This window comes from Thalassovita aquimarina, from assembly GCF_018219815.1.
Taxonomy (GTDB): Bacteria; Pseudomonadota; Alphaproteobacteria; order Rhodobacterales; family Rhodobacteraceae; genus Thalassobius; species Thalassobius aquimarinus.
On record NZ_JADMKU010000001.1, the window covers coordinates 455,529 to 512,805 of the forward strand.

Sequence of the window (57,277 nt, forward strand, 5' to 3'; positions counted from 1 at the left end):
TTTTTCACCATCGAGCACCGGTTGCAGCGCCAGCGCCAGTTCCTTGCCCAATTCGACCCCCCATTGATCGAAGGAATTGATCCCGAGGATCACCCCTTCGACAAAGACCCGGTGTTCGTAAAGCGCCACGATCTGGCCCAGCACGTAAGGCGTCAGGCATTCGTAAATCAGCATGGTCGAGGGCCGGTTGCCCGGAAACACCCGGTGGCGCGCCTGGCGTTCCAGTTCGGCTCCCTCGTAGCCTCTGTCTGCCATCCTCTGGCGCGCCTGTTCCAGGGTGCGGCCCTTCATCAGCGCCTTGGACTGGGCCAGGCAATTCGACACCAGGATCCGGTGCTGGTGATCCAGTCCGGGTTCATGCCCGCGCGCCCCGACCATGAATTCACAAGGCACGATGTCGGTGCCCTGATGGATCAACTGGTAAAAAGCGTGCTGCCCGTTGGTACCCGGTTCGCCCCAGACGATCGGGCCTGATTTGCAGGGCAAATCCGACCCGTCCATCGCCACGCGCTTGCCGTTGCTTTCCATTTCCAGCTGCTGCAGGTAGGCGGGCAACCGTTCCAGCCGCTGCTCATAGGGCAGCACCGCGCGGGTGGCGTATCCCATCCCCTGATGATGCCAGATTCCGACCAGCGCCAGCAGCACCGGCAGGTTGTCGGCCAGAGGCGCCTGGCGGAAATGGGCATCCATCGCCGCCCCGCCGGACAGGAATTCGTCAAACCGGTCTGGGCCGATGGCGATCATCAGGCTCAGCCCGATCGGCCCCCACATCGAATACCGCCCGCCGACCCAGTCTTCGAAGCCGAAAACGCGTTCCGACGCGATGCCAAATTCCGAGGTCTTGTCCTCTTCTGTCGACAGGGCGGCGAACTGGGCACCCGGATCGGCGACGGTTTTGGCCATCCAGTCACGGGCAGTGACGGCATTGACCATGGTTTCGTTCGTGGTGAAGGTCTTGGATGCCACGATGAACAACGTGGTTTCGGCGTCCAGTCCGGCCAGGAGATCGGTGATATGCGCGCCGTCGACATTCGATACGAAATGCACCCGCGGCCCGTCATGATAGGGTCTGAGCGCCTTCACCCCCATCACCGGACCAAGGTCGGAGCCGCCGATGCCGATATTGACCACATCGGTGATCACCCCGCCCTGCCCGGTGAAACGCCCCTTGCGCACCGCGTCGGCGAAACCGGCCATCCGGTTGCGGGTGCCGATCACCTCCGCGATGACGTCCTGCCCGTCGACTTCGATCACGGTGCCTTCGGGCGCGCGCAAGGCGGTATGCAGGACCGCCCGGTCCTCGGTTTCGTTGATTCTGGCGCCGGCGAACATCGCGTCGCGGCGGGCTTCCACCCCGGCCCCGTCGGCCAGCGCCAGCAGCGCGGTCAGCGTCTCATCGTCGATATTGGTCTTGCTGAAATCGAAATACAGCCCATCGAAGGACCGCGCATATCGCGAAGCCCGCTCCGGGTCGTCGAACAGGGACAGGATCCGCCTGTCTTTCACGCGGTCGGCCAATGCCGAAAGCTTTGTCAAATCCATCAACTTGCCCAATGTACGGTCGCATTCCCCAGAACAGCTTTCACAGGGGCCTCCTCGGGCGGCAAATCGGCCGCGCGCAGGACCGCCTCTTTCTTATCTTCGCCTGTAATAACAATATGAAGGTTGATCGCCTCTTTCAAAACCCGCGCGCTCAGCGTGATGCGCTGCTCGTCCAGCCCTTCGGCCCGCATAGGTAACAGAAGCGGCGCATGGGAATCCAGCGCCAACCGAAGATTGTCACCGCGCGGAAACAGCGACGCGGTATGCATGTCGCCGCCCATGCCCAGGAGCGCGACGGAAATCGGCAGACAGGGGCGCAGTTCCTTCTCGAGCGTAGAGATCGCTTCTTCGGGGCTGCCTTTGGGCATGTAAAGCGGCACCAACCGCGCCGCCGCGGCGCGATCCTTCAGCAGGCGTTCCCGCAGCAACCGGGTGTTGGACCGCGGATGATCCTCGGGCAGCCAACGTTCATCGCTGAGCAGGACATCGACGCGATCCCAATCCAGTTCGACATCGCAAAGCACGTCGAAAACAGGGCCCGGCGTGGTGCCGCCGGGCACCACCAGCGTCGCCCGCTCTTCGTGCATCAGGATCCCGTTCAGTTCCCCTGCCAGCCGGTTGGCCAGATCGATGGCCATCATGTCGCGGTCGGCGTATTCGATGAGGGTCATGACCGCACCTCGCGCCAGCGGCGGCCATCGCGATGCATCAGCGCCAATGCGTCGACGGGCCCGGAACTACCGGTATCGTAAGGCAGCGGCTTATCGCCACGTTCTTCCCAGCCGGCTATGATCGGGTCGGTCCAGGCCCAGGCTGCCTCGACCTCGTCGCCACGCATGAACAGGGTCTGGTTCCCGCGCACAACGTCCATGATCAGCCGTTCATAGGCATCCGGCACTTGTTCGGCGTCCGGCCCCAGGGCTTCGGTGAAGGTCATGTCCAGCGGCACGTCAACGAGGCGCATCCCGCCCGGCCCCGGTTCCTTGATCGTGACGTCCAGATCAATGCCTTCATTCGGTTGCAGCCGGATCGTCAGGATATTCCTGTGCCGCCCCGCTTCCTCATCGAAGATCGAATGCGGGGTTTCCTTGAACACCACCGCGATTTCGCTCGAACGCGCGCGCATCCGCTTGCCGGTGCGCAGGTAGAACGGCGTTCCGGCCCATCGCCAGTTGCTCAGATGCAGCTTCAGCGCGATGAAGCTCTCGGTGGTCGATTGCGGATTTTCGACGTCTTCGAGGTAACTCTGGCGCTCCCCTTCGGCCCGGTACTGGCCACGCACGATGTCGCCCGGATCGACCGGATCCAGCGCCCGGATCACCTTGAGCTTCTCATCGCGCACCGCGTCGGGTTCGAACCGCGACGGCGGTTCCATCGCGATCAGGCAGAGAAGCTGCATCAGGTGGTTCTGCACCATGTCGCGCATCGCACCGGCACGGTCGTAATATTCCCCCCGCCCCTGCACACCGACGGTTTCGGCGACGGTGATCTGGATGTGATCGACATACTGGCTGTTCCACAGCGGTTCGAACAGCATGTTGCCGAACCGGATCGCCATCAGGTTCTGTACCGTTTCCTTGCCCAGGTAATGGTCGATCCGGTAGACCTGATGTTCGTCGAAGTGATCGGCCAGCGACCGGTTCAGCTCTTTGGCGGTTTCCAGATCGCGCCCGAAGGGTTTTTCTACCACGATCCGGGTGTTCATGTCGGCCATGCCGTAAGTGTGCAGCCTCTCGGCCAGCGGCCCGAACAGGCTGGGCCCGACCGAGAAATAGAAGGCGCGCACCCGGTCGGCCTGCATCTTGGCGGCAAGTTCGGTCCAGCCGCGATCGCCAAGCGCATCGACCGTGATGTAGAACAGAATCGACAAGAACCCCTGCATGTCCTCGTCCTTGTAGGGGAAATCGCCGTTGAATTCCGCGATCGCCTCGGTCACGAAGACGCGAAATTGCGCATCGTCCATCTCCGAGCGGGCGGCGCCGATGATCTGCGCCCCTTCGGGCATCTGACCGGCGCAATAGCGGCGGAACAGGGCGGGCAGGATCTTGCGCCGGGCCAGATCGCCGGTCCCGCCGAAGACCACCAGGTCGAAGGCTTCCACCGGAATGATTCTCGAAACCATGGCTTTATCCTCAATTCTGCCCCGGCCGACAGTCGTTGCCGGACGCGCCGTTACCGTCCTTTTAACGCAGAAATCCGCGTAAACCAGACAAATGACGCGACCGGCGGAGCCAATGGTCGGGGACGTCGCATCCGAGCCTAACACCCACTGCCCCATTCACAATGGTGTCAGCGACAAAACCTGCGCTTCCAACGCTTTGCCCGACGCGTTAGCGTCTTCTGAAGGCAAAACAAGCAGACGGAAAATGAAAGATTCGATCAGCAATCCCGCCAATGAGGGAAAATTCATGGACCCGGCCGTGACGGCGGATGGCAGCACCCGGGCGACGGTATCGCTGAACCGACCCGAAACGCTGTGGTTCAACACCGGAACGCTGTGCAACATTACCTGCGCCAATTGCTACATCGAAAGTTCCCCCATCAATGACGCCCTAGTTTACCTGACCGCGGCGGAAATGGTCCCCTATCTCGACCAGTTGGAAGAGCGGCAATGGAATATCCGCGAAATCGGGTTTACCGGCGGCGAGCCGTTCATGAACCCCGAGATGCTGGACATGGCGCGCGCCGCGCTGGAACGCGGCTACGAGATTCTGATCCTGACCAATGCGATGTTGCCGATGATGCGGCCGAAAACGCGGGCGGGACTGGTGGCGCTGAACGCGGAGTTTCCCGGCAAGATGGTCTTGCGGGTCTCTCTTGATCATTGGGACAGGACGCAACATGACGCCGAACGCGGCACGGGAAGCTTCGACAAGACCTTGAAGGGCATGGATTTCCTGCGCGACAACGCGATCGAGATGGCCATGGCGGGCCGGTCGCTCTGGCACGAAAGCGACGCCAGCGCGCGCGAGGGCTACCGTGCCCTGTTCGAGGCGCGCGGCTACCCGATCGACGCCGGCAACCCGGCACAATGCGTGCTGTTCCCGGAAATGGACCTGGGCGCGGAAGTCCCGGAAATCACCACCGCCTGCTGGGACATCCTGGGCAAATCGCCCGACGCGGTAATGTGCGCCTCCTCGCGGATGGTGGTCAAGCGCAAGGGCGCCGAAGCGCCGGCGGTACTGGCCTGCACCCTGCTGGCCTATGACCCGCAATTCGAACTTGGCGAAACATTGGAAGAGGCCGAACGCGACGTGGCGCTGAACCATCCCCATTGCGCCAAGTTCTGCGTGTTGGGCGGGGCGAGCTGTTCGGTCTGATGCGCGTATTGCGGGCGGGTCGAGGGGCGCTGCCCCTCTGCGCCAAAGGCGCATTCACCCCGGGATATTTTTTTAAAAAAAGAAGATCAGGCGCCGCTGATGGTGCCGCCGCCGACAAGCGCGCGGACCCCTGTGGTGGAGGGGCCGGACGTGGGCATACCGTTGGCGATCCGCACCGCGAGATAGGCGAAGGCCTGCGCTTCCAGCATGTCGCCGTCGAGCCCGACCGCCTCGACCGGATCGACCGGGCAGTCGAGCCCGGCGCGCAGCATGTCCATCATCACCGGATTGTGGCGGCCGCCACCGGTCACCAGCAGCCGCGCCGGAGGTGACGGGCAATGAACCATCGCCTGCATCACCGCGGCCGCCGCCATGCCGGTCATCGTGGCCGCCGCATCTGCGTCGTCCAGTTCCCGCACCAGATCGAGCATGTCGGAAAACGCATCCCGGTCGAGCGATTTGGGCGGGATTTTCGGAAAATAGGGATCGTCGAGGAAAAGCTCCAACGCGCCGGCCACCACATCGCCCTGCGCCGCAAGCGCGCCGTTCCTGTCGAAAGGCTGATCGCGCCGCTGCATCATCAGGTCGTTGAGCGGCGCGTTCGCCGGCCCGGTATCGAAGGCCAAGAGCGCGCCGTCGTCTTCGGGCCTTTCCCTATTCGGATCGATCCAGGTGATATTGCCGACGCCGCCGAGATTGAGGAAGGCCATCGGTTCCTTCGCACCGATCCACTTGGCGCAGGCGAAATGGAAAAACGGTGCCAGCGGCGCGCCTTCACCGCCCAGTTCGACGTCGGCGCTGCGGAAATCCCAGACCACCGGCAGGCCCAGCTTTTCGGCCAGATTCGCGCCGTCGCCGGCCTGATGGGTGCCGCGCCCGCGCGGATCATGCGCAAGGGTCTGACCGTGAAACCCGATCAACTCGGCGCCGTCGAATTCGCTCAGCAGCTCGAGATGTGCCTGTTCGACCAGTGTCGTGGCCCCGGCGACGCCTGCGTCACCGGGCCATTTGCCAAGCGCCGCGCGCAGCTCCGCCTGTTCCTCGGCCCGGTAGGCGCGGTAGCCTGTTTTCCCGATCTCGAAGATGGTCTGACCGTCGGTTTTCAGCATCGCCGCATCGACACCGTCGAGCGACGTGCCCGACATCGTGCCCAAGGCCCATAGCGCTTGATGCTGCCGCATACCCGATATTCCTCACCGATCAGGGGGGCCTGCGTGAAAAGCGGTTTCCCCTCTTTGCATTGCACTTTATACCGAGCCTCGCAAAGCTGTAAGGGACAAATGAAATGACCTACCATCCCAAATCGGAATTCATGCAAGTCATGATGGAGCGCGGCTTCGTTGCCGATTGCACCGATTATCAGGGCCTCGACGAGGCGCTGTATCAAGGGGTGGTCCCGGCCTATATCGGCTTCGACGCCACGGCGAAATCGCTGCATGTGGGGTCGCTCATCCAGATCATGATGCTGCGCTGGTTGCAGAAGACCGGCCACAAGCCGATCACCCTGATGGGCGGCGGCACCACCAAGGTGGGCGATCCGTCGTTCCGCGCCGATGAACGGCCGCTGCTGACGCCGGACCAGATCGACGCCAATATCGACGGCATCAAGCAGGTCTTCGCCAAATATATCGATTACGACACCGAGGCGCCGAACAAGGCGCTCATGCAGAACAATGCCGAATGGCTGGACGGGTTGAACTACCTCGAATTCCTGCGCGATATCGGGCGGCATTTTTCCGTCAACCGGATGCTGTCGTTTGAAAGCGTGAAATCGCGGCTGGACCGGGAACAATCGCTTTCGTTCCTGGAATTCAACTACATGATCCTGCAGGCCTATGATTTCCTGGAACTGAACCGCCGCTATGGTTGTTTGCTGCAGATGGGCGGATCGGACCAGTGGGGCAATATCGTCAACGGGATCGACCTGACCCGCCGGGTGATCGATCATGAGGTTTTCGGCCTGACGACGCCGCTGCTGACCACATCGGACGGCAAGAAGATGGGCAAGACCGCCGACGGCGCGATCTGGCTGAATGCCGACATGCGTTCGCCTTATGAATTCTGGCAATTCTGGCGCAACACCACCGATGCCGATGTGGGCCGGTTCCTCAAGCTCTACACCGAACTGCCGGTGGAGGAATGCGAACGCCTGGGCGCACTGGAAGGATCGGAGATCAACGAGGCCAAGGTCATCCTCGCCAACGAGGTCACCACGCTGTGCCACGGCGCCGAGGCCGCCAAAACGGCCGAGGCCACCGCCCGCGAAGTGTTCGAAAAGGGCGGCGTGGGCGACGACCTGCCGACGGTGGAGCTCAGCGCGGCCGATCTGGCCGACGGGGTGTCGATCGTGCAGTTGTTCGTGAAAACCGGATTGGCGAAATCGGGCAAGGACGCCAAGCGCCTGATCAAGGAAAACGGTGCGCGGCTGAACGACGAAGAACTGACCGATGCCGGTCTGCTGATCGATGCGGCGGCGCTGGCGGCCCCGATCAAGCTCAGCGCGGGCAAGAAGCGGCACGCGCTGGTCAAGCTGGCGGAGTGACCGGTGGGGTGAAACCCCACCCTACAGAATAAGGAAACGCTCGGTCATCTGGCCGGGCGTTTTTACGTTTAGCGAAAGATGCAGGGTGGGTTTTCACCCCACCACGCCCCCTACTCCGCAGGCAGTTTCAGCGCCTTCGCCTCTTCCCGGCTCAGTTGTTCGCCCTGCTTGCGCTTGAGCAATTCTACGCGCGCCTTTTCATAGATCGGGTCCTGCCAGAACATCATGCAGCCGTTGCAGCCGCGCCCGCAGCACCCTTCGGTGCCGACGCGGTTGGTCTTGTGCCGCCGTTCCTGCGCACCCTCGCCGATGGTATCGACCAGCGCGTCGCGCTGGCGGGCATAGGCTGCCGGGCGGTCCTTGCCGCTTGTTTCGATCCCCTGCACCGTCTTGTCGAGCTTGATCCGCGCCCATTGGTCCGGGGTCAGCGCCTTTTCCTTGCGCAGCACGGTGAAGGCGGGGAAATGCGCCTTCAGCCAATCGGTATCTTCGTGGTCGAACAGCGCGAAGGGCACGCGGATGACTGTCTTGGTCGATCCGTGAATAACCTCTTTCCGCTCGCCCGTCGCCGCCACTTCGAAATCGTACAGGCGCAGCAGAACCGTGTCCTTGGCCACAGGTGAGACGAAATCCAGAACCTCGCCCGCTTCCAGCTTGTTCTTCACCTCGACGAGGAAGGCATCCTCGGTCACCTCCGTCACGACGCCCGCATATTCCCATTGCGCGATGCTGGCCGTGTGTTCGTATCCATGCGCGTGATGGGTCAGACGGCCTTCGTGAAACGCCAAGGTATATCCGCGGTTGGACACCGTTTCCAGTTCTTCCATGAAGGGCCGCGGATCCCAGTTTTCCGGGTCCTCGTAATACGCATCAATCGCCATCCGGTAGGCGCGCGCGACGATGGCGCAGTAATATTCCGACTTGCCGCGCCCTTCGACCTTCAGGCTGTCGACGCCGATCTTCAGGTAATCGTCCAGCTTGGGCAGCAGGCACAGGTCGCGCGAATTCATGATGTAGGATCCGCGCCCGTCCTCCTCGATCGGCATCAATTCGCCCGGACGGCAGCCTTCTTCGAGCAAGAACTCAAACAGATCAGCGTTTTCCGGGGTGATGTTCAGGTCCTCGACCGTGCCGTCCTTCAGCCGCATCCGCACGCCGTAATTCCAGCGGCAGGAATTGGCGCAATTGCCCTGGTTCGCGCCCCGTTCGGCCATGAAGTTGGACAGCAGGCAGCGGCCCGAATAGGTCATGCACATGGCGCCGTGGATGAAGGCCTCGAGCTTCACATCGGGGCATTTTTCGCGGATTTCGGCCAGTTCCGGATAGGACACTTCGCGCGCCAGCACCACCAGCGACGCGCCCTGATCCTGCCAGAACTTCACCGACAGCCAAGAACAGACATTGGCCTGGGTCGAGATGTGCAGCGGGATTTCCGGGGCCCGTTCGCGCACATATTGGAACACGCCCGGATCGGCGATGATCAACCCGTCGGGCGAAACTTTACGAATGGTTTCAATATATTCGTCGAGCTTCGGGATGTCCTTGTTATGCGAAAACAGGTTTAGCGTCAGATAGGCGCGCTTGCCATGATCATGGCAGAACTGGACCCCTTCGATCACTTCTTCGAGCGAGAATTCCGATTTCGTCCGCAGGCTCATGTCGGGCGTGCCAAGGTACACGGCATCGGCACCGTAGAGCACCGCCATCTTCAGCTTGCGCAGATTGCCCGCCGGCATCAACAATTCGGAACGTTGCATCGGACCCATCCTTTTCCAGACCGGGCCTTTTGCACGTTTTTCAGATTTTTGCAAAGGGGTCAGCGTGCCGACAACGCCTCGCTCAGCACCTTGCGCACCAGCTCGCCGTCCACGTCCGAGGTCACGAAGGCCTGCCCGATCCCGCGCGCCAGTATAAAGCGCAGCTTGCCGTCCACCACTTTCTTGTCCTGCGACATCAGGTCGAGAAGCCCGTCCGCATCGGGCAGATCACCGGGAATGTCGGCCAGATCGACCTTAGTGCCCATCTCGCGCAGATGGGTGCGGATACGGCTGGGGTCTTCCTGGCTGCACAGCCCCATCCGGGCGCTGAGTTCGAACGCAAGGGCGCAGCCGATGGCAACTCCTTCGCCGTGCAGCAACCGGTCGGAATAGCCGGTGGCGGCTTCCAGCGCGTGACAAAAGGTATGGCCAAGGTTCAAAAGCGCGCGGTCGCCCTGTTCGGTTTCGTCCCGTTCGACGATTTCCGCCTTCATCTCGACCGAGCGTTTCACCGCATAGATCCGCGCGTCCATGTCACCTGCGGCAGCGCGCGATGCATTGCCTTCAAGCCATTGAAAGAATTCAAAATCTCCAAGCAGGCCGTATTTCACGACCTCGCCGTAGCCGGCGAGGAAATCGCGCGATTTCAAAGTGCCCAGAACCCCGGTATCGGCCAGCACCAGCGACGGCTGGTGAAAGGCACCGACGAGGTTCTTGCCATGAGGCGAATTGATCCCGGTCTTGCCGCCCACCGAACTGTCCACCTGCGCCAGAAGCGAGGTCGGAATCTGCACGAAGCGCACGCCCCGGCGCAGCACCGCCGCCGCGAAACCGACCAGATCGCCGATCACCCCGCCGCCAAGCGCCACGACGACGTCGGACCGTTCGACTTTCTGTTCCAGAAGCCATTCCACCGTGTCGGTGAGATGGGGCCAGCTCTTGGTCGCCTCGCCAGCGGGAAGAACCTTGGAAACCATATCGATTCCAGCGGCTTGAAGACCTTCCCTCAGGCTTTCCAGATGCAACGCCGCGACGTTTTCGTCACTGATCACCGCCACCCGCTTGCGCCGCAAGAGCGGTGCGATCAGTTCCCCCGACCGGGCCAGCAGCCCCGGCCCGATATGAATGTCATAGGCGCGCTCGCCCAATCCGACATGGACGGTATCCTGCATCAAGCTGTCTCCACTACATCGGGCCGCGTTTCGATCGCGGCGATGACCCTGTCACGGGTTTCCTCGATCGAATAGCTCGGCTCCACCGCGACTCTCAGATCGGCCTCGGCATAGATCGGGGTGCGCTGCCGGTAGAGGTCCGACAGGGTGGCGAAGGGATCGGGCGTACGCAGCAGCGGCCGGGTCGACTTGTGCCGCACCCGCTGCCACAGAAGATCCAGCCCGGCATCGAGCCAGACCGAAACACCCTGTTGCGAAATCACCTCGCGGTTCTGCCTGGCCAGGAAGGCACCGCCGCCGGTCGACAGGATGCAGCGTTCATTCGTCAGCAGCCGCTCAATGACCTGGCTTTCCTTTTGCCGAAAGAAACTTTCGCCGTCACGTTCGAAGATTTCCGCAATGCTCATGTTGGCCGCGGCTTCGATTTCGGCGTCCGAATCAAGGAACGGTACACCAAGCTTGGCCGCCAAGGCTTTGCCCACGGCTGTTTTCCCGGCCCCCATCATGCCCACCAGCACGACTGTTTTCTTCAATTTCCAGCTCATGATCCGTTGATCTCGGCCAACCCTTGCCGTTTTTCAAATTTCCCGACTGAATGACGTGATCTCGCGCAAATTGCCAGTTATAAGTTGAGGAAAATCACAAGCAAACGGGCAGCAAGAAAATGGGGCGTATCTTCAAATGGCTTTTCACTCTGGCGATTCTGGGTTTCATCGGCCTGGTCGCCTATGCTTATGTGGGTCCGTGGCTGGGGGCTGATTTCTCCGCTCCGCAAACGGAACAGCGGCTGAAGGTGGTGTTGGATGCGGGCTAGCCTGGCGCTGCTCTTCTTCTGCCCGACGCTGGCGCTGGCACAGGCGCCGCTTTCTGCAATCGACTGGCTCAACGATCCAGCGCCCGAACCGTTGATCAGCCCCGGTGCCCTGCCGATGGAACCGCCGGTCACCGACACGGCAGTCATTCCCGAAATCGACACCGCGCCGCTGGACGACGTGCGCGCCGGCGCGGTTGGGTTGCTGCCGCCGCAGATGACCGGCCTGCCAGCCAGCCTGTGGCAATACAGCCGGTCGCAGGACCTGGTCGACCTGGTCGCGGCGCAAAAGGTCAGCGCCCTGCCGGCGATGCAAACGCTGCTCTACACCCTGCTTCTGGCCGAGGCCGATGCGCCGTTGCCCGGCACCACCGAAAACTCGTTCCTGCAGGCGCGGCTTGATGCGCTGCTGGAACTGGGCGCAGTGGAACCGGTGCAGGCGCTGCTGGACCGGGCCGGCACCGATACCGCGCCACTGTTCGCGCGCTGGTTCGACGCGACGCTGCTGACCGGCGACGAAGACAAGGCCTGCGCCCGGTTGGTGCAGGCCCCGCATCTCGCGCCCTCCTATGCTGCGCAGGTGTTCTGCACCGCACGAACCGGCGACTGGAGCACCGCCGCGCTGACCTTCGACACCGCCCGTGCGCTTGGCATCCTGTCCACGCAGGAAGAGGTGCTGCTGCTGCATTTCCTCGACCCCGAACTTGTCGAGGGCGAACCGCTGCCGCATCCGCCGGTACGCCCGTCACCGCTGATATTCCGGCTGCGCGAAGCGATCGGCGAACCGATGCCCACAGCGCCCTTGCCGCGCGCCTTCTCGGTGTCCGACCTGCGCGGCAATGCCGGATGGAAAGCACAGATCGCCGCCGCCGAACGGCTGGCGCAGACCGGGGCGCTGGCGGAAAACCGGCTTCTCGGCATCTATTCCGAACGTCTGCCGGCGGCCTCGGGCGGGATCTGGGACCGCGTCGATGCGCTGCAGCGTTTCGACATCGCCCTGCGCGCCCGCGATCCCGGCATGGTCGCCGAAACGCTGCCCAAGGCGGTCACCGCGATGAAGGTCGCGCGGCTGGAAGTCCCGTTTGCCAAACTTTACGCCGATCCCCTGCTGCAACTGCCGCTGACCGGCGAGGCGGCGCAAACCGCCTATCGCGTGGCGCTGCTGTCGCCGCAATACGAAGCGGCGGCGCAACGCTATAGCGATGCCTTCGCCGACATGCGTTTTCTCACCGCGCTGGCGCAGGGCAACCCGCAGAACGCCACCGCGTCGAACGAAACGGAACGCGCCATCGCCGAAGGTTTCGCCGCGACCGGGATGCCAGAGATCTTCCGCGCCGACATCGCGGCGGGCCGCCTGGGCGAAATAATCTTGCGCGCCATGCTGCGCTATGAACGCGCGGCGCGCGGGGAACTGTATGAACTTCCCACGGCGCTTGCCACCTTCCGCGCCATGGGCCTGGAAGACGCCGCACGGCGCGCGGCGCTGCACTTCCTGTTGCTGGAGCGCCGGCTGTGAGCACAACCGACCTGCACTGGATATCCGCCTTTCTCGAAGCGCAATCGGCCGAACTGGGCGCGGCGGACAATACCCGCCTTGCCTATGCCCGCGATCTGAAGGATTTCGCTGCCTGGACGGTACGCCAGTCGGTCGATTTTACCGCGATCAGCCGCGATCAGATCGAAACCTACCTGATCGATTGCGAAGCCCAGGGGCTGGCCCGCTCGACCCGGGCGCGGCGGCTGTCGGCGATCCGGCAACTGTTCCGTTTCGCCTTCGAGGAAGGGCTGCGACAGGACAACCCGGCGATCCAGATCTGCGGCCCGGGGCGGGACAAGAAACTGCCCAAGACGCTGAGCGAGGATGAGGTCGACCGCCTGCTTGACGCCGCCCGCACCACCGGGCGCAGCGCGTCGGACAGACTGCGCAATTCCTGCCTGATGGAAGTGCTATACGCTACCGGCATGCGGGTCAGCGAACTGGTGTCGCTGCCGGTCGCCGCGACCCGTGGCGACCCCAGGGTGCTGCTGATCCTCGGCAAGGGCGGCAAGGAACGCATGGTGCCGTTGTCGCCCCCGGCGCGGGCAATGCTGGCCGAATGGCTGGCCACGCGGGACGAAATCGAGGAAGCGGCGCGCAAAAAGGGGCTGCCGGCCTCGCGCTACCTGTTTCCCAGCCGGGGCAAATCGGGGCACCTGACCCGGCACCGGTTTTTCCAGATCGTCAAGAATCTGGCGGTCGCTGCCGGCGTCGCCCCCGACAAGGTGACGCCGCACACGTTGCGCCATGCCTTCGCCACCCACCTGCTGGCCAATGGCGCCGACCTGCGCGCGATCCAGACACTGCTGGGCCATGCCGACGTGGCCACGACCGAGATCTACACCCATGTTCTGGACGAACGGCTGAAGGAACTGGTGCTGGAACATCACCCGCTGGCGCGCGAAGACTGAGCCCTCGGCGCAGACGACGATCCGCAACCCCTTGATCCGCACCGGTTTGATGCCCATAACCCTTGCCATGCAAGGGGAAACGATCGCCATGGAAACCACCGTCGCCACGCTTGACAGCGCCTTCTGGATCACCACGCTGGCGATCCTGTTCCTGCTGGTGCTGTCGGGCTTCTTCTCGGGGTCCGAAACCGCGCTGACCGCCGCCTCGCGCGGCAAACTACGCAGCCAGGCCGACAAGGGATCGCGCGGCGCGGAACGGGCGCTGAGGATCACCGAAGATAACGAACGGCTGATCGGGTCGGTCCTGCTGGGCAACAACCTGGTCAATATCCTCGCCGCTTCGCTGGCCACGTCGCTTTTCACCCGCGTCTTCGGCGATGGCGGCGTGGCGCTGGCGACGCTGGTGATGACGCTCCTGGTGCTCATCTTTGCCGAGGTGCTGCCGAAAACCTATGCCATCACCAATGCCGAAACCGCCGCCGCGCGGGTATCGTCGCCGATCCAGTTGATCGTCACCCTGTTTGCGCCGGTGGTCGGCGCGGTGCGCTGGTTCGTGCGCCTGATCCTGCGGGTCTTCGGCGTGCGCACCGATCCCGACAGTCAGATCCTCGCCGTGCGCGAAGAAATCGCCGGCGCCCTGCAGCTCGGCCATTCCGAAGGCGTGGTCGAAAAGGAAGACCGCGACCGTATCCTCGGCGCGCTCGATCTGGGAGACCGCGCGGTCGAGGAAATCATGCTGCACCGCAGTCAGATCGAAATGATCGACGCCGACAGCGATCCGTTGCAGATTCTGGCCCAATGCGTCGAAAGCAATCACACCCGGCTGCCGCTCTATCAGGGCGATCCGGACAATATCGTCGGCGTGGTCCATGCCAAGGACCTGCTGCGCGACATCCACAAGCTGCTGCTCGCCCCGGAGGCATCGCCCGAGGCGTTGAAAAACTTCAAGATCAGCGATGTCGCCATGCCGCCCTATTTCGTTCCCGACACCACCACGCTGGACGACCAGATGCGGCAATTTCTTCGCCGTCGCACGCATTTCGCATTGGTCGTGGACGAATACGGATCGCTGGAAGGGCTGATCACGCTGGAAGACATCCTGGAAGAAATCGTCGGCGAGATCACCGATGAATTCGATCCCGATGCCGAATGGTCGATTCAGAAAACCAAGGACGGGCAGTTCCTTGTCGATGGGTCGGTGACGATCCGTGACCTGAACCGCGCCCGGGATTGGAACCTGCCCGATGACGAAGCCAACACCATCGCCGGGCTGGTCATCCACGAAGCGCAGATGATCCCGACCGCCGGACAGGTGTTTTCCTTCCACGGATTCCGCTTCGAAGTCGTCGGGCGTGAACAGAACCAGATCACCAAGCTGAAGATCAGGCCGCTGTGACGGCCATGACCATCGCCATCCTGATCCTCGCCGCCGGCAGTTCCTCCCGCATGGGGCCGGGGCGCGACAAACTTCTGGAACCGCTGCACGGGCGGCCCCTGCTGACGCTGATGCTGGACCGGGCCCATGCCACCGGCTGCCCGGTCTATGCCTGCCTGCCTTCGCCGTCCCACCCACGGGCGCGGCTGATGGATGATCGGACGACATCGGTCTGGGTCCCCGATGCCGACGAAGGCATGGGCGCGTCGATCCGGACCGGGATCCGCGCGCTGCCCGACACGGTCGAGGCGGTGATGATCCTGCCCGCCGACATGCCGGAACTGACCGCCGAGGATCTGAGGACGGTTCTGAACGCCTATGAATCCGGACGCATCGTCCGCGGCACCAGCGCGGAGGGCAAGCCGGGCCATCCGGTGATCTTTCCGCGCGATTGCTTCGACGACCTGAAGGCGCTCGGCGGCGATCGGGGCGCGCGCGGCGTTCTGACCGATCATGCCGAGCGACTGAAGCTGATCCCCCTGCCCGCGCGACACGCGCTGACCGACCTTGACACGCCAGAGGCCTGGGCCAACTGGCGCGCCGGGCATTCAGCCGAATAGAACCCGGGTTTCGCGCGCGCTCAGGGTTTGCCGCGCGGCCGGATAGACCTTGTCGGCGCTGTCCTGCATCAGCTGCGGGAACAGGCTGACGATTTCGTTCCGCTGGGCTTCGTCCATGCCCAGCAGGCTCAGATCGCCGGGCTGGAAGCTTTCGCTCCAGCAGCCATCCCCCTGCACCACCTGGTGCGTGTCGAACATGAAATGCACATAGGTCACGGCCTCGTCGCCCAGCTGTTCCACCCCGTCCAGAAAGGTCAGGTGGATCGCGGCAACGAACACTTCATCGCTGCCGAACCAGAGCGCGGTCTTCGGGGCGTCGATCATCATCCGGTGCTGCGGCGACACGGTCAGGTCACGACAAGGAACCCCATCGCCAAGCGCGCCCCTGCGGATCAGCACCGGGCGCAAACCCGGCTTCCCCTCCAGTTCCGCCGCGGCCAACTCACGCTTCCCTGCCCAGCGAACCGGCTGGAACCCGTTATCGCGGGTCAGCACCATATCCCCTGCACGGATATCGCGGGCGGCTTTTTCCCCGCCCCGCGTCATGATCATGCTGTTTTCGGTAAAGCACGGGACATGCACGACATTTTCGATGTCACTGAAATACAGAACCGACCCGTCTTGCCATTCCACGCTGCCGGTTTCGGGATCGTTCGGATCATAGGTGATGTTGGCCAGGCCGTTGACGTAAAGCGTGTCGCCCTTGGTTTCGCCATTGGCGCCGCCGTCGATCTTGAACCGTTCGCCATTGCGCAGGCTGTCATCGACGAAGAAGCTGTCATCGCCATCGCCGCCCATTGCGGTGTCGCCGCTTGAGATCTGGAAACTGTCGTTGCCCGCCTCGCCGAACATCGTGTCGCCGCCCAGGCCGCCGATCAGCAGGTCGTCGCCCGCGCCGGCCTCGATCCAGTCATCGCCGAATTCGGCATCGATCGTGTCATTGCCCAGCCCGGCGCGGATCGTGTCGTTGCCATATCCGGCGCGGATGCTGTCATCGTCGGCGCCTGCCCCCGGATCGATGGCATCGCCGCCATCGACGCGGTCGCCATCGGGATCGCCGGTAAAGCTGTCATCGATCAGCTCGCTGCCCGATCCGCCCTCGACGATCCCGTCGCGACTGTCCGCCGGAATACCCATCGCGGCCAGCTGCGCCACGTCCGACACATCGGCCGGGGCCACCCCGATCAGGGTCAGCGCCTCACCATGCGGGAAGGACAGCACGGCGTTGCCCGCCCCGTCGTCCGACACCACCACGTCGTTCACATCGACCGGGTTGCCAGCGTCGTCGGTCAGGCTGGACACGTCCAGCAGGTCCTTGCCGCTATAGGTCCCGTCGGTGTTCTGCACCGGCGCGTCGAAGCCTTCGACCCTGTCAGTGCCGGAAAAATCGGCCAACACCAGCGTGTTGGTGCCGCTGCCCAGCACCAGGTGTTCGACGCCTTGGAAATTGGCGGTTGATGTGCCGTCGGACACGGTGCCCGCGCCCTGGTTGGTTTGGCTCAGGTCGATGGTCAGGTCGTCGGTGACCGCGGACATGTCGAGGATGTCGCCAGTGACCTCGTCCTGGTCTTCCATCTCGATCGTGTCGTTGCCGAAATCGTTTTCCAGCGTGATCGTGTCGTCGCCATAGCCGGACCAGATGAAATCGTTGCCGGTGCCGCCCGCCATTGAATCATTGCCGAAACTGGCGCGCATCCAGTCGTCGCCGGCGCCGCCCAAAAGCGTGTCGTCGCCCTTGTCGCCGTTCATCCAGTCGTCGCCGGAGCCGCCCGAGAAATAGTCGTCGCCGTCATAGGCTTCGAAACTGTCGGCGCCCTCGCCGCCCATCGCACTGTCATTGCCGATGCCGCCGTAAAGGCGGTCGTCGCCGGTGCCGCCCAGCAGGGTGTCGTCGCCATCGCCGCCTTCCAGCTGGTCGTGGCCGCTGCCGCCGTCTATGTAATCATCGCCGTCGCCGGCCAGAACGGTGTCGTCGCCGTCCCCGGCCCGGACCACGTCGTCATTCGATCCGTCGGCGGCGTCGTTGTTGTCGATCCGGTCGCCTTCGGGATCGCCAGTGTAATAGGGATCGATAAAATCGCTGCCATCGCCGCCCTCGACCACATAGTCGCCCGCCATGGGCGGCGCATAGGCGGTGTCGGAATAGCCCGTGTTGAACGCCCCATTGCCGACCTCGGCCGTGCCGGCGGCGATCACGCCGTCGCCGTCCAGATCGGTGTCGGAATGATTGTCCAGCACCAGCGTGCCATAGCCGTCATTCGCATCCGTTCCCGGCGCGATGAACAGTGTCGTCAGCACCGGCGCACCAGCATCGGAGGACACCAGCATCGAGGCGTCGAATTGCAGATAGCCATCGCCCATCCCGGTGACATTTTCCTGCACCAGAGCGTAATCGCCCGCCGTGGCCGGTTCATAGGCATAAAGCACCGTGCCCGCCTCAAAATCGGCCTTGCTGTCATAGACGTTGACGCCGGTGATCCGGGTCGCGCCGGTCAGTTCGCCGTCAAGCGTGACCTGTTCGACGATCACCTCGACGATCTGGGTGTCGGTGAAGCTCTGGCTGCCGTTTTGCAGCACCACCTGCCCCGCCCCGTCCTGGCCGGTGCCGGTCAGCACGTCCAGATCGGGATTGGACACAACGTCAATGCCATATGCGATGAAAGAGGTGTTCATGCCAGTACCTCCTCAAGACGTCCGCCGGACAGGCAGGACCGAAATGCGCCGCGCGGGCGGGCTGTAAATAAACTTGCTGCGATGACTGGCTCGCTTGCGTTGGTCATACTTCCCTCGGACTCTAGAACGCGCGCGGGGCTGGTTATTTAAGCGCACGACGTGAAAAAGCGGAATTTCACCCCTTCTTTCGCAACTTTTCGGCAGAATTGCGTCTGAACTGGGGGAATTCTGTTTCAACACGCGCAAAGGCCACCCATTGGACCAGCCCTGCAAAGGTGTCGGGATTCAGTCGTTTCGTTCCCCCCCCGGGAAAAGTCGGAAAAGGGACAGCCCCCGGTCCCTTTTCCGGCTGCCCCCGCCGAGGCGGAGACAGTGCTGCATGACGCAGATTACTTGGTGAAGTTCAGCAGGGTCGCTTCGTGCTTCTTAAGCGACCGCCGCGCGGCGTGATAGTTGCCAACGCCTTCACGTTCGCGCAGTTCCGGGAACAGGGTGAAGATTTCTTCGCGCTGATCCTTGCCAATGCCCTTGAGCGACTGATCGCCCGGCTGGAAGCTTTCGGTCCAGGCCCCGTCCGACAGCACCACTTCGTGCTGGTCGAACATGAAGTGGATATAGGTGGTGCCCACCACGTTGACCTTGTGGATGCCTTCCAGGCCGACCAGGTGCTTGGCCGCGGCCAGGACCTCGGTTTCGTTGAAGTAGAGGTTCACCTTCTCGTTGGTGATCAGCACCCTATGGTTCGGGCTGACCATCATGTCGCGCTGCGGCAGGCCGTTGCCCAGGGCGCCCTTGCGGATCAGGATCGGCTGCAACTTGGGGTCGCGCGCCAGTTCGATCCCGGTCATCTTGCGGGCGCCGAGCCAGCGGATTTCCTGGATCCCGTTGTCGCGGGTGATGACCTTGTCGCCTTCCTTCAGCGTCTCGACCATCCGCGCGCCCTGCGTCGTCGCGATCAGGGTGCCAGGGGTGAAACAGGGCACGATGTTTTCGATGTTGGTGAAAGTCGCCGTGCCGGTGACGTCGCCCGCGCCGTCAAGGAATTCGACGGTGCCGTCGAAGCCGTTGCCGTCGCTGTCGGTGACCAGATCGGCCAGGCGATAGTCGCCGATCCCGTAGAGCACGAGCGTATCGTCGTCGTTGCCGCCCGCGCCACCATGCACGGATTCGCCCATTGTGATGCCCATGATGGTGTCTGCATCGTCGCCGCCCGAGATTTCGTCGACACCGCCGCCGCCCTGCAGCAGGTCGCCGCCGGCGCCGCCGATCAGCGTGTCGTTGCCCGACCCGCCATAGATCTCGTCTTCGTCGATCTGGCCGTCGAGATAGTCGTCGCCCGAGCTGCCGTAAATCGTGTCGTCATCGTCAGCACCGTAGATGGTGTCATCGCCGGCGCCGCCATGCAGGTAATCCCGACCATTGTCGGGACGCAGGTCGGTATCGTCGGGGATGTTGACCGCATCCGGATAGGCCGGATCGAGCCCGCCATAGACAAGGTCGTCGCCCGAGCTGGCATAGATCGTATCGGACCCTTCGCCGCCGATGATGGTGTCGCCACCGCTGCCGCCGTCGATTTCGTCGGCGTCCAGACCGCCATCGATGCTGTCGGTTCCGCGGCCGCCCATGATGGTGTCTGCGTCATCGCCGGTCATGATGGTGTCGGCGCCGTCGCCGCCATCGACGAAGTCGCGGTCGTTGTCGGGATCGCCGTCGGCGGGATAAAGACCCGGATAGCCCATGTCGGGCAGCGCGCCGTCCAATGCGCCGGGCCCCGAGGTGATAAGGTCCGACCCGCCGCCGCCTTCGATCGAATCGCTGCCGTCGCCACCGTCGATCGTATCGTCGCTGGCGCCGCCCAGAACGGTATCGTCGCCGTCATAGGCTTCGATGATATCGTCGTTCGGCGACAGGCCCGGCCAGATGTTGTCTTCGTTGTCGACCATGTCGCCTTCGGGGTCGCCGGTATAGCTGGCGTCGATGTAGTCATCGCCGTCGGTGCCCTCGACGATGCCGTCCAGCCCGTCTTCCTCGCAGCCTTCGATGGTCGAGAAATGCACGTCACTGACATAGACGCGCTGCGCGTCGTCGCCGCCGTTGGTATAGGAAATTTCGATCCGGATGACCGGGCCCGCGATTTCCACCAGGGCGCTGGCTTCCGCGTCGGTCGGTTCATAGGTGCCTTCCGTGCCGCTGACGGTGTTGCCGCTCAGGCCGACATCCGAACCGGGGGTGATGGTGACCGGGACGAGATTGCCTTCGGCGTCATAGCCGTTGATCGTCACCCCATCGAGATGCAGACCGCCGCCGTTGTCCGGGTCGGATCCGAAATCGACATCGTTCAGCCGGAAGCTGACATTTTGAACGTTGCTGTCATAGGCCTGATCGGTGGAGGTAAAGGACAGCACCACGGTCGAGGTGGCGTCGGTACCACCCTCGCCGCCCAGCCCCAGCAGCTTCAGAGCGGACTTCGGATCGAACGCTTCGCCCGCTGCAACGTAATTGTCGGAATTGACGGTCAGCGCCTCGGCGCCTTCGTCGTCTGCCGTGAAATCCACATTCACGGCAACGCCGCCGGTATCCACGGTGGTCGATGCACCCAAATTGGTGCCGTATGCGCCGAACAGGGACCAATCCAGAACCAAATCAGCCATTTGAACCCTCTTTCACCTTTTGCGATGGGGCATTCCCCATACTGCGCAGTGCAGTGGCGGAACCGTGAGGGCCCCGCCCGAAGCCAAATCCAACAGATCGCGCGGTTAATCGTGAACAGAGGCAAAACTTCCCCGCCCGGCGCCCGTTACGGACTGCCGGTTGGGACGCGAACCACCGGTTGCAAATCACCGCGTCAGTTGCGTCACCTCGCATCCACTTGAATGCATGACCTGTACTTTGTTGGCCGCCCCCGCAGCCAGCAGACGTATCCCCCCCCAGTAGGGCTACACCCAATACATACTTAAGAGAAACTTCCCGACAAAGGGATGATTTTAGACGACTTGCCGATATTCCGTCTAAATTCGTCAAAATTCCGGACATCCGGGAAACTCATTGGTTCCAATTCACCTGCTAAAAGGCAAAATATTTACCATGTTACGCATGTTTTGCACCCGCATTACGGAAACAATCCGGATATGAGGGATATTTTTCTACCCTAGAGTGCATCACTGTTTCCATTGGTCGGACAGAGGGCTGCACTTTTGTTCCGTCAAATTTCTGCCGCAAATAAGTGTCAAAAATTAGGAGAATGTTATCCAACCGGGGACAATAGCCGGAATGTCTGGCGATTTTTCCACGTTTGAATCAATTCAGGACGAATCAAATTCTACGTTTCGACCCTGAATCGGGCAAAAATGTGACCAAGATGTGCCCCGAACCGGCGCCGCCCCGAGCATGGGGCGTCCGCCTCCCCGTTTGGGGATCGCGGGGCCGTGACAATCACGAACACAAACAGATCAAATTGGAAAACCGGTGGTACCCAAGGCCGGACTCGAACCGGCACGGCCGTTAAGCCGGCGGATTTTGAATCCGCTGCGTCTACCATTCCGCCACTTGGGCACGCTGGGGCAAGAATTACCCGTCTCTTTTGCCCGCGTCCAGAGGCAAAGCGCTGGATTTTCGACAAACCTTCATCCTTCCTGGCGTCCGCGCCAAACGGCATCCCGGCCGCCTGTGCGATTGCGGTTGACCCCATGACGCCGACATGGCGTAACGGAACCAAAAGGGCGCATGTAGGAATGATCCGCAGACTGTATCACTGGACCCTGGCCTTGGCCGATCACCCCAGGGCGCTTTGGGTTCTGGCGCTGATTTCCTTCGTCGAGGCCTCGGTGTTTCCGATCCCGCCGGATGTCCTGATGATCCCGATGGTTCTGGCCCGCCCATCGCGCGCGTGGCTCATCGCGACCGTCGCCCTTGTCGCCTCGGTTCTGGGCGGGCTTCTGGGCTATGCCATCGGCGCCTTCTTTTACGAAGAAATCGGCCGCCCCATCCTGGAAACCATGGGTAAGGCCGACGCGATCGCAGCGTTCAACGCCCAGTTCAACGCCGCCGGTTTCTGGCCGGTGCTGATCGCCGGGCTGACCCCGTTCCCGTTCAAGGTGATCACCATCATGTCGGGCTGGACCGGTCTTCCGCTCGTCACTTTCATCGTCACGGCCATATTGGCCCGCAGCCTTCGCTTTTTCGTCGTCGCGGCGCTTCTGTGGAAATTCGGAAATCCGATCCGAGATTTCATAGAACGTTGGCTGGGCTTGCTATTTTCGCTTTTCGTCCTCATCCTTCTGGGCGGATTCTACATGGTGAAGTACCTATGACGTCAGATATCAGCCGAAGCACCTTGATTTCGCTGGCCACCATCGGCTCTTGCGCATTACTGGGCGGTGCCTTCCTGTTTCAGTTCTTCGGCTATCCACCCTGCGAACTGTGCCTGTGGCAACGATGGCCGCACGCCGCCGCCATCGTCATCGGCGCCGCGGCGCTGTCGATGAATGCGCGGGTGCTGGCCTGGCTGGGCGCCTTTGCCGCCGCAACGACCAGCGGGATCGGCGTGTATCACACCGGGGTCGAACGGCACTGGTGGGAAGGCCCGGACAGCTGCACCGGGTCGGGCGCACTGGACGTCGGCAACCTGCTGTCCACCGACGGACCCGGCATCGTGATGTGCGATCAGGTCGCGTGGGAAATGTTCGGCCTGTCGATGGCCAGTTGGAACGCGCTCGCGTCTTTCGGGCTGATGATTCTGTGGCTGATGGCCGTGCATCGCCGCTTCTGACCCGCGATCGCAGGCGTCAAACGCGCCTGCCCCCGACACTTCGTCATGAAACGCCAGGCCCCCGCGGCACGGTCCCGCCTATACCTTGTAGGCCAGCCGGATACCGCCCCAGTGAACCCCGTTGACGACGATCGGCGCCGACAGGTCCTTCATCATCACGAATTCCCCGTTGCCCATGTCGCGGCGATAGGCCTGCAGCAGGAACGGCCTTGTGCTTTGCCCGGCGGCCAGACCGACCCGGTCGTCGAAGATCCGTCGGTTGCGGGCATAGGCGGTGTTCCAGTCGATCATGTCCGTCATCTGCGGCATCGAGAACTTCTTGTTGTGGGTCGGCAGATAACCGTCCTGATTCACCGCAGCGCAGAACACGATATTGTCGGCAAATTCCAACATCGGTTCCTGAAAGGCGGGCAGTACCGCATCGGTGAAATTGGTGAACCGCGCCATCACCTGTTGCGGGTTGCTGCCCGGAATCGGCTGGTAATCCCGGTCCATCAGGTCGGCCATCGGAATCTGCCCGCTATTCACCGCCTGCTCGAAGCAAGCGGAAATATCCCGCGCCAGTTTCTTGACCGCCTCGATATAGGGCGTGTCGACGGTTTCAACGCCCAGACGCGCGCTCATGCCGGTCAGGGCTTCGGAATTTTCGGTCAGCCCCTGCATCGTGTCGAGCGCGTTTTTCAGGCTTTCCGACGAATCTGTCACCTCAGCCGACAATTCGGTCACCGCGTTGCGCACGTCGCCCACCGCCTGGCTGATATCACCGGTGGCGGCCACAATGTCCCGCTGGGCCGAACTGACTTCGCCCAAGGTCGCGGGCAACGCATCGATTTCACCGCCGATCCCATCCGTTTGCTGGCGAATCTCGCCCGCCGATTCCACCGCCAGGTCGGCGATCTTCATCAACTGGCGCAATTCGCCCGACAGCGTGGAAATGGTTTCCTGGATCTCGCCGGTGGCTTCACCGGTCAGGGTCGACAGGTCCTTGACCTCCTGCGCCACCACCATGAAGCCGCGGCCATGCCGGCCGGCGCGCGCCGCTTCGATCGACGCGTTCAGCGACAGCAAGTTGGTCTTGCGTGAAATATTGTCGACCTCGCCCGACACCTGCGCCACCCGCTGCAGCGCGGTTTCCAGCGTCGAAAGCTGATCGGAAATCCGCGTTACCCTGTCGATCAGTTCTGTGATCCCGCTGACCATCGACGTCAGCCTGCCGCTGGTGGCGACGACACGTGCCTCGGCCGCACCGGAAATTTCGACGGCATTGTTGGCCGAGGCCAGCACCGAGCGGCTTTGCGATGCCATTTCCTCGGTCTGTGCGGCGATTTCCTGGAACACTTCGGCCTGCCGGTCGACCCGTTGCGAGGTGTCGGAGATTTCGCCGGACACTTCGGCGATCGAGATGCTGAGCCCGCCGATCCGACTGGCGATTTCGGTGATTGCTTTCTGGCGGTCGTCGGTATCGGCATCCCCCGTATTCACGGGAACGGCACCTTCGGATTTGATCTGGCTCGCGTCCATGAGGTTCCTCCAACCTGGTAGACTGACATTGATCGTTGATATTCAGAACGGACCGAAAGTCCCTAGTTTTAGGACATCAACCTTGGGTAAGCCCCGCAGCGAACGCCCCCGAACGAAGGGTTGAACGGGGCGGACGCGCAGCAAAAGAAAAGGCCCCCACGATGGGGGGCCAGTTTCACGGATCAGGTATCGTTGGTTACCGCCCGGTTTTTTGCCTGTTTCCCGATCCATGTTTTGGGGCGAGCGCACCCGCCCCGAAACTTGTTCAGCTGCAACCGCTCGTCGCGCCGCAGGTGTTGCACTTCATGCAGGTGCCGTTGCGCACCAGCGTGTAGTTGCCGCAATCGCCGCAGGGGTCACCTTCGTAGCCCTGCATCTTGGCCTTGGTCCGCGCGTCCATGCCGACCGCGCCCGACGCGACCGCAGTGGTGGTGGTCATCGTAACGCTTTCCGGCGTGCCCGCGGTTTCCGGCACCAGTGTCTGCAGTGCCGCTTCGGGATCGGTGCCGTTCAGCACCGTGGCACCGGCGGTCTGGCCGCCCTGCAAGACCACCAGTTCCTGCGGCAGACGCTTGCGCAGATAGCCGGTCGAACTGATCTGTTTCAGAACTTCCAGCGACCGGCTGGCGGCGCTTTCGCTCATCTCGGAAATGTTCGACACGCCCTCTTCCTCGCCGCGACCGATATCATCGAAGCTCGCGCCCTCGGGTTTCACATGGGCCAGGTCGGTCCGGTCCAGATAGGAAACCGCCAGTTCGCGGAAGATGTAATCAAGGATCGAGGTCGCGTTCTTGATGCTGTCATTGCCCTGCACCATGCCTGCCGGTTCGAACTTGGTGAAGGTGAAGGCATCGACGAATTCTTCCAGCGGCACGCCGTATTGCAGGCCCACCGACACGGCGATGGCGAAGTTGTTCATCATCGCGCGGAACCCCGCGCCTTCCTTGTGCATGTCGATGAAGATCTCGCCCAGGGACCCGTCGGAATATTCGCCGGTGCGCAGGTACACCTTGTGACCGCCGACAACCGCCTTCTGGGTATAGCCCTTGCGCCGTTCCGGCATCTTTTCGCGGTGACTGCGCACGATTTCCTTGACCACAACCTTTTCGACGATCTTCTCGGCCAGCACCTTGGCCTTTTCCTGCGTGGTGCCGGATTCCAGCACTTCCGCCGCGTCCTCGTCATCCTCGATCAGCGCCGCCGCCAGAGGCTGGCTCAGCTTCGATCCGTCGCGATACAGCGCGTTGGCCTTGATGCCCAGCGACCAGCTCAGCTCATAAGCCGCCTTGCAATCCTCGATCGTGGCGTCATTGGGCATGTTGATGGTCTTGGAAATCGCGCCCGAGATGAAGCTCTGCGCCGCAGCCATCATGGTGATGTGGCTGTTGACCGACAGGTAGCGCTTGCCCCTCTTGCCGCAGGGATTGGCGCAGTCGAAGATGTGGTAGTGCTCTTCTTTCAGATGCGGCGCCCCTTCGAGGGTCATGGTGCCGCAGACGTGGTCGTTGGCCTGCTCGATGTCTTTCTTGCTGAAGCCCAGATGGGTCAGGATGTCGAAGCTCGGATCGTTCAGCTTCGCCGCCGGGATGCCCAGGGCGTTGCGGCAGAATTCCTCGCCCAGCGTCCACTGGTTGAACACGAAGCGGATGTCGAAGGCCGTGGCCAGCGCGGATTCGACCTTTTCGATCTCGGTATTGGTGAAACCGTGGCCGATCAGCGCGGTGTGGTTGATCCCCGGCGCGTTGCCCATGGTGCCGTGGCCCACCGCATAGCTGACGATTTCCTCGATCTCGCTGCTGGAATAACCGAGGTTTTCCAAGGCTGCGGGGACCGAGCGGTTGATGATCTTGAAGTAGCCGCCGCCGGCCAGCTTCTTGAACTTCACCAGCGCGAAATCGGGTTCGATACCGGTGGTGTCGCAATCCATCACCAGACCGATCGTGCCGGTCGGCGCGATCACCGACACCTGCGCGTTGCGGTAACCGTGCTTTTCGCCCAGCTCCAGCGCCTCGTCCCAGGATTTCATCGCCAGCTCGACCAGCCGCGCGTCGGGGCAGTTGGCGTGATCCAGCGGCACCGGCTTGACCGCCAGGTCCTCATAGCCATGCCCGTTGCCTTGCGCCGCATTGCGGTGGTTGCGGATCACCCGCAGCATGTGCTTGGCGTTGCGCTCATAGCCCGCGAAAGTGCCCAGTTCCCCGGCCATTTCGGCGCTGGTGGCATAGGAAACGCCGGTCATGATCGCGGTCAGCGCGGCGCCCATGGCGCGGCCTTCGTCGCTGTCATAGCCCAGCCCCATGTTCATCAGCAGCCCGCCGATATTGGCATAGCCCAGGCCCAGGGTGCGGAAGTCGTAGCTGAGCTGCGCGATTTCCTTCGACGGGAACTGCGCCATCATCACCGAAATTTCCAAGGTAACGGTCCACAGGCGGGTGGCGTGCACGTAATCCTCGGCCTGGAATTCGCCGTCCTTGTAGAAGGTCAGCAGGTTCATCGAGGCCAGGTTGCAGGCGGTGTCGTCGAGGAACATGTATTCCGAGCACGGGTTCGAGCCGCGAATTTCACCGTCTTCGGGGCAGGTATGCCAGGCATTGACGGTGTCGTGGAACTGGATGCCCGGATCGGCGCAAGCCCATGCGGCGTGACCGATGTCCTCCCACAGGTCGCGCGCCTTGATGGTCTTGGCCACCCCGCCGTCGGTGCGGCGCAGCAGTTCCCAGTCGTCGTCGTTTTCCACCGCCTTCAGGAAGGCATCGGTGACGCGGACCGAGTTGTTCGAGTTCTGCCCCGATACGGAAGCGTAGGCCTCAGAGTCCCAATCGGTGTCGTAGGTCGGAAACTCGATGCTGTCATAGCCCTGACGTGCGTAATCCAGCACCCGCTTGATATAGGTTTCGGGGATCGACACCTTCTTGGCGCCGCGCACCGCCTCTTTCAACGCGGGGTTCTTTTTCGGGTCGACCGCGTCCTCGCCGCTGCCGTCCCATTCACGGATCGCGCCGAAGATCGCGTTCAGCTTGTCCTCGTGCATCTTCGACCCGGCGACGATGCTGGCGACCTTCTGTTCTTCCTTCACCTTCCAGTTGATGAATTCCTCGATGTCGGGGTGGTCGACATCGCAGATCACCATCTTGGCGGCGCGGCGCGTGGTGCCGCCCGACTTGATCGCGCCGGCGGCGCGGTCGCCGATCTTGAGGAAGCCCATCAGGCCCGACGATTTCCCGCCGCCCGACAGGGCTTCCCCCTCGGCACGGAGGGAGGAGAAGTTGGTACCCGTGCCCGAGCCGTATTTGAACAGGCGCGCCTCGCGCACCCACAGGTCCATGATGCCGCCTTCATTCACCAGGTCGTCCGATACCGACTGGATGAAGCAGGCATGCGGTTGCGGATGCTCATAGGCGGACTTCGATTTCACCAGCTTGCCGGTCTTGTAATCGACATAGTGATGCCCCTGCCCCGGCCCGTCGATGCCGTAGGCCCAGTGCAGGCCGGTGTTGAACCACTGCGGGCTGTTCGGGGCAGCCTTCTGGGTGGCCAGCATGAAACGCATTTCGTCGAAATAGGCCTGCGCGTCTTCCTCGGTCGAGAAATAGCCGCCCTTCCAGCCCCAATAGGCCCAGGCCCCGGCCAGACGGTCGAAAACCTGTTTGGAGCTGGTTTCGCCGCCATAGGTCACGTCCTTCGATGCCGGAACCGAACGCCACAGGAATTCGGGCACGCCGTCTTCCTTGACCTTCTTCAGCTGCGACGGCACCCCCGCCTTGCGGAAGTATTTCTGTGCAATGACGTCGGAGGCAACCTGGCTCCAGCTGGACGGAACTTCCAGCTCATTCAGCTTGAACACGATGCTGCCATCGGGATTCCTGATTTCGGAAGAAGTGGTTACGAACTCAAGATCGGCGTATGCGTCCTGCCCTGCCTTGGTGAATTTTCTTTCAATTTTCATTTCGCTGCCCCGTGTTCGGCTGTCCCAGTGTTGGGATGTCATTGCATCCTGTGCCGCCTGTTTCAGGGCGCAGGGTATAGCTGCCGGCTCACGGAAAGCGTACAATCCGCGTCGGTGTCAGAGCCATGGCTCGAGATATAGAAGCTGTCCCCCGCCGCCCACGCCAACTACATGTTGTGGCGTTATCGGTCGACCCCCACAACTTGGCGTACATCCGCCTATCCGGTCAACGAGTTTATTTGTGGTTTTTTCAAATTTTGGCGGTTGACCGCGGCAGGGAATTTCAGTCGCTGCGATTCCCCGCGCAGGTTCTGCAATGCGGCAATCTGCAAGCGCTGCACGAAGGGGGCTCGGGAAGGGTCTATGAAACAACGGAAAATTTACTTCGCGGCAATTTCGGCGGCAAAAACCACCAAATCTAGTCACCATCATAAGTTTTACACAATATATACGAAGGTGAAGATCGACTGTCATAGGCGCGCCCTGGTCGGGCGAGATGATTCTGCAGGCAGATATGCGCACCGCGCGGCACCTGCCAGAAAATGAGGCAACCCGAGTCTCCCGATCCCGCGCGCCTCTTCGCTGCCGCGCCTCTCGCTCTGTCGCCGCGCGCGACAGCTGCGTAGCGGGCCCCGCGCCCCGGGCCGCGACACACCAGATATGGTGGCCACAAATACAAAAACACTAGGACAGGAACACGAGGCGCGCGTACCGCGCCCGTCGCCATCCGTTACTTTGATTTGAAATTGGTCGGGGCGGCGAGATTCGAACTCACGACCCCCTGTACCCAAAACAGGTGCGCTACCAGACTGCGCTACGCCCCGAACCGTCGCCGGTCTAACCCGGCGGACGGGAATTGAAAAGTCCTAATCGGCGTTTTCATCCGCGCAGGGCCAGACCGCGTCTTTGGCATCGAAACCGGGATGGCGCAGCACCGTTCCGGCGGTGATTCCCATCGCTTCGGCCAGGCCGCCGCCAATCTCCAGAACCGCCAACACGCCATCGCCGCCGGGAATCGCCGTCAGGTCGCCCGGCTGCGCACGGTGATGGATGCGCACCACGGTGCCGGCGTCGTCGATGAAAAGCATGTCCAGCGGGATCAAGGTGTTCTTCATCCAGAATGCCACCCGCCGCGGCGAGGGATAAAGAAACAACATGCCGGAAGATCTTGGCAGGGTTTCGCGGAACATCAGCCCGCGTGCGCGTTCCGCATCGGTATCGGCCAGTTCCACCGAAAACCGCGCCTGCCCCCAATCGCCTTTCAGGAAAACCGCGTCCTCGCGACAATCCTGTGCGGCCGCCTGTGTCGCCAGGATGGGCCACAAAACGGCCAGCACGGTACGCACCAGCCACCTCATCTGTCAGTGTTCGTCCAGTTTCAACGCGGTTTCCCAGGCCGACACCTCGGTCGCCATGCGACCGCGACGGCCCTCGATGACCCGCAGCCCGACCGCTTCGCCGGGTTGCAGATCGGCCAGGCCCGAGCGGCGCAGAACCTCGACATGCACGAAAACGTCTTCGCTGCGCCCGAACACGTTGGCGAAGCCGAATCCCTTGCCCTTGTCGAACCACTTCACCCGCGCCGGTTCCAGCGGCGCGGAACGGATGACTTCGGGGTCGATATCTTCGAAATCGGCCAGCGCGGCCATGCCGGATCCGGCGGGCGGTTCGATGCTGAACACCTCGGTGGCCTGAATGCCGCGATCCGTTTCCTGGACCACGATCTCGATCTTCGCACCATCTGCAACCGAGCTTTGCCCGAAATTTCGCAGTACATTGGCGTGCAGCAGAATATCCGGTCCGCCTTCATCGGCTAAAACGAATCCGAACCCTTTCACCGGATCGAACCATTTGACTTGGCCAGATATCCTGCGGGTGCCGTTAACATCAGTATTCACAGCTTCGATACCCACATGATCGTCATCCCCATTCATTTCATGTGACAAAGTCATGTGTCGTTGCAAGGTAAAAGTTGAAAATTTTTCAACTGTTTGCATTCCACGTCACGCGAAATTCATGGGTTCAGGCGGGTCACCGCCCAATTTTTTCCAGCGCTTTCGCGGCGCCAGACAAACCTGTCATGGAGCCGGAACGCACCGTCTGCCCAGAACTCAATCTCAACTGGATCGATTCTGTAACCTCCCCAAAAGGATGGGCGGGCGGGATTCGGTCCATGCTGCGCCGTTACTTTGGCCACTTCCGCCATCAATGCGGCGCGCGAATTGAGTGGCCGGGACTGCTTCGACGCCCATGCTCCCAGCCGGCTCTTGAGCGAGCGGGACTTGTAATAGGCATCCGCCTTCGGTCCATTTTCGTGACTGACGGTGCCGCGCACCCGGATCTGGCGTCGCAAGCTTTTCCAATGCATCACGAAAGCGGCCTTGCCGGCCTGGTCCAGTTCGCGGCCTTTCGCGCTTTCGTAATTGGTGTAGAACACGAAGGCATCGTCCTCGATTTCCTTCAGCAGGACCATGCGCGCATTGGGCAGACCGGTTTCGTCCACGGTCGACAGCGCGATCGCGTTGGGATCGTTGATTTCGCTTGCTTCCGCCTCTGCCAGCCAGCGCCGCGCGATTTCAAACGGGTCGTCGCCTGCGAAAATGCCTGTCCTGTCGGTCATCTCTGCCCTTCCAGTGCCGCCCAAAAGATTGCCCGTCCATCGTTCCATCGGGTCAAGCGGCACTTGATGCACGACAGACGATCCCCTAAAGGATTTCAACGCAAACACTTGGTCGGAGAAAACGTAATGTCAAACCAATTGATGGCGGGAAAACGCGGCGTGATCATGGGGCTTGCAAATGACAAGTCGATCGCCTGGGGGATCGCCAAGGCCTGTGCAGACGCCGGGGCCGAAATGGCCTTCACCTATATGGGCGATGCTTTCCGCAAACGGGTCGCACCTCTGGCCGAACAGCTGGGCGTCGAAACGCTGATCGATTGCGACGTGTCCGACCCCGCCTCGATCGATGCCGCTTTCGCCGAAATCGAAGCGAAATGGGGCAAGATCGATTTCCTGGTCCACGCCATCGGATTTTCCGACAAGAACGAATTGCGCGGCCGCTATGTCGAAACCAGCCGCGACAATTTCCTGATGACGATGGATATCAGCTGCTACAGCTTCACCGCCGTCATGCAGCGCGCCGAAAAGATCATGAATGAAGGCGGCAGCGCGCTGACGCTGACCTATTACGGTGCCGAACAGGTGATGCCGCACTACAACGTGATGGGCGTGGCCAAGGCGGCGCTGGAAGCCTCGGTGAAGTATCTCGCCGAAGATCTGGGAAAGGACGGCATCCGCGTCAACGCAATCTCCGCCGGACCGATCAAGACACTGGCCGCCAGCGGCATCGGCGATTTCCGCTATATCCTGAAATGGAACGAACTGAATTCGCCGCTGCGCCGCAACGTGACCATCGACGACGTCGGCAAATCGGCGCTCTACCTGCTGTCCGACCTGGGGTCCGGCGTGACCGGGGAAAACCTGCATGTCGACGCCGGATATCACGTTGTCGGGATGAAGGCGGTGGACGCGCCCGACATCGACGTGGTCACCGGCCGAAAGGACTGAGCGATGAGCATCGACAACCGCCTGCCCCACGAAAAAGGCTTCCATATCAGCTGGGACCAGATTCACCGCGACAGCCGGGCGCTGGCCTGGCGGCTCGACGGGCAAGGCCCGGATGACGGCAACTGGCGCGCCATCGTGGCGATCACCCGGGGCGGCATGGCCCCGGCGATGATCATCGCGCGCGAACTGGATATCCGCACCGTCGACACGATCAGCGTGAAATCCTACAACCATCAGGACCAGATGGAGGCCCAGGTGCTGAACCACCCCGACCCCGACCTGATGGGCGACGGCACCGGCATCCTGATCATCGACGACCTGGTCGACAGCGGCAAAACCCTGGAACTGGTACGCGAAATGTACCCCAAGGCGCATTTCGCCACCGTCTACGCCAAACCCAAGGGCCGCCCGCAGGTCGACAGCTATATCACCGAGGTCAGCCAGGACACCTGGATCTTCTTCCCGTGGGACATGGCGCTGCAATATGTCGAACCCTATCGCGGTACCGACTGAACCACGACCGGATCGACATGTATGAACCGCCGCCGATCATCCGATTGGCGGCGGTTTCGCTTCAGAACAGGGGAATCCTGCGATTGAGCATCAGCAGCAGCGGTGCCAGCGCGAAATCAAGCGCAAGCGTCAAGGCCGCGAGTTCGCCGAAGGACAGATCGAACCCAGCCCGCAGCGGAACCAGCAGCAGCAGGTGCGAAAAATAAATCGCCGAGGACAGGTCGCGCACCGTTCGCCCCCGCAGTCGCAGCGGCAGAACCCTGGCGAAGCGGAACAGCATCGGCGCGACCAGAACCGCGGAGAAGACGACTTCGTAGATCCCCTCCGCCGGCATGAACACGGAATTGAATCCGACTTCGCCGGCCAAAGCGGCGATCCCCAGCCCCAACAGCCCCCAATCGCGCGCCTGGATTTTCCCTTCGGCAAATCCGGTGCGGCGGATCACGACGCCGATCGCCACATAGGGGAACCCCATGAACAGGAAATTCCGGCTTTCCGCCTCATGCACCCGCCGGAACGCCAGATGCGCCATGTCGTAGGTCATGTTTTCGTAATATTGCAGCGCGACACCGGCGGCGACCAGCAGCACCGCCAGCCCGACAAGCCGCCGGTTACCGAGCTTCCGCAGCAGGTGGAAAATCAATCCGCCCCCCAGAAGCGCCGGCAAGAACCACAGATGCGCGTAACCGAAGATCGCGTAGAATCCAAACCGCAGCAGGGAAAAATCTTCAAAGATCAGCATAATCGGCAGATAGAGCAGCGACCAGATCAGGTAGAAGCTCAACACCCTGCGCGCCCAGGGCCAGATGCCGTCCCGCGTCTGCGCCTCGAGGAAATAGCCGCTCATCACGAAGAAAAACGGCACGATGATCCGCGCCACGCCATTGAGGAAGTAAAAATGCGCCTCGGGGCTGACGATCAGGAAGAAGGAAGAATGCGCCAGCACCACCATGCAGGCCAGGATCAGCCGGATGATATCGAGCCCGCCATAGCGCGGCTTATCTTGTGAAATGGGTATCGTCGCTGTCGCCAACATATGCGCTTGAATGGGTTTTCCCGATTGGACCGCTTCGCTTTTGAACCTGCGCGATCGTTGCGCCGCGATCAACCGTAAGGCCCCGGTTTGCCCCGGATTTTCCCGCCCCCGGGGATAACCCCCCCATATTTCGCGAAGCCGGCCGGTTGCGCGGCCACTTGGAACGGTAGCGCACGAACACCGCCCCGCGACCCTGTGGCGAACTTGGCGCCGTGGCTCATATCCCGCTTGTGCGGGTCGCCGCGGCGGCTATCCTCCCCAAAAAACACAGACAGGGATAACGCCATGATCCGCACGGCACAGACTTTCGCTTCCCCGGTGGTGCAGGCCAAGGGCTGGATCAACGGGATCAGTTTCCCGCCCGACCGGCCGCTGATCGATGTCAGCCAGGCCGCGCCGGTCGATCTGCCGCCCGAGGGGCTGCGCCAGGCGATCGCGGACGCGGCGCTGAACGATCCCGGCGCGCATCTTTACGGCCCGGTCCTGGGCCTGCCGGAACTGCGGCATGAAGTGGCGACGCGGTTTTCAGCCTCCTATGGCAGCGACATCTCGGCCGGACAGGTCTGCATCACCTCGGGCTGCAATCACGCCTTCTGCGCCGCAATGATGAGCCTGACCGGCGAAGGAGATGAGGTCATCCTTCCAACGCCATGGTATTTCAATCATAAAATGTGGCTCGACATGACCGGGGTGAAGGCGGTGCCGCTGCCTGCCGGGGCGGGCATGCTGCCCGATCCCGATCAGGCCAAGGCGCTGATCACGGACCGCACCCGCGCCATCGTGCTGGTCACTCCGAACAATCCGTGCGGGGCGGAATATCCCGCCGGGCTGATCGCCAGTTTCCGCGACATCGCCCGCGCGGCCGGGATCGCCCTGGTGGTCGACGAAACCTATCGCGATTTCCATTCCGTCAGCGGTGCGCCGCATGACCTGTTCACCGACCCGGACTGGGACGACACGCTGATCCAGCTGTATTCCTTTTCCAAGGCCTACCGGCTGACCGGGCACCGGGTCGGTGCGATGGTCGCCTCGCCCGCGCGGCTGAAACAGGTGGAGAAGTTCATCGATACGGTCACCATCTGCCCCAACCAGCTGGCCCAGCGGGCGGCGCTGTGGGGGATGCGCAACCTAGATCAGTGGCTGGCCGGTGAACGCGACGAAATCCTCGACCGGCGCGCCGCCATCGCCGAGGGCTTCCCGGTGCTGGCCGATAAGGGCTGGAAGCTCTTGGGGGCGGGCGCCTATTTCGCCTATCTCGAACACCCGTTCGAACGCCCTTCTGTGCAGCTGGCGCAGGACATGGTCGGCGCGGTCGGTGTGCTGGCCCTGCCTGGCGCCATGTTCATGCCCGAAGACTACCCCGCCGGGCAGCGCCAGCTGCGCATCGCCTTCGCCAATGTCGACCGGGACGGGATCGCGCAGCTTTACGACCGGCTTGCCGGCCTGCGCCCTGCGCTCTCTGCCCTTGTGCCCAATCGGGTCTCGTCCTAAACACGGACAAACGGAATTCAACGACCAAGGCGTAAGGGATAAGCATGGCGAGCGGTGTCACCTCGAAAACATTCATGTGGGGCCTGATGGGGCTTCTGATCCTGGGTCTTGGCGGGTTTGGCGTCAGCAATCTGTCGGGCAATATCCGCAGCATCGGCAGCGTCGGCGATGTCGATATCGAGGTCGAGGATTACGCCCGCGCGCTGCAGGAAGACATCCGCGCCGTCGAGGCGCAGACCGGCCAGTCGCTGAGCTTCGATCAGGTCGAAGCCTTCGGCATCGACGGCAACGTTCTGGGCCGGCTGATCGGCCAGGCCGCGCTGGACAACGAGGCGCAGAAGATCGGGCTGTCGATCGGCGACGACAACCTCAGCAAGCAGATCTTCGAAATCGAGGCGTTCCAGGGCGCGAACGGTTTCGACCGCGAAACCTACAAGTTCGCGCTCGATCAGGCCGGGTACAGCGAAGCGAAGTTCGAAGAGGACCTGCGTGCCGACAGCGTGCGCGGCATCCTGCAAAGCGCGGTGATCTCCGCCGCCTCGATGCCGTCCTCCTATTCCGAAACGCTGGTCGCTTACGCTGCCGAACGGCGCAATTTCACCTGGGCCCGGCTGGACGCGGCGGACCTGGCCGCTGACCTGCCCGCCCCGAGCGAAGAAGACCTCGTCGCCTATCATCAGGACAATGCGGACGATTTCACCACGCCCGCGATGAAGCGGATCACCTACGCATGGCTGTCGCCGGATGACCTCGTCTCCGAAATCCCGGTCGAGGAAGACCGGATCCAGGCGCTTTACGAAAGCCGCAGCGACGAACTCAACGTGCCCGAACGGCGCCTGGTCGAACGTCTGGTCTATCCCGACGCGGACGCGGCCGAAGCCGCCAAACTCGCGCTGGAAAACGGCGAAAAGGATTTCGAAGCTCTGGTCGCGGATCGCGGGCTGGAACTTCAGGACATTGACATGGGCGACGTCAGCAAGGCCGATCTGGACGCTGCCGGCGGTGCGGTGTTCAACGCCGCGGTGAACGACGTGGTCGGCCCGTTCGACACCGGTCTTGGTCCGGCGCTGTTCCGCGTCAACGGCGTGTTGCCCGGCCAGACCGTGACGCTGGAAGAAGCGCGCGAAGAGCTGCATGCCGAACTGGCCTCCGACGCGGCGCGGCGCAAGATCGCCACCGTGGCCGAAACCGTCGACGACCTGCTGGCCGGCGGCGCCGCGCTGGAAGAACTGCAGAAGGAAACCGGAATGCAGCTTGCCAGCATCGACTGGCACCAGGACGCACCAGACCCGGTCGCGGCCTATGGCGCATTCCAGGAGGCCGCCGCCAAGGTACAGAGCGGCGATTACCCCGAAGTGATCTATCTCGACGATGGCGGCATCGTGGCGCTGCGGCTGGAAGAGGAAATCCCCGCCAAGCTGCAGGATCTCGACACCGTGCGCGACGCGGTGATCGCAGGCTGGAAGGTCGAAGCCACCACCGAGGCGCTGGCCGAACAGGCGCAGGCGCTGGTCGCAAAGCTGGTGGCGGGCGAAGACATGGCCGCGCTTGGCCTGACCGCGCAGGTGGAAACCGACATCACCCGCGATCAGTTCATCCCTGACACCGGCGAAGGGTTCCTCGACACCGTGTTCGGCATGGAAGCGGGCGACGTGACCGTGATCACCGCCGCCGACAGCGTCGCGATCGTCAAGCTGGACAAGGTGCTGGGCCCGGATGCGTCGAACCCCGAAATCGGCGAGTTCCGCGACATGTTGTCGGAACAGGCCAACGCCGGTATCGCACAGGATCTTTACGCGGCTTACGCCCGGGCGATCCAGAACGACGCCGGCATTGCGCTGGACCAGACCGCGATCAACGCGGTCCACGCCAATTTCCGCTGAGTGAAGGAACGCTGAAGTGGAGTTGATCCCCTCTTACGACGAATTTGCCCGCGCCTACGAGGCAGGGGAAAATCAGATCGTCTATACCCGTCTGGCCGCCGATCTGGACACGCCGGTTTCGCTGATGCTGAAACTGAGCGGCGCGCAGAAGGACGCCTTCATGCTGGAATCGGTGACCGGCGGCGAAGTGCGCGGGCGCTATTCGATCATCGGCATGAAGCCCGACGTGATCTGGAAATGCCACGGCGTAACCAGCCACATCAACCGGGCCGCCCGTTTCGATGCCGACGCGTTCGAGCAACAGCCGGGCGACCCGCTGGCCAACCTGCGCAGCCTAATCGCCGAAAGCCGCATCGATCTGCCTGACGACCTGCCCGCCGCCGCGGCCGGGTTGTTCGGCTATCTTGGTTACGACACGATCCGGCTGGTCGAACACCTGCCCGACGTGAATCCCGATCCGCTAGGCCTGCCCGACGCGGTGATGCTGCGGCCCTCGGTGGTGGCGGTGCTGGACGGGGTCAAGGGCGACGTCACCGTGGTGTCCCCGGCCTGGGCCAGCGACGGCCAAAGCGCCCGCGCGGCCTATGCGCAGGCGGCCGAACGGGTGATGGATGCGGTGCGCGACATGGAACGCGCCCTGCCCCAACAGGCCCGCGACCTGGGCGAGGCCGAAGAGGCCGCCCCGCCGCAGTCGAATTTCACCAAGTCCGGCTATATGGAAGCGGTCGAGAAGGCCAAGGAATACATCCGCGCCGGTGACATCTTCCAGGTGGTGCCGAGCCAGCGCTGGACGCAGGATTTCCCGCTGCCGCCCTTTGCCTTGTACCGGTCGTTGCGGCGCACTAACCCGTCGCCCTTCATGTTCTATTTCAACTTCGGCGGTTTCCAGGTGGTGGGCGCCAGCCCCGAAATCCTGGTCCGCGTGTTCGACCGCCAGGTCACCATCCGCCCGATCGCAGGCACCCGCCCGCGCGGCGCGACGCCGGAGGAAGACAAGGCGCTGGAGGCCGATCTGCTGGCCGACAAGAAGGAACTGGCCGAACACCTGATGCTGCTGGACCTTGGGCGCAACGACGTCGGCCGGGTGGCCAAGATCGGCACCGTGCAGCCGACCGAGCAATTCATCATCGAACGCTATTCCCACGTGATGCATATCGTGTCCAACGTGGTGGGCGAGCTGGCCGAGGATCAGGACGCGCTGTCGGCCTTCTTCGCCGGGATGCCCGCGGGCACCGTGTCGGGCGCGCCGAAGGTGCGCGCGATGGAGATCATCGACGAGCTGGAACCGGAAAAGCGTGGCATCTATGGCGGCGGCCTGGGCTATTTCAGCGCCGGCGGCGACATGGACATGTGCATTGCGCTGCGCACCGCGATCGTGAAGGACCGCAAGCTTTACATCCAGGCCGGCGGCGGCGTGGTCTATGACAGCGATCCGGAAGCCGAATACATGGAGACGGTGCACAAATCCAACGCCATCCGCCGCGCCGCGGCGGACGCGGCGCGGTTCACCCGCTACGGCAACGCGTGATCCGATTGTGCGCGGCCCTTCGGCCCGCGCGCTTTATGTCTCGTCATCGGCCTTTGGCCACTGCCTCGGGCAATGGGGGCGCTGCCCCCGACGTTGAAAAGTCTTGGCTTTTCAACGCCTCCCCCGGGGTATTTCGACCAAGAAAAAGAGGTGCGCCATGACCCGGGTGATCCTGTTCAACAAGCCCTTCGACGTGCTGTCGCAATTCACCGACAAGGGCACGGAGGGCAGCAAGCGGGCGACGCTGTCCGATTTCATCGACGTTCCGAAGGTCTATCCCTCCGGGCGGCTGGACCGCGACAGCGAGGGGTTGATGGTGCTGACCGACAACGGCCGGCTGCAGGCGCGGATTTCCAAACCGAAGAACAAGATGGAAAAGACCTATTGGGTGCAGGTCGAGGGCGAAGTGAGCGACGAGGCGCTGGAGCGGTTGCGGCGCGGCGTGGAACTGAAGGACGGCAAGACGCGCCCCGCCAAGGCCGAGCGGATGGACCCGCCCGATATCTGGCCGCGCAATCCGCCGGTGCGCTTTCGCAAATCGGTGCCCGACAGCTGGCTTTCCCTGACCATCAGCGAGGGCCGCAACCGGCAGGTGCGGCGGATGACGGCCGCTGTGGGTTTCCCGACGCTGCGGCTGATCCGGGTGCGGATCGGCGATTGGAGCCTTGAGGAGTTACAGCCCGGCCAGTGGCGCGACGCCTAGTCCCGCACCGCTTTCAGCACCGCCGAAACCGGCGCCAGCGCCACCTGTGCGGCGCGGTCCTGCAGCCCCCACAGCAGCAGCGCCGAAATGGTTTCGGCGCGCAACCGGCCGACCATGATCACCCCGTATTCCTGCTGGCGCGCCTTAAAGGCGGCCTGATCGAGAAAGCGGCGGATCACCGGGGCCTTCTGCCCTTTGCTGTCGAAGTCGCGAAACACGGTGACCGCGGGCACGCCGGATTTCACCGCCAGTTTCTGCGCCGTGTTGAGTCCCTTGGCAAACAGCACCAGCCCGTGACCGGTTTCCTGCAGGAGTGCCGCGGCCTGGTCGGACACTGCACGGTCGGTTTGCAGGCCGGTGGCATCGCCCTCCATCACGCCGACCACCTCGGGCAATTCGCGCAGCCCGGCGCGGAGCAGCATTTCGGTGTCGCTTGCTGTTGCGCCGGCCGGAATATCGGTCAGCGCCAGCACCTCGAACCCGGCCGCGCGGTAGCGCGACATCGCCGCCTTGGCACCGGGGTTGGTGGGGCTCACCGCGAAGGTCAACGGATAGGGGAAGCTGGCCAGCGCCTCGTGGCCGATCTTGCTGTTGCCGTCATCGATCAGGATGATCGACATCAGCGGCTTGTCCTCGGAATTTTCGAACGCTTCGCCATTGGCGTCGAGCGGTGAAAGCGGGTCGGCCGGGTCGAGGTTGACGGTTTCCGTGTCCCCGGCGGTTTCAGTCGCTTCGTCGGTTTCGGTCAGGCGGCTGGCCGGGGTGCCGATGCGCGGGGCGGAGGTGCTGTCGCCGCCGACGGTGGGCAGTTTCGGTCGTGACACCGGGGTTTCGGGATCGAGCGCCACGACATGGGCCGGGACGCGGTCGGTGCCATCATCGGTTCCGGGGCGCGGCACCGCATCGGCGGTTGCCGGCGCGATGGGGGCGGCGTCGTCAGCCATGCCGGCGGCATCGGGCAGATCGGGCGCGGCGCCCTCTTCGGGCAGGGCGGCCAGTTCCGGTTCCTCCGGTGCGGGCGGTTTTACCGGTGCCGGCACCGCTTCGGGATCGGTTTCGGGCGCGGGCATCGCAGGCGCCTCGGCAGGCGTTGTGGCGACGGGGACATCTTCGCCAGTCGCGACGGCCGGCGCCGCGCCCGTGTCGGCGGGCGGCACCAGGACGGCTTCGGGCACCGCAGCTTCGGGCTGGTCGGCCGGCGCGGTATCGACGGCGATGCCGCTTTCGCTGTCGGGTTGCGGTTCGGCGGCGCGGGGCGCTTCGCTGGTGGTTTCGACAGGGGCGCTTTCACCCGGCAGGCTGGCGGCGCGGTCTTCGCGCGCGCCGTCGAAACCACTGCCGGGAATCGGCGTCACCTCGACCGTTTCGGGCTGCGGCACCTGTGGCATGGTGGCCACCGAAACCACGCCCGCCGCGATCACCGACACCATCGTCCCGACAAGAAATCCGCCCAGTGCTCCTTTGGCCAAGGTCTGCCCCCTCAAGCTCATGTGTCTATATTTTACGCCGTTTGCCCCCCTTGACGCTCCGGCGCAAGCCTGAACAAGTATAGCGCGACGAAGATGGGCCGAAAGCCCCCGAATTGCAAAGAGTGTCCAGATGCTGCTGCTGATCGATAATTACGACAGTTTCACCTATAACCTCGTCCATTACCTGGGCGAATTGGGTGCGGACATCGAGGTCTGGCGTAACGATGCGATCGACGTGCAGCAAGCGATGGCGATGAAACCTGCGGGCATATTGTTGTCGCCCGGACCTTGCGATCCGGATCAGGCGGGGATCTGTCTGGACCTGACGCTGGCGGCGGCCGAAACCAAGACCCCGCTTCTGGGCGTCTGCCTGGGCCATCAGACCATCGGACAGGCCTTCGGCGGCAAGGTGGTGCGCTGCCACGAAATCGTGCATGGCAAGATGGGGCTGATCCATCACACCGGCAAAGGGGTGTTCGCCGGGTTGCCCAGCCCGTTCGAGGCGACGCGCTATCATTCGCTGGTGGTGGAGCGCGACACCCTGCCCGACTGTCTCGAGGTGACGGCCGAGCTGGAAGACGGCACCATCATGGGGCTGCAACACAAGGAACTGCCGATCCACGGGGTGCAGTTCCATCCCGAATCCATCGCCTCGCAGCACGGCCACAAATTGCTGCAGAACTTCCTTAACGAAATGAAGGTGCCGGCATGAGCGACGCGCTGAAACCGCTGATCGGGGCCGCCGCCGAACGACCGCTGACGAGGGCCGAGGCCGAACAGGCCTTCACCATCCTGTTCGAGGGCGAAGCGACCCCGGCGCAGATCGGCGGGCTGCTGATGGCCCTGCGCACCCGCGGCGAAACGGTCGAGGAATACGCCGCCGCCGCTGCCGTGATGCGCGCCAAGTGCCACAAGGTGAAGGCGCCCAAGGGCGCGATCGACATCGTCGGCACCGGTGGCGACGGCAAGCATACGCTGAACATTTCCACAGCCACCGCCTTTGTCGTGGCGGGTGCGGGCGTGCCGGTGGCCAAGCACGGCAACCGCAACCTGAGTTCGAAATCGGGCACCGCCGACGTGCAGACCAGAATGGGCATCAACGTGATGGTCGGCCCCGACGTGGTGCAAAAGGCGCTGGACGAGATCGGCATCGCCTTCATGATGGCACCGATGCATCACCCGGCGATGGCCCATGTCGGTCCGGCGCGGGCAGAACTCGGCACGCGCACGATCTTCAACATCCTAGGGCCGCTGACCAATCCGGCGGGGGTCAAGCGCCAGCTGACCGGCGCCTTTTCACGCGACCTGATCCGGCCGATGGCCGAAACCCTGGGCGCCCTGGGCAGCGAAAAGGCCTGGCTGGTGCACGGGTCGGATGGCACAGACGAATTGACCATCACCGGCAAAAGCTGGGTTGCGGCGCTGGAAGAGGACGGATCGGTGGTGGACAAGGAAGTTCACCCGGACGATTTCGGCCTGCCGGTGCACAGCTTCGACGCCATCGTCGGGGGTGAACCGGAAGAAAACGCCGCCGCCTTCCGCGCGCTGCTGGACGGGGCGCAATCGGCCTACCGCGACGCGGTGCTGCTGAACGCCGCCGCCGCCTTGCACGTGGCGGGCAAGGTCAAGGACCTGAAGGACGGCGTGGCGCTGGCGCGCGAAAGCATCGACAGCGGCGCGGCCAAGGCCAAGCTGGAAGCGCTGGCCCGGATCACCTCGGCAGCAGGTTGATGGGGCTGCCCGACATCGGGACCTGGGGCGATCTGGATTTTTTCCGCGACGACTGGCCCCGGATCGACGCGGCACTTGCCGAGGACGACCGCGACATCCTGCCCCCCGCGCCGCAGCGCTTCGCCGCGCTGCAACTGACGCCACCGGAACAGACCCGCGTCGTGATCCTGGGCCAGGACCCTTACCCGACACCGGGCCATGCCCACGGGCTGGCCTTTTCGGTGGAACCGGACGTGACGCCCCTGCCCCGGTCTTTGAAGAATATTTTCAAGGAAATGCAGGACGATCTGGGCGTGGCGCCGGAAACCGGCGACCTGCGCGGCTGGGCGCGTCAGGGGGTGTTGCTGCTCAACACCGTTCTGAGCGTTCCGGCGGGCGATGCACATGGCCACAAGGGCTTGGGCTGGCAGGCGCTGGCGCATCAGGTGCTGGAAAAGACCTCGGGAAAACCCACCGCCTATATCCTCTGGGGCAAGCCCGCGCAGAAGCTGGCGGATCACATCCGGCCCGGCGATCACCTGATCCTGAAATCGCCACACCCCTCGCCGCTGTCGGCGTCGCGCGGTTTTTTCGGCTCGCACCCATTTTCAGCGGTCAATTCATGGCTTAAGAACCGGGGGGAGCCCGCAATCGACTGGGCAATGAAATCGGAGGCAGCATGACCGGAACGGTTCTCGACAAGATCAAGGCTTACAAGCTGGAAGAAGTGGCTGCCGACAAGCAAGCCAAGCCGCTCGAAGCGGTCGAGGCCGAAGCCCGCGCCGCAAGCCCCGTCCGCCCCTTCGCCGAGGCGCTGCAGAAGGCCAGCCGCACCGGCTATGGCCTGATCGCCGAGGTGAAGAAGGCCAGCCCCTCCAAGGGCCTGATCCGCGAAGATTTCAACCCACCCGAACTGGCCAAGGCGTACGAAGCCGGTGGCGCGACCTGCCTGTCGGTGCTGACCGATACACCGTCCTTCCAGGGCGCAAAGGACTTCCTCGTGGCGGCGCGCGAAGCCGTGTCGCTGCCGGTGCTGCGCAAGGATTTCATGTACGACACCTACCAGGTGGCCGAGGCCCGCGCGCTTGGCGCCGATTGTATCCTGATCATCATGGCATCCGTCTCCGACGCGCAAGCCCAGGAACTGGAAGAGGCGGCCACTGAATGGGGCATGGACGCGCTGATCGAGGTGCATGACGCTGCCGAACTGGAACGCGCCACGCTGCTGAAATCGCCGCTGATCGGCATCAACAACCGAAATCTCAAGACCTTCGAAACCACGCTCGACACCACAAGGACGCTGTCGAAATATGTCCCCGCCAACCGGACGCTGGTGTCGGAAAGCGGCCTCAATACGCCCGAGGACCTGGCCGACATGGCGCGTTACGGCGCGCGCTGTTTCCTGATCGGCGAAAGCCTGATGCGCAATGACGACGTGGAAACCGCGACCCGCGCGCTTCTGGCCAACCCTCTGACAGCGGCGGGGATGTGACCATGGCTGAACTGACCCATTTCGACGCCAAGGGCGACGCCCACATGGTCGACGTGTCCGACAAGGCGGTGACGTCGCGCATCGCCACCGCCGCCGGCTGGGTGCGGATGGCGGATGAAACCTTTGCCATCATTTCCGAAGGCCGGGCCAAGAAGGGCGACGTTCTGGGCGTGGCGCGGCTGGCCGGCATTATGGGGGCGAAGAAAACCCCCGACCTGATCCCGCTATGCCATCCCCTGCCCGTCACCAAGGTGTCGGTGGATCTGACGCTCGACCCCGACCTTCCCGGCGTGCAGATCGAAGCGACGGTGAAAACCACCGGCCAGACCGGGGTGGAGATGGAAGCGCTTACCGCCGTAAGCACCGCCGCACTGACCGTCTACGACATGATCAAGGCAGTCGATAAGGGCATGGAAATCGGCGGCATCCGTGTGACGCTGAAGGATGGCGGCAAATCGGGCCGCTTTGAGGCGTCATGATTTCGGTCGAAGAAGCCCGGTCGCTTTTGTTCGGCCTCGTCACCCCGCTGGACGCCGAAACCGTGCCTTTGGTACAGGCCGCGGGCCGCGTGCTGGCCCGGGACGTGTCCGCGAAGCGCACCCAGCCACCCTTCGCCGCCTCGGCGATGGACGGCTACGCGGTACGTGCCGATGAGGTAGCGAAAGGCGCATCCTTCGAGGTGATCGGCGAAGCCGCCGCCGGTTCGGGCTTTGCCGGACGCGTGGCGCCGGGACAGGCCGCACGGATCTTCACCGGCGCGCCGGTGCCCGAAGGGGCGGATTTCGTCGTGCTGCAGGAAGATGTCAGCCGCGACGGCGATCACATCAACATCACCGGTGATACCGGAGCCAGCCACAACATCCGCCCCGCCGGCGGCGATTTCAAAACCGGCCACCGCTTTGCCGCGCCGAAACGGCTCGACCCGGCCGATATCGCGTTGTTGGCGTCGATGAACATCGCCGAGGTGCCGGTGACGCGCAAACCCGTGGTGGCGCTGATTTCCACCGGCAACGAATTGGTGATGCCCGGAGAAACCCCCGGTCCGGACCAGATCATCGCCTCCAATACCTTCGGGCTGAAAGCGCTTCTGAATCTGGCCGGGGCCGAAACCCGGATCCTGCCGATCGCGCTCGATACGCCCGCCTCGCTGCAAACCGCTCTCGACCTTGCGGAAGGGGCCGATCTGATCATCACTATCGGCGGCGCCTCGGTCGGCGATCACGATCTGGTGGCGCAGGTTGCCGCCGACATGGGGCTGGAACGGACCTTCTACAAGGTGGCGATGCGGCCGGGAAAACCGCTGATGGCGGGCCGGCTGAACGGCGCGATGATGATGGGGCTGCCGGGCAATCCGGTATCGGCCATGGTCTGCGGCACGCTCTTCGCCGCGCCGGTGGTCGAAGCGCTGCTAGGGCTGCCCGCGCGCGCGCCGGAACGGTTGCAGGCCGAGCTGGCCGTGGATGTCGCGGCCAACGGGCCGCGCGAACATTACATGCGCGCGGTCCTCAAGGACGGATTGCTGACCCCGCTGCCCGACCAGGACAGTTCGCTTCTGTCGGTGCTGAGCACGGCAAACGCATTGCTGATCCGACCCGTTCGCGATCCGGCGCAACCGGCGGGGCATATGGTGGATTATATCCCGATTTGACCGGCCTGCGCCTCGGCTGTTGACACAAAACGTGAACATGAGTAGAACAAACCCAAATCACCAAACCCGGAGGGGCGCTCATGCTGACGAAAAAACAGCTCGATCTGCTGCAATTCATCCACAAGCGCATGCAGCGCGATGGCGTCCCGCCATCTTTCGATGAAATGAAGGAAGCGCTGAACCTGCGTTCCAAATCGGGCATTCACCGACTGATCACGGCGCTGGAAGAACGCGGCTTCATCCGCCGTCTGGCGCATCGCGCCCGCGCGATCGAGATCGTGAAACTGCCCGACAGCATGACCGGCGACAGCGGCTTCAGCCCCAAGGTGATCGAAGGCGGCCGTCCCGAATCCACCCCGCGCGACGCAATCCCGGTCGAGGCGGTGCATGCACAGGAATTGCCGGTGATGGGCCGGATCGCCGCCGGTGTCCCGATCGAGGCGATCAGCCACGCGTCGCATCACGTGGCCGTGCCCGGGTCGATGCTGTCCAGCCAGGGCGAACATTACGCGCTGGAGGTGAAGGGCGATTCGATGATCAACGCAGGCATCAATGACGGCGACGTTGTGGTGATCCGCGAAACCAACACCGCGCAGGACGGCGATATCGTCGTGGCGCTGGTCGAGGATCACGAAGCGACCCTGAAAACCTTCCGTCGCAAGGGCGGCAGCATCGCTCTGGAAGCGGCCAACCCGGCTTATGAAACCCGCGTTCTGCCTGCAGACAAGGTGAAGGTGCAAGGCCGCCTTGTCGGACTGATCCGCACCTACTGAGCTTTCCTTGACTTCCAAGGCCTGTCGCCCGCCAACTGGCGGGCGGTGACGATTCTGGGTCCCTGTTCCGTGAAATAGACCGCGACCGCACCGGTGCGGCGCAGCAGGGCGGGATCGAAGACACGACAGGGCAAATCCTGTTCGATCAACTTGTTGCTGATCAGCCAGCCGCCCTCGTCGCAGCCTGCGCCGTCGGTGGCGCGCTTGCCTGACTCGACCTGAAACGGCGTTCCGTCCGCCCAGCGACGTGCCGCAACCGGTTGCGGCGCGGCATCGCCATCGTTTTCCAGCCAAATCCCGGCGACGAAACCTGATCCGCGTTCCTTGCTCAGCGCCCTGCCCTTTTCGGTCATTATCCCGGCCAAGGTTCCGTTTTCCGCGACCAGAAGGTCGGGCCGGTCAGTTCGCGCCCACAGCAGAAGCGCGATGCCCATCGGCGCAAGACCGATCCAGTTGAAGCGACCACGCCAGAGAACCACCAGCAAGGCCCCGAGGGCAAAGACCGGCAGAACGACCCAATCCGGGCTATGTACCATGCGCACCGCGTCGTCGCGCGCCGCCACCACATGCGCCACGCCGAGAATCCAATCCAGCCCCAGCCCCATCAGCCACAACACCGGCGTCTCGGCTCCAAGCGGCATCAGCAACGCCGCCAGCAACGCCGCCGGGATCACCAGCACGCCCATCAGCGGCACCGACAACAGGTTCGCCGGCAGGCCCAGAACCGCGATCTGATTGAAATGCGCCGCCGCGAAGGGGGCTGTCGCGGCACCGGCCACTGCCGAGGACAGGCAAACCGCCAGCACCGGCCGCCAGATGCCGCGCCCCGCCATCCGCCCGCTGTCGCGAATTCTGCCGAAAACGAAGACCAGCGCTGTGGTGGCGGCAAAGGACATCTGGAACCCCGGGCTGAGCAGGCTTTCGGGCCTGATCAGCAGTACCGCGACCGCCGCGACCGCCACCGCGCGCAGCGACAGCGCCCGATGATCGAACACCACCGCCATCAGGAACACCGCGACCATCACGAAGGCCCGTTCGGTCGCCACGTTGCCGCCCGACAGCGCCAGGTATCCCGCCGCAACCGCCAGCGCCCCAATCGCCGCGATCTTCTTGGCCGGAACCCGCAGCCCGACCGTCGGCACCAGCGCCAGCAGAACCCGGATGGAAGCGAAGACGAACCCTGCCACCAATCCCATGTGAAGCCCTGAAATCGCCAGCAAATGCGCTAGGTTGGCCCGCCGCAGGTCCCACAGCATGTCCTGCCCGATGGCGGAACGGTCACCGGTCATCAGCGCCGCGGCAAAGGCGCCGGTCTCGCCGGGCAACGCCGCCTGCACCCGGTCCGACAGCGCCAGTCGCGCCGCCACCAGCGGCACGCCGGCGCGGCGCGGTTCCAGCAGCAGAACCGGCGTGCGGGTATAGCCGACGCCGCCGATCCGCTGGAACCAGGCGTGGCGCTGGAAATCGAAACCGCCCGGTTCCGCCGGACCCGAGGGCGGCGACAAATGCGCGGTCAGGATCACCACCTCTCCCGGCATCGGCCGGTGCCAGCGCCGATCGCCATGCAGGGCCACCCGCACCCGCTCCGGGGTTCGATCGGGCGCGTGATCGCGCAGCACCACGTTGTCCAGGGTCAGGCGCATCGCGTCGCTGCCCGACCGGTCGATGGCGATCACCCGGCCCTGTACCGGGCCATAATAGCGGTAGTGCAGCACCGGCGCGGCCACCCAATGGGTCCGCGCAGCGGCCAGCAGTTCACCGCACGCGATCAGGGCCAGCGCCCAGAACAATGGTGAAACCGCCGGCCCCACGCGCAGGGCCAGCCCACCTGCGCAAAGAGCGGCAAAGCCGATTGCCGCCTGCACCCCCCAACCGGGTTCCACCAGCCAGCAGAAATATCCACCGATCCCGGCCCCAAGGAATACCGGAACCCAGGGGAACAGCGCCCCCCGCTGCGCCACAAGCGCCATTGCGATCCGCGCGAAGGGTACCAAGTCTTGTCCTTGCATCGGCAGGTGGATAGACAGGCGAAAACGCTAACCCCGCATTGGTTATCGAAAGGTTAATCCAGATGTCCTCACAAGTCGTGACCCGCTTCGCCCCCTCGCCCACCGGCTTCCTGCATATCGGCGGCGCGCGCACCGCGCTGTTCAACTGGCTCTATGCCCGCGGCCGCGGCGGCAAGTTCCTGCTTCGGATCGAAGACACCGACCGCGAACGGTCCACCCCCGAGGCGACCGCGGCGATCTTGCAGGGGCTCGACTGGCTCGGGCTGGATCATGACGGCGAGGTCATCAGCCAGTTCGAAAACGCCGCCCGCCATGTCGAGGTCGCACAGCAACTTCTGGCCGAGGGCAAGGCCTATAAGTGCTTCGCCACCCAGGACGAAATCCAGGCCTTCCGCGATGCCGCGCGGGCCGAGGGCAAATCGACCCTCTACCGCAGCCCCTGGCGCGACGCCGATCCCGCCACCCATCCCAACGCGCCCTATGTGGTGCGGATCAAGGCGCCGCAGGGCGGCGAAACGGTAATCCGGGATCAGGTTCAGGGCGACGTGACGATCCGCAACGACCAGCTGGACGACATGGTGCTGCTGCGCTCCGATGGCACCCCGGTCTACATGCTGGCCGTCGTCGTCGATGACCATGATATGGGCGTGACCCACGTGATCCGCGGCGACGACCACCTGAACAATGCCGCGCGCCAGATGATGATCTATGACGCCATGGGCTGGGACGTGCCGGTCTGGGCGCATATCCCGCTGATCCACGGGCCGGACGGCAAGAAGCTCAGCAAGCGCCACGGCGCGCTTGGCGTCGATGAATACCAGAAAATGGGCTACCCGGCGGCCGGCATGCGCAATTACCTGGCCCGCCTGGGCTGGAGCCACGGCGACGATGAATTCTTCACCGACGCGCAGGCCAAGGAATGGTTCGACCTGGGCGGAATCGGCAAATCCCCGGCCCGGTTCGATTTCAAGAAGCTGGAAAACCTCAGCGGTCAGCATATCGCCGCGTCGGACGATGCTGCGCTGCTGCATGAGCTGCAGGCCTTCCTTGCCGCGACCGATCAACCGGCTTTGAGCGACGACAAGATCGTAGTTCTACGTAAGGCGATGTACTGCCTCAAAACCGGAGCCAAAACTTTCCCGCAACTGATTGAAAAGGCTGAATTTGCACTTGCGGACCGGCCGATCGAGCCGGATGCGAAAGCGGCCAAGAACCTGGACGATGTATCCCGTAGTATACTGATGGAATTGACGCCGCATTTGCAAAATGCTAGCTGGTCGCGGAACGATCTGGAAGGCATCGCCAACCAGTTCGCGGAATCGCGGGACATGAAGTTCGGCAAGTTTGCTGCCCCCCTCAGGGCAGCATTGGCGGGCCGCACGGCAACTCCCAGCGTTTTCGACATGATGTTGGTCCTTGGCCGGGAAGAAACGATCGCCCGACTGACCGACGCCGCAGGCTGAAGGGCACAGCGCCCCCGCGCTTCGCGCAACAAGAATATAAATGCCCGGCCGTCCGGCTAAAGGGCCTCGTGATGAAGGGAATACAATGACCGAATCCACCAAAACCGCAACGCTGAGTTTTGACGGCAAGACGCTTGAATTGCCCATGTTCACCCCGACCGCTGGCCCCGATGTAATCGACATCCGCAAGCTCTACGCCCAGGGTCACGTGTTCACCTATGACCCCGGTTTCACCTCGACCGCGTCCTGCGACAGCACCATCACCTTCATCGACGGCGACGAAGGCGTGCTGCTGCATCGCGGTTACCCGATCGACCAGCTGGCCGGTAAATCGCATTTCCTCGAAGTGTGCTACCTGCTGCTTTACGGTGAACTGCCCTCGGCTGCGGAACTGGAAAAGTTCGAAACCACCATCACCCGCCACACCATGATCCACGAACAGATGCACAATTTCTTCCGTGGCTTCCGCCGCGATGCGCATCCGATGGCGATCATGGTTGGCGTCGTGGGCGCGATGGCGGCCTTCTATCACGATTCGACCGACGTGTCGGACCCGCATCAGCGCGAGGTCGCCTCGCATCGCTTGATCGCCAAGATGCCGACCATCGCCGCGATGGCCTATAAGTATTCGGTCGGCCAGCCCTTCGTGTATCCGCGCAACGATCTGGATTACGCGGCGAACTTCCTGCACATGTGCTTCAGCGTGCCGGCCGAGGAATACCACGTGAACCCGATCCTGAGCCGCGCGATGGACCGGATCTTCACCCTGCATGCCGACCACGAACAGAACGCATCGACCTCGACCGTGCGTCTGGCCTCCTCTTCGGGCGCCAACCCGTTCGCCTGTATCGCCGCCGGCATCGCCTGCCTGTGGGGTCCGGCCCATGGCGGCGCCAACCAGGCCTGCCTGGAAATGCTGCGCGAAATCGGCACCGTCGATCGCATCCCCGAATTCATCGCGCGCGCCAAGGACAAGAACGATCCCTTCCGTCTGATGGGCTTTGGCCACCGGGTCTACAAAAACACCGACCCGCGCGCCAAGGTTCTGAAACAGTCGGCCGACGAGGTGCTGGAACTGCTGGGCGTCGAGGACAACCCGCTGCTGCAGGTCGCCAAGGAACTGGAAAAAACCGCCCTCAACGACCCCTATTTCAAAGAGAAGAAGCTGTTCCCGAACGTCGACTTCTACTCGGGCATCATCCTCGAGGCGATGGGCTTCCCGACCTCGATGTTCACCCCGATCTTCGCGCTGTCGCGCACCGTCGGCTGGGTCAGCCAGTGGAAGGAAATGATCGGCGATCCGCAGAACAAGATTGGCCGCCCGCGTCAGCTGTATCTGGGCGAAACCGCCCGCGATTACGTGGACGTGGAAAACCGCTGATTCCCGCACGCAGGCATTTTTGAGAAAGGGCACCTGGTTTTAGGTGCCCTTTTCTCTGTCCGATAAGCTTGGCGGACAGGACTTTAGTTCTGTCAAACTTCCCGACGACACGGGCCGAAAACCCGCGATCGGCACCCGTTTTTGAGGACTGAAATACAGCATCGACGCAGCAACAGCGACTCAGGCCAGTGCCAAAACATCGCCACAATCCAAGGACTTATCATCCCGAACGGGATGACAGTGCGAATTGTGAAACACCACTGTATCGCAGGCATCGACAATGCCGCCCTGATTGCGGCATTTTTTTGACCCCTCTCCACGCACTCAGCTACTTTAGGATATTGCTTGATCTCTTATGTCTGCCTTCATCCTGAGGGGAAGTTCCCAATGGCATCCACCACCGAAACATCATCTGAATCGTTGACCCTGCTGCTGGGGTGCGATCCGCAGGTCGAACTCACGGTCGTGCAGAACGGAGCTGGCACGCTGACCGATCCCTATACGTTGCACTTCACCCTCACCAATCCCGAAACCGGGGAACCGGTGGATATCGACGGTCTCTTTTTCGACTTCGCCGACGACACGCTGATCGACGCATCGCAGGTCTATCCGGGCGTCAACGAACCCGTGGACGATATGTACGGGTCCGATACACCGATGGTGACCGGTTTCGATACCGGTGATGGCGATCAGGACGCGCTGCCCTGCGGCGTGGAAGTCGAGGGCAGCTATGACGCCATGCTGCAATTCGGGCTGGAAGACGACAGTTCGGCAGGCTGCACCGACGAGGTGCAATTCACCCTTTGGAGCGAAGAACCCGGCGGTATCGGCATCGACGATCTCGACCTCGGCAGTTTCGCGGTGGTCGTGGAAGACGGTTCCGGCGACGGCTGGGTTCTGTCGCCGAATGACGGCGAGGGCGAAGTAACCGGCGACACCGACGTCATTGCCGGGGAAATCGATGGCCAGACGGATATCGAGCTCACCCTCACCGAGGAATTGAACGAAGACACCGGATTGACCGAAATCCGCGTCGACCTGTCGGTCGGTGAAGACGGCGACATCGGCGATCTGCGCGGTTTCTTCCTGAATATCGAAGACGAAAGCCTGTTGAACGGGCTCAGCGTCACCGGCGACGAAGTGACCGGGTCGCAATTCGACGCAAACAATGTCAGCAACCTCGGCCACGGCGTGAACATGAATGGCGAAGCCGGGGAATTCGACCTTGGCATCTTGCTGGGCACGAACGGCATTTCCCAAGACGACCTGCAGCAGGTCAGCTTCACCCTCGGCCACGAAAGCGAAAACCTGAGCGTCGAGGATTTCGCCGGCGAAAGCTTCGGCGTTCGGTTGACCTCGGTCGGGGACGAAGACGGCGAGCGCGAAGACAGCCTGAAGCTGACCGGCGATCTGGGCGATCTCCTGATCCCGCCCTGTCCGGATCAATACGAGGTGGACATTCCCGAAGATTGTCAGTGCGATGACCTGGCGCAGGATGACGATATGCTGATCGCCTGATCAATCGTCGTTTTCGCGGGACCTATCCCTATTGAAAGTGCACCATAAGGCGCCCTTTTCGCTTGCAACGGTCGGCTCAGCGCCCTTCGAAATGCGGCGGGCGCTTTTCGGTGAAGGCCAGCACGCCTTCCTTGAAATCGCGGCTCTGGCCGCAGGCGCCCTGCTTGCGGCCCTCGACTTCCAGCTGCCGTTCCAGCGTGTTGTCCCAGCTGCCACGGATCGCTTCCTTGACATGGGCATAGGCCAGCGACGGCCCCTTCGCCAGATGCGCCGCGCGGGCCTGCCAGACGCTTTCGAATTCGCCGTCGGCCACCGCTTCCCAGATCATGCCCCATTCGTCGGCCTGCCGCGCACTGATCTTGTCGGCGAACAAAGCCGCCCCCATCGCCTTGGCCATACCCATGTTGCGCGTCATCCAGTAGGTGCCGCCGGCGTCGGGGATCAGTCCGATCCGGGTAAAGGCCTGCATGAAATAGGCGCTTTCGGTGGCGATCACCACGTCGGCGGCCAGCGCAAGGTTGGCCCCTGCCCCAGCCGCGGGACCGTTGACCGCGCAGATGGTCGGGATCGGGCAATCGTAGATCGCCTTCAGCATCGGCGCGTATTCGTCGCGCAGGGTGCGTTCCAGGTCCAGGTTGGCCGCACTGGCCCGGTCGCTCAGATCCTGGCCGGAGCAGAACGCCTTGCCCGCGCCGGTGATCACCAGAACCCGCGCCTTCTTGGCGGCTTCCTGCGCGGCATCGGCGATCTCGGCCCGCATCCGGGTGTTGAGCGCGTTCATCTTGTCGGCCCGGTTCAGCGTCAGAACCGCGATATCTTCTTCGATGGCAAGGGTAATCGTTTCGTACATGGGGCGTGCCTCCTCTGGTGGCCGGAATATAACCGACCGCGCGGTAGGCTAAAACCCCAACCCGGCGTCAGTCGTCCATAATTTCGGCCAACCGCGCCTTTTCCTCGTCGCTCAGCGCCTCGATCTTCCGCTCCGGCGTGGCCTGACGGCGCCGCAGATAGACCAATCCCAATCCCAGCCCGGCAATCAGCATGATCGGCCCGGCCGCCCAAAGAACCCAGTTGGCGCCGCGCGCAGTCGGGTTCAGCAGCACGTATTCGCCATAGCGATCGACGATATAAGCCACGGCCTCTTCGTCGCTGTCGCCCGCAACCAGCCGTTCGCGCACCAATAGCCGCAGGTCGCGAGCGAGTTCGGCGTTGGAATCGTCAATATTTTCATTGCGGCAGACGAGGCAGCGCAAGTCCTTGGAAATCACCCGCGCCCGCGCTTCCAGCTCGGGATCGTCGAGGATTTCGTCGGGCTGCACCGCCCAGACAGGCGCTGCGACAAGGATCAGGGCAAGGATCAGGCGCTTCATTCGGCGGGTACTCCGGCGGCGGTCATCTTGCGGGCGCCGGCGGCGACGCGGTAGCGGCGGTCGGAAAGGCTCAGCACGCCGCCAATCGCCATCAGGATTGCCCCGCCCCATATCCAGTTGGACAGCGGTTTGTAATAGCTGCGCACGGCCCAGCCGCCATCGTCCTGCGGATCACCGATCACAACGTAGATGTCGCGCAGGATCCCGTTGTCGATCCCCGCTTCGGTTGTCGGCATCCCGGATACCGGATAGGTCCGTTTTTCCGGATGCAGCGTCGAAATGGCCTTCCCGTCCTTTGACAGGCTCACCGTTCCCATGGTCGAAATGTAGTTCGGTCCCTGTACCCGGTCGACACTGTCCAGAACCAGCGTGTAACCGGCGATTTCGAACGGCTCGCCGGTCTGCACCACCCGGATGTCTTCCTGTTCCCAGGCCATCAGCCCGGCAATAGCCAGCATGACCACTCCGAGGCCGGAATGGGCCACCGACTTGCCCCAATCGGCGCGTGGCAACCGCATCAGCCGCTTAAACCCGGATTTCCCGGTGCGTGTCCAAAGATCAACCGCCGCCCCGAAGATCAGCCAGCTGCCAAGGAACAGACCCACCGGCCCCAGCAGCGACCGGCCCGACTGTACCGCCCAACTCAACCCGGCCAGCGCCAGTGCCAGCACGAAGGCCGGCAACAGCTTCTTGAAGGTGCGGCCGAGCGAGGCACGCTTCCAAGGCAGCATCGCGCCCACCGGCAGGATCAGCCCGAGGGCCACCATGAACGGGGTGAATGCCATGTTGAAGAACGGCGCGCCGACCGACAGCTTGCGGCCAAAGGCGATCTCGGCCACCAGCGGCCATATCGTGCCGATGAAGACCACGAAGGCGGCGACCGCGAGAAGGATATTGTTCACCACCAGCCCGCTTTCACGGCTGACCACGCTGAACACGCCCTTCGCCTCCATCGCGCCGGCGCGCGCCGCGTAAAGCGTCAGGGCACCGCCCATGAAGACCGCGAGGATCGCCAGGATGAACACCCCGCGCTCCGGGTCATTGGCAAAGGCATGAACGCTGGTGATCACGCCGGAACGCACGATGAAGGTACCGATCAGCGAAAATCCGAAAGCCATGATGGCCAGAAGGATGGTCCAGCTTTTCAAGGATTCGCGTTTTTCCACCACGATGGCCGAATGCAGCAGGGCAGCGGCGATCAGCCAGGGCATGAAGGAGGCGTTTTCGACCGGGTCCCAGAACCAGAAGCCACCCCAGCCAAGTTCGTAATAGGCCCACCACGATCCGAGCCCGATCCCGATGGTCAGGAAAATCCAGGCCGCCAGCGTCCAGGGCCGCACCCAACGCGCCCATGCGGCATCGACCCGGCCCTCGATCAGCGCCGCGACGGCGAAGGAAAACGCCATCGAAAGCCCGACATAGCCAAGGTAAAGGAACGGCGGATGGAAGGCCAAACCGGGGTCCTGCAGCAGCGGGTTCAGGCCCTCGCCGTCAAACGGCGGCGCCGCCATGCGCAAAAACGGGTTCGAGGTGAACAGGATGAAGCCGTAAAACGCCACCCCGATCGCCGACTGAACCGCCAGCACCCGCGCCTTCAGCGTCGGCGGCAGGGCGCCGCCGAACCACGCGGCGGTGGCGCCGAACAGGCTCAGGATCAGCACCCAAAGCAGCATCGATCCCTCGTGATTGCCCCAGACGCCGGACACCTTGTAGAGCATCGGCTTCAACGAATGAGAATTCAACACCACCAGCCGAAGCGAAAAATCCGAGGTGACAAAGGCATAGGTCAGCGCGGCAAAGGAAAAGGCAACCAGCAGGAACTGCGCGTTCGCCGCCGGTTCGGCAACCGCCATCCAGCCGGGCCAACGCTTATGCGCGCCGATCAAGGGAACCACCACCTGCACGCAGGCGACGAGGAAGGCGAGGACGAGGGCGAAGTGGCCGAGTTCTGTAATCATGCCCCGGTTATAGAGCTTTGACTTTGGCGGGCCAATGGAATTTAGACCGTAGGGTTGATCACATTGTCGCGGGGTCGATGGACGGGGGCAGCGCCCGGCACGGTTTTCGCGGCATGCTCAGGTTTCGGGAACGCTACCGCGTCTCCCGCCAGTCCTCCAGTGCGCGGTTGTGTTTCGGGGTGAGCGTATCCAGCGCCAACGTGGCGTCGCTACCGGTATCGGCCCGTTCCCCCAGCCGTTCCAGAACCGCCACGTTCGTCATCACCTGCGGCACGCGGGCGATGGTTTCCGTAAGTCGGGATTGGAATTCCTGTCCCTTGGCCTGATGCCGCGCGCCGAAATAGAACGACACGATCGCCCCCAAAAGCCACCACAAGGGATCGGGCACCAGCGCGATTCCCTGCATCCGGGTCGCGAACCACGCCGGGTCGGCCATCGCCGCCACGAACAGCCCCAGCGTACCAAGCGCCAGCCCCGGCCGCGGCAACCGGTTCACCGCATCCATCAGCCGGTCGAACCGGCCGCGTTGCGTTGGGTAAAATTCCGCGCCGAACTGGTGCAGCGCCGCCGCACGCGCCTGCGCCGCGCGAATTTCGCCGGCCTCAGTGTTTTCGCGAAACACCTCCACCGTTTTGCGCAATTCCCGCAGTCCCGGGCCGAACAGCAGGTCGAACAAACGCGCCATCAGTCCCATTTCGCCACCCTTTCTCTGAATTCCGCGTCGCTCAGGTGATACCGCGGCGCGATGAAGGTCTCGGCCCGTTTTATCCAGCCGCCCTTGCCGCCCGAGCGGGTGCGGGCATATTTGCGGCTTGCCGGGCGGGCGTCGGCCAGCCGGAAGTAGTAGTTGCGCCGCGCGATACCGTAGGCATCGGCCAGATGACCCGGTGCCGCCCGCACCGCCGCCTGCGCCGCATCCGCTGTCTGCGGCCCGATAATCCCGGCGACGGCGACATCGTGTCCCATCTGGCGCAACAGCCGTTGCAGGATCTTCACCGCGTTGGCGCCGGCGTTCACGTACATGTCGAAAACGCTGGGCTGCAGCAGTTCGGGAAGCCGGGCGATGCCAGGTTTGTGGAAATAGTCGGTCAGGAAGATGTCGACCGCACGGTCCCTGCCGAGCGCGCGCAGATCGGACACATCCACATCGCCGTCACCGTCCAGATCCAGCCCGAGCCTGCGTAACGTGTGAATGGTTACCCCGTGCTTCGTCACGCCACCCGAATCGTCGGGATCGTCGACGAAGCCGCCTTCGCGCGCCACGATCCC

48 protein-coding genes and 2 tRNA genes (2 of these 50 only partly in view) are annotated in these 57,277 nt (G+C 63.1%); 26 read left to right on the forward strand and 24 right to left on the reverse strand.

What is annotated here, in order from left to right; genetic code table 11:
• The 3 genes in view from pgi to zwf are tightly spaced (each overlapping or abutting the next) and all read right to left on the reverse strand, a layout consistent with a single transcriptional unit that may run on beyond the window.
• On the reverse strand, positions 1-1,542 hold the 5' portion of the coding sequence (gene pgi, locus IT775_RS02245) for a glucose-6-phosphate isomerase (protein WP_212699431.1). 60 nt of this gene lie to the left of the window's left edge; only the first 1,542 of its 1,602 coding nucleotides appear in the window; its start codon is at positions 1,540-1,542; its stop codon lies beyond the left edge, outside the window.
• Entirely contained in the window at positions 1,542-2,213 is a 672-nt protein-coding gene (gene pgl / locus IT775_RS02250; protein ID WP_212699432.1) for a 6-phosphogluconolactonase, read from the reverse strand. Before pgl ends, pgi begins: the two co-directional genes overlap by 1 nt.
• On the reverse strand, positions 2,210-3,664 hold the full coding sequence (gene zwf / locus IT775_RS02255) for a glucose-6-phosphate dehydrogenase (protein ID WP_212699433.1): 1,455 nt from the start codon (positions 3,662-3,664) through the stop codon (positions 2,210-2,212). The genes pgl and zwf overlap by 4 nt, the downstream gene beginning before the upstream one ends.
• A gap of 244 nt (positions 3,665-3,908) precedes the next feature.
• On the opposite strand from zwf, the gene IT775_RS02260 reads away from it, so the two are divergent.
• Positions 3,909-4,862, forward strand: a complete 954-nt coding sequence (locus tag IT775_RS02260; RefSeq protein WP_212699434.1) for a radical SAM protein — start codon at positions 3,909-3,911, stop codon at positions 4,860-4,862.
• Positions 4,863-4,948: 86 nt separating this feature from the next.
• On the opposite strand, the gene IT775_RS02265 is transcribed toward IT775_RS02260, so the two are convergent.
• On the reverse strand, positions 4,949-6,043 hold the full coding sequence (locus tag IT775_RS02265; RefSeq protein ID WP_212699435.1) for an anhydro-N-acetylmuramic acid kinase: 1,095 nt from the start codon (positions 6,041-6,043) through the stop codon (positions 4,949-4,951).
• Between the two features lie 104 nt (positions 6,044-6,147).
• Here IT775_RS02265 and tyrS point away from each other — a divergent pair, with 104 nt between their 5' ends.
• Positions 6,148-7,404 carry a tyrosine--tRNA ligase gene (tyrS, locus tag IT775_RS02270; RefSeq protein WP_212699436.1) on the forward strand — a complete coding sequence of 419 codons (1,257 nt, stop codon included), beginning with the start codon at positions 6,148-6,150 and terminating at the stop codon, positions 7,402-7,404.
• 110 nt (positions 7,405-7,514) lie between these two features.
• Here the strand turns inward: tyrS and IT775_RS02275 are convergent, their stop codons facing one another.
• From IT775_RS02275 to IT775_RS02285, 3 genes are read right to left on the reverse strand one after another with little or no spacing between them, the layout of a single operon-like run.
• Complete coding sequence (locus tag IT775_RS02275; RefSeq protein ID WP_212699437.1) at positions 7,515-9,161, reverse strand: U32 family peptidase; 1,647 nt, start codon at positions 9,159-9,161, stop codon at positions 7,515-7,517.
• 59 nt (positions 9,162-9,220) lie between these two features.
• On the reverse strand, positions 9,221-10,333 hold the full coding sequence (gene aroB, locus IT775_RS02280) for a 3-dehydroquinate synthase (protein ID WP_212699438.1): 1,113 nt from the start codon (positions 10,331-10,333) through the stop codon (positions 9,221-9,223).
• A complete protein-coding gene (locus IT775_RS02285; protein WP_212699439.1) occupies positions 10,333-10,878 on the reverse strand; it encodes a shikimate kinase in 546 nt (181 codons plus the stop codon). Before IT775_RS02285 ends, aroB begins: the two co-directional genes overlap by 1 nt.
• A gap of 119 nt (positions 10,879-10,997) precedes the next feature.
• On the opposite strand from IT775_RS02285, the gene IT775_RS02290 reads away from it, so the two are divergent.
• The 5 genes from IT775_RS02290 (at position 10,998) to IT775_RS02310 (ending at position 15,587) form a co-directional block, all read left to right on the forward strand.
• Positions 10,998-11,147, forward strand: coding sequence for a hypothetical protein (locus tag IT775_RS02290; RefSeq protein ID WP_212699440.1), 150 nt, complete (start codon positions 10,998-11,000; stop codon positions 11,145-11,147).
• Positions 11,137-12,660, forward strand: coding sequence for a hypothetical protein (locus tag IT775_RS02295; protein ID WP_212699441.1), 1,524 nt, complete (start codon positions 11,137-11,139; stop codon positions 12,658-12,660). The genes IT775_RS02290 and IT775_RS02295 overlap by 11 nt, the downstream gene beginning before the upstream one ends.
• On the forward strand, positions 12,657-13,592 hold the full coding sequence (locus IT775_RS02300; RefSeq protein WP_212699442.1) for a site-specific tyrosine recombinase XerD: 936 nt from the start codon (positions 12,657-12,659) through the stop codon (positions 13,590-13,592). The genes IT775_RS02295 and IT775_RS02300 overlap by 4 nt, the downstream gene beginning before the upstream one ends.
• Positions 13,593-13,680: 88 nt before the next feature.
• On the forward strand, positions 13,681-14,988 hold the full coding sequence (locus IT775_RS02305; RefSeq protein WP_212699506.1) for an HlyC/CorC family transporter: 1,308 nt from the start codon (positions 13,681-13,683) through the stop codon (positions 14,986-14,988).
• A gap of 5 nt (positions 14,989-14,993) precedes the next feature.
• Positions 14,994-15,587, forward strand: a complete 594-nt coding sequence (locus IT775_RS02310) for a nucleotidyltransferase family protein (protein ID WP_212699507.1) — start codon at positions 14,994-14,996, stop codon at positions 15,585-15,587.
• On the opposite strand, the gene IT775_RS02315 is transcribed toward IT775_RS02310, so the two are convergent.
• From IT775_RS02315 to IT775_RS02325, 3 genes are all read right to left on the reverse strand, one after another.
• Positions 15,576-18,260 (reverse strand): Hint domain-containing protein, encoded by a 2,685-nt coding sequence (locus tag IT775_RS02315; protein WP_212699443.1) that lies wholly within the window; start codon positions 18,258-18,260, stop codon positions 15,576-15,578. The two genes, IT775_RS02310 and IT775_RS02315, sit on opposite strands and share 12 nt — an antisense overlap.
• A 389-nt stretch (positions 18,261-18,649) precedes the next feature.
• Positions 18,650-20,911 carry a Hint domain-containing protein gene (locus IT775_RS02320; protein ID WP_212699444.1) on the reverse strand — a complete coding sequence of 754 codons (2,262 nt, stop codon included), beginning with the start codon at positions 20,909-20,911 and terminating at the stop codon, positions 18,650-18,652.
• A gap of 815 nt (positions 20,912-21,726) precedes the next feature.
• Positions 21,727-21,812: transfer RNA gene (locus tag IT775_RS02325), tRNA-Leu, on the reverse strand.
• A gap of 179 nt (positions 21,813-21,991) precedes the next feature.
• Between IT775_RS02325 and IT775_RS02330 the strand changes: the two genes are divergently transcribed.
• Together IT775_RS02330 and IT775_RS02335 are read left to right on the forward strand one after the other, a co-directional pair.
• Positions 21,992-22,570 carry a YqaA family protein gene (locus IT775_RS02330; protein WP_212699445.1) on the forward strand — a complete coding sequence of 193 codons (579 nt, stop codon included), beginning with the start codon at positions 21,992-21,994 and terminating at the stop codon, positions 22,568-22,570.
• Complete coding sequence (locus tag IT775_RS02335) at positions 22,567-23,028, forward strand: disulfide bond formation protein B (RefSeq protein ID WP_218958512.1); 462 nt, start codon at positions 22,567-22,569, stop codon at positions 23,026-23,028. The genes IT775_RS02330 and IT775_RS02335 overlap by 4 nt, the downstream gene beginning before the upstream one ends.
• 78 nt (positions 23,029-23,106) lie before the next feature.
• Here IT775_RS02335 and IT775_RS02340 read toward each other — a convergent pair whose 3' ends face one another.
• Positions 23,107-24,510 (reverse strand): methyl-accepting chemotaxis protein, encoded by a 1,404-nt coding sequence (locus IT775_RS02340; protein ID WP_343231101.1) that lies wholly within the window; start codon positions 24,508-24,510, stop codon positions 23,107-23,109.
• Between the two features lie 304 nt (positions 24,511-24,814).
• A complete protein-coding gene (locus tag IT775_RS02345) occupies positions 24,815-28,495 on the reverse strand; it encodes a vitamin B12-dependent ribonucleotide reductase (protein ID WP_212699447.1) in 3,681 nt (1,226 codons plus the stop codon).
• Positions 28,496-28,620: 125 nt separating this feature from the next.
• On the opposite strand from IT775_RS02345, the gene IT775_RS02350 reads away from it, so the two are divergent.
• Positions 28,621-28,917 (forward strand): hypothetical protein, encoded by a 297-nt coding sequence (locus IT775_RS02350; protein ID WP_212699448.1) that lies wholly within the window; start codon positions 28,621-28,623, stop codon positions 28,915-28,917.
• A gap of 325 nt (positions 28,918-29,242) precedes the next feature.
• Here the strand turns inward: IT775_RS02350 and IT775_RS02355 are convergent.
• From IT775_RS02355 to pdxH, 4 genes are all read right to left on the reverse strand, one after another.
• Positions 29,243-29,319, reverse strand: a tRNA-Pro gene (locus IT775_RS02355).
• A 42-nt stretch (positions 29,320-29,361) separates the two neighbouring features.
• A complete protein-coding gene (locus tag IT775_RS02360) occupies positions 29,362-29,853 on the reverse strand; it encodes a DUF192 domain-containing protein (protein ID WP_212699449.1) in 492 nt (163 codons plus the stop codon).
• 3 nt (positions 29,854-29,856) lie between these two features.
• The gene (locus IT775_RS02365) at positions 29,857-30,429 is read right to left on the reverse strand and encodes a cold-shock protein (RefSeq protein WP_212699509.1); all 573 of its coding nucleotides are present in this window, start codon (positions 30,427-30,429) and stop codon (positions 29,857-29,859) included.
• A gap of 80 nt (positions 30,430-30,509) precedes the next feature.
• A complete protein-coding gene (gene pdxH / locus IT775_RS02370) occupies positions 30,510-31,115 on the reverse strand; it encodes a pyridoxamine 5'-phosphate oxidase (protein ID WP_212699450.1) in 606 nt (201 codons plus the stop codon).
• A 126-nt stretch (positions 31,116-31,241) separates the two neighbouring features.
• Here pdxH and fabI point away from each other — a divergent pair, with 126 nt between their 5' ends.
• Both fabI and gpt read left to right on the forward strand, forming a co-directional pair.
• Entirely contained in the window at positions 31,242-32,063 is an 822-nt protein-coding gene (gene fabI / locus IT775_RS02375; protein WP_212699451.1) for an enoyl-ACP reductase FabI, read from the forward strand.
• A 3-nt stretch (positions 32,064-32,066) separates the two neighbouring features.
• Positions 32,067-32,576 (forward strand): xanthine phosphoribosyltransferase, encoded by a 510-nt coding sequence (gpt, locus tag IT775_RS02380; protein WP_212699452.1) that lies wholly within the window; start codon positions 32,067-32,069, stop codon positions 32,574-32,576.
• Between the two features lie 61 nt (positions 32,577-32,637).
• Here the strand turns inward: gpt and IT775_RS02385 are convergent, their stop codons facing one another.
• Positions 32,638-33,612: an acyltransferase family protein gene (locus IT775_RS02385; RefSeq protein WP_212699453.1), complete on the reverse strand. Its 975-nt coding sequence runs from the start codon at positions 33,610-33,612 to the stop codon at positions 32,638-32,640.
• Positions 33,613-33,897: 285 nt separating this feature from the next.
• Here IT775_RS02385 and IT775_RS02390 point away from each other — a divergent pair, with 285 nt between their 5' ends.
• From IT775_RS02390 to IT775_RS02405, 4 genes are all read left to right on the forward strand, one after another.
• Positions 33,898-35,103 (forward strand): aminotransferase, encoded by a 1,206-nt coding sequence (locus IT775_RS02390; protein WP_212699454.1) that lies wholly within the window; start codon positions 33,898-33,900, stop codon positions 35,101-35,103.
• Between the two features lie 44 nt (positions 35,104-35,147).
• On the forward strand, positions 35,148-36,986 hold the full coding sequence (locus tag IT775_RS02395; RefSeq protein ID WP_212699455.1) for a peptidyl-prolyl cis-trans isomerase: 1,839 nt from the start codon (positions 35,148-35,150) through the stop codon (positions 36,984-36,986).
• Between the two features lie 16 nt (positions 36,987-37,002).
• Positions 37,003-38,514 (forward strand): anthranilate synthase component I, encoded by a 1,512-nt coding sequence (trpE, locus tag IT775_RS02400; protein ID WP_212699456.1) that lies wholly within the window; start codon positions 37,003-37,005, stop codon positions 38,512-38,514.
• 157 nt (positions 38,515-38,671) lie between these two features.
• Complete coding sequence (locus IT775_RS02405; RefSeq protein WP_212699457.1) at positions 38,672-39,217, forward strand: rRNA large subunit pseudouridine synthase E; 546 nt, start codon at positions 38,672-38,674, stop codon at positions 39,215-39,217.
• Here IT775_RS02405 and IT775_RS02410 read toward each other — a convergent pair.
• Complete coding sequence (locus tag IT775_RS02410; protein WP_246525225.1) at positions 39,214-40,686, reverse strand: divergent polysaccharide deacetylase family protein; 1,473 nt, start codon at positions 40,684-40,686, stop codon at positions 39,214-39,216. The two genes, IT775_RS02405 and IT775_RS02410, sit on opposite strands and share 4 nt — an antisense overlap.
• A gap of 130 nt (positions 40,687-40,816) precedes the next feature.
• Between IT775_RS02410 and IT775_RS02415 the strand changes: the two genes are divergently transcribed.
• The 7 genes from IT775_RS02415 to lexA all read left to right on the forward strand — a co-directional run bounded on the left by IT775_RS02415 (position 40,817) and on the right by lexA (position 46,309).
• Positions 40,817-41,398: an anthranilate synthase component II gene (locus IT775_RS02415; RefSeq protein WP_212699459.1), complete on the forward strand. Its 582-nt coding sequence runs from the start codon at positions 40,817-40,819 to the stop codon at positions 41,396-41,398.
• Positions 41,395-42,417, forward strand: a complete 1,023-nt coding sequence (trpD, locus tag IT775_RS02420) for an anthranilate phosphoribosyltransferase (protein WP_212699460.1) — start codon at positions 41,395-41,397, stop codon at positions 42,415-42,417. Before IT775_RS02415 ends, trpD begins: the two co-directional genes overlap by 4 nt.
• Positions 42,417-43,079, forward strand: a complete 663-nt coding sequence (locus IT775_RS02425) for a uracil-DNA glycosylase (RefSeq protein ID WP_212699461.1) — start codon at positions 42,417-42,419, stop codon at positions 43,077-43,079. Before trpD ends, IT775_RS02425 begins: the two co-directional genes overlap by 1 nt.
• The gene (gene trpC, locus IT775_RS02430) at positions 43,076-43,888 is read left to right on the forward strand and encodes an indole-3-glycerol phosphate synthase TrpC (protein ID WP_212699462.1); all 813 of its coding nucleotides are present in this window, start codon (positions 43,076-43,078) and stop codon (positions 43,886-43,888) included. The genes IT775_RS02425 and trpC overlap by 4 nt, the downstream gene beginning before the upstream one ends.
• 2 nt (positions 43,889-43,890) lie before the next feature.
• Positions 43,891-44,367: a cyclic pyranopterin monophosphate synthase MoaC gene (gene moaC, locus IT775_RS02435; protein ID WP_212699463.1), complete on the forward strand. Its 477-nt coding sequence runs from the start codon at positions 43,891-43,893 to the stop codon at positions 44,365-44,367.
• Positions 44,364-45,536, forward strand: a complete 1,173-nt coding sequence (locus IT775_RS02440) for a molybdopterin molybdotransferase MoeA (protein ID WP_212699464.1) — start codon at positions 44,364-44,366, stop codon at positions 45,534-45,536. The genes moaC and IT775_RS02440 overlap by 4 nt, the downstream gene beginning before the upstream one ends.
• Positions 45,537-45,616: 80 nt before the next feature.
• Positions 45,617-46,309 carry a transcriptional repressor LexA gene (gene lexA / locus IT775_RS02445; protein WP_212699465.1) on the forward strand — a complete coding sequence of 231 codons (693 nt, stop codon included), beginning with the start codon at positions 45,617-45,619 and terminating at the stop codon, positions 46,307-46,309.
• Here the strand turns inward: lexA and IT775_RS02450 are convergent.
• Positions 46,303-48,303 (reverse strand): ComEC/Rec2 family competence protein, encoded by a 2,001-nt coding sequence (locus tag IT775_RS02450; RefSeq protein WP_343231102.1) that lies wholly within the window; start codon positions 48,301-48,303, stop codon positions 46,303-46,305. The genes lexA and IT775_RS02450 overlap by 7 nt on opposite strands.
• Before the next feature lie 77 nt (positions 48,304-48,380).
• Here IT775_RS02450 and gltX point away from each other — a divergent pair, with 77 nt between their 5' ends.
• The 3 genes from gltX (at position 48,381) to IT775_RS02465 (ending at position 52,680) form a co-directional block, all read left to right on the forward strand.
• The gene (gene gltX, locus IT775_RS02455) at positions 48,381-49,781 is read left to right on the forward strand and encodes a glutamate--tRNA ligase (RefSeq protein WP_212699467.1); all 1,401 of its coding nucleotides are present in this window, start codon (positions 48,381-48,383) and stop codon (positions 49,779-49,781) included.
• An 85-nt stretch (positions 49,782-49,866) separates the two neighbouring features.
• The gene (gene gltA / locus IT775_RS02460) at positions 49,867-51,162 is read left to right on the forward strand and encodes a citrate synthase (RefSeq protein ID WP_212699468.1); all 1,296 of its coding nucleotides are present in this window, start codon (positions 49,867-49,869) and stop codon (positions 51,160-51,162) included.
• Positions 51,163-51,549: 387 nt separating this feature from the next.
• Positions 51,550-52,680 (forward strand): hypothetical protein, encoded by a 1,131-nt coding sequence (locus IT775_RS02465; protein ID WP_212699469.1) that lies wholly within the window; start codon positions 51,550-51,552, stop codon positions 52,678-52,680.
• Between the two features lie 76 nt (positions 52,681-52,756).
• On the opposite strand, the gene IT775_RS02470 is transcribed toward IT775_RS02465, so the two are convergent.
• The 5 genes from IT775_RS02470 to IT775_RS02490 form a co-directional block, all read right to left on the reverse strand.
• Positions 52,757-53,530, reverse strand: coding sequence for an enoyl-CoA hydratase-related protein (locus IT775_RS02470; RefSeq protein WP_212699470.1), 774 nt, complete (start codon positions 53,528-53,530; stop codon positions 52,757-52,759).
• Between the two features lie 67 nt (positions 53,531-53,597).
• The gene (locus tag IT775_RS02475; protein ID WP_212699471.1) at positions 53,598-54,050 is read right to left on the reverse strand and encodes a cytochrome c-type biogenesis protein; all 453 of its coding nucleotides are present in this window, start codon (positions 54,048-54,050) and stop codon (positions 53,598-53,600) included.
• Positions 54,047-56,008, reverse strand: coding sequence for a heme lyase CcmF/NrfE family subunit (locus IT775_RS02480; RefSeq protein ID WP_212699472.1), 1,962 nt, complete (start codon positions 56,006-56,008; stop codon positions 54,047-54,049). The genes IT775_RS02475 and IT775_RS02480 overlap by 4 nt, the downstream gene beginning before the upstream one ends.
• 133 nt (positions 56,009-56,141) lie before the next feature.
• Positions 56,142-56,702: a holin family protein gene (locus IT775_RS02485; protein ID WP_212699473.1), complete on the reverse strand. Its 561-nt coding sequence runs from the start codon at positions 56,700-56,702 to the stop codon at positions 56,142-56,144.
• Positions 56,693-57,277, reverse strand: partial view of a holin-associated N-acetylmuramidase gene (locus IT775_RS02490; protein ID WP_212699474.1) — the 3' portion only. It continues 27 nt past the right edge of the window; 585 of the gene's 612 nt are visible here — the last part of the coding sequence; the start codon falls outside the window, past its right edge — the gene reads right to left on this strand; it ends in the stop codon at positions 56,693-56,695. Before IT775_RS02490 ends, IT775_RS02485 begins: the two co-directional genes overlap by 10 nt.

Excerpts from the sequence above, each read along its gene's own strand:
- pgl (WP_212699432.1), bottom strand. The coding sequence starts at position 2,213 with ATGACCCTCATCGAATACGCCGACCGCGACATGATGGCCATCGATCTG.
- zwf (WP_212699433.1), bottom strand. The coding sequence starts at position 3,664 with ATGGTTTCGAGAATCATTCCGGTGGAAGCCTTCGACCTGGTGGTCTTC.
- IT775_RS02260 (WP_212699434.1), top strand. The coding sequence starts at position 3,909 with ATGAAAGATTCGATCAGCAATCCCGCCAATGAGGGAAAATTCATGGAC.
- IT775_RS02265 (WP_212699435.1), bottom strand. The coding sequence starts at position 6,043 with ATGCGGCAGCATCAAGCGCTATGGGCCTTGGGCACGATGTCGGGCACG.
- tyrS (WP_212699436.1), top strand. The coding sequence starts at position 6,148 with ATGACCTACCATCCCAAATCGGAATTCATGCAAGTCATGATGGAGCGC.
- IT775_RS02275 (WP_212699437.1), bottom strand. The coding sequence starts at position 9,161 with ATGCAACGTTCCGAATTGTTGATGCCGGCGGGCAATCTGCGCAAGCTG.
- aroB (WP_212699438.1), bottom strand. The coding sequence starts at position 10,333 with ATGCAGGATACCGTCCATGTCGGATTGGGCGAGCGCGCCTATGACATT.
- IT775_RS02285 (WP_212699439.1), bottom strand. The coding sequence starts at position 10,878 with ATGAGCTGGAAATTGAAGAAAACAGTCGTGCTGGTGGGCATGATGGGG.
- IT775_RS02290 (WP_212699440.1), top strand. The coding sequence starts at position 10,998 with ATGGGGCGTATCTTCAAATGGCTTTTCACTCTGGCGATTCTGGGTTTC.
- IT775_RS02295 (WP_212699441.1), top strand. The coding sequence starts at position 11,137 with ATGCGGGCTAGCCTGGCGCTGCTCTTCTTCTGCCCGACGCTGGCGCTG.
- IT775_RS02305 (WP_212699506.1), top strand. The coding sequence starts at position 13,681 with ATGGAAACCACCGTCGCCACGCTTGACAGCGCCTTCTGGATCACCACG.
- IT775_RS02310 (WP_212699507.1), top strand. The coding sequence starts at position 14,994 with ATGACCATCGCCATCCTGATCCTCGCCGCCGGCAGTTCCTCCCGCATG.
- IT775_RS02315 (WP_212699443.1), bottom strand. The coding sequence starts at position 18,260 with ATGAACACCTCTTTCATCGCATATGGCATTGACGTTGTGTCCAATCCC.
- IT775_RS02320 (WP_212699444.1), bottom strand. The coding sequence starts at position 20,911 with ATGGCTGATTTGGTTCTGGATTGGTCCCTGTTCGGCGCATACGGCACC.
- IT775_RS02330 (WP_212699445.1), top strand. The coding sequence starts at position 21,992 with ATGATCCGCAGACTGTATCACTGGACCCTGGCCTTGGCCGATCACCCC.
- IT775_RS02335 (WP_218958512.1), top strand. The coding sequence starts at position 22,567 with ATGACGTCAGATATCAGCCGAAGCACCTTGATTTCGCTGGCCACCATC.
- IT775_RS02345 (WP_212699447.1), bottom strand. The coding sequence starts at position 28,495 with ATGAAAATTGAAAGAAAATTCACCAAGGCAGGGCAGGACGCATACGCC.
- IT775_RS02350 (WP_212699448.1), top strand. The coding sequence starts at position 28,621 with ATGGCTCGAGATATAGAAGCTGTCCCCCGCCGCCCACGCCAACTACAT.
- IT775_RS02360 (WP_212699449.1), bottom strand. The coding sequence starts at position 29,853 with ATGAGGTGGCTGGTGCGTACCGTGCTGGCCGTTTTGTGGCCCATCCTG.
- IT775_RS02365 (WP_212699509.1), bottom strand. The coding sequence starts at position 30,429 with ATGAATGGGGATGACGATCATGTGGGTATCGAAGCTGTGAATACTGAT.
- pdxH (WP_212699450.1), bottom strand. The coding sequence starts at position 31,115 with ATGACCGACAGGACAGGCATTTTCGCAGGCGACGACCCGTTTGAAATC.
- fabI (WP_212699451.1), top strand. The coding sequence starts at position 31,242 with ATGTCAAACCAATTGATGGCGGGAAAACGCGGCGTGATCATGGGGCTT.
- gpt (WP_212699452.1), top strand. The coding sequence starts at position 32,067 with ATGAGCATCGACAACCGCCTGCCCCACGAAAAAGGCTTCCATATCAGC.
- IT775_RS02385 (WP_212699453.1), bottom strand. The coding sequence starts at position 33,612 with ATGTTGGCGACAGCGACGATACCCATTTCACAAGATAAGCCGCGCTAT.
- IT775_RS02390 (WP_212699454.1), top strand. The coding sequence starts at position 33,898 with ATGATCCGCACGGCACAGACTTTCGCTTCCCCGGTGGTGCAGGCCAAG.
- IT775_RS02395 (WP_212699455.1), top strand. The coding sequence starts at position 35,148 with ATGGCGAGCGGTGTCACCTCGAAAACATTCATGTGGGGCCTGATGGGG.
- IT775_RS02405 (WP_212699457.1), top strand. The coding sequence starts at position 38,672 with ATGACCCGGGTGATCCTGTTCAACAAGCCCTTCGACGTGCTGTCGCAA.
- IT775_RS02415 (WP_212699459.1), top strand. The coding sequence starts at position 40,817 with ATGCTGCTGCTGATCGATAATTACGACAGTTTCACCTATAACCTCGTC.
- trpD (WP_212699460.1), top strand. The coding sequence starts at position 41,395 with ATGAGCGACGCGCTGAAACCGCTGATCGGGGCCGCCGCCGAACGACCG.
- IT775_RS02425 (WP_212699461.1), top strand. The coding sequence starts at position 42,417 with ATGGGGCTGCCCGACATCGGGACCTGGGGCGATCTGGATTTTTTCCGC.
- trpC (WP_212699462.1), top strand. The coding sequence starts at position 43,076 with ATGACCGGAACGGTTCTCGACAAGATCAAGGCTTACAAGCTGGAAGAA.
- moaC (WP_212699463.1), top strand. The coding sequence starts at position 43,891 with ATGGCTGAACTGACCCATTTCGACGCCAAGGGCGACGCCCACATGGTC.
- IT775_RS02440 (WP_212699464.1), top strand. The coding sequence starts at position 44,364 with ATGATTTCGGTCGAAGAAGCCCGGTCGCTTTTGTTCGGCCTCGTCACC.
- lexA (WP_212699465.1), top strand. The coding sequence starts at position 45,617 with ATGCTGACGAAAAAACAGCTCGATCTGCTGCAATTCATCCACAAGCGC.
- gltX (WP_212699467.1), top strand. The coding sequence starts at position 48,381 with ATGTCCTCACAAGTCGTGACCCGCTTCGCCCCCTCGCCCACCGGCTTC.
- gltA (WP_212699468.1), top strand. The coding sequence starts at position 49,867 with ATGACCGAATCCACCAAAACCGCAACGCTGAGTTTTGACGGCAAGACG.
- IT775_RS02465 (WP_212699469.1), top strand. The coding sequence starts at position 51,550 with ATGGCATCCACCACCGAAACATCATCTGAATCGTTGACCCTGCTGCTG.
- IT775_RS02470 (WP_212699470.1), bottom strand. The coding sequence starts at position 53,530 with ATGTACGAAACGATTACCCTTGCCATCGAAGAAGATATCGCGGTTCTG.
- IT775_RS02475 (WP_212699471.1), bottom strand. The coding sequence starts at position 54,050 with ATGAAGCGCCTGATCCTTGCCCTGATCCTTGTCGCAGCGCCTGTCTGG.
- IT775_RS02480 (WP_212699472.1), bottom strand. The coding sequence starts at position 56,008 with ATGATTACAGAACTCGGCCACTTCGCCCTCGTCCTCGCCTTCCTCGTC.
- IT775_RS02485 (WP_212699473.1), bottom strand. The coding sequence starts at position 56,702 with ATGGGACTGATGGCGCGTTTGTTCGACCTGCTGTTCGGCCCGGGACTG.